The following is a 52999-nucleotide window of genomic DNA, read 5'->3' on the forward strand; positions in this document are numbered from 1 at the left end:
GACCCCGCCCGCCCCCGTCCCTGCCCCCGCCGCTCCGGCAGCGACTCCCGGACCTGTTGCAAACGGTAGCGCGCCTGCGACATCGACGCCGCCCGCGCACTGGTCGCGCGGGGCGATCAGCGGTGCGGGTCGGCTGATCTCGACCGCTGCCAATGACGAGATGGTGCGCAGCCTGATCAGCTCGCGCGCCAAGAGCAATCTTGCCGCCGGGTTTTTCGGTGGGACGCTGATGGGCGCGATCGCCGCGCGCATCGCCACTCGCTCGGTTCCCGGCGCTCTGCTGGTGGGCGGCGCACTGCTCGCCAAGGCGATCTACGATCAGCGCAAGGCGAAGGAAGAGGCTGAGCTCAATTCCAAGCCCAAGGGCTAATCGTCGGGTCCTGATCGATCGATTGCATCCCGGGCCAACTGCACAAACCGGTTGACGCAAAGGCCCGGCTTTGGCCATGAGCCGCCATGGTCATTTCCGCTTCCAAAAATGCGCTCGCTCGGCGCGGGCTGCTGTTCATCCTTTCATCGCCCTCGGGCGCGGGCAAATCCACCATCGCGCGGATGATGCTGGAAGCGGACCCGCAGCTGTGCCTTTCGGTATCGGTCACCACCCGCCCTCCCCGCCCCGGCGAGATCGACGGCACCCATTACCACTTCATCGACGAAGCCACCTTCCACCAATTGGTCGAGGACAACGCGCTGCTCGAATGGGCCAAGGTTTTCGGCCATTTCTACGGCACGCCCAAGGCTGCAGTGAAGCAGGGCCTGCGAGAGGGACAGGATTTCCTGTTCGATATCGACTGGCAGGGCACGCAGCAACTGTACCAGCGCGCAGAGGGCGATGTGGTGCGCGTATTCATCCTGCCGCCCTCGCTCGAGGAACTGCACCGCAGGCTTCGTGGCCGCAACACCGACAGCGAAGAGGTGATTGCCAGCCGCATGGCGCGCGCGCAGGACGAGATCAGCCATTGGGACGGCTATGACTTCGTGGTGATCAACGACGACGTCGAGAGCTGCTTCACCAAGGTCTGCCAGATCCTGCAGTCCGAACGCATGCGGCGCGCCCGCCAGACCGGTCTTATCGACTATGTCCGCGACCTGATGAACCCCACCGACCGCCCGTAAGGCTATTTGCCCGTGACGGCGTCGAGCAGCTTCTGCCCGGCCTTGAGCGGGTTCTTGCGGAAATTCGATTCCTCGCGCCCGATATAGGTAAAGATGCCGGACATCGCCTGATCGGTGACGCTGTCGATCAACCCGTCGCGGCTCAGATCCACGCCAGCGAGGGCACCCAGCATGCTGCCGGTTCCGCCCCCGCGCCCCAGCGAATCGAGTTGCTTGAGCGCGCCGGTCTTGCCCAGTGCATCGCTCACCAGCGGCCGCATCTTCTGCCGCAGCACATCGCCCGAGGTCCGCCTGAGATATTGCGTGCCGCCGGTATCGCCTCCGGTGACGATGCCGACGCCATCGGTCAGCGTCATCGAATCGATCGCCGAACGGAACACCGGCTTGGCTTCCTGCGCTGCAAGTCCAGCGGCATCGTTGATCGAACGGGTAAGGTTGTTGGTAAGCCCCGCCTTGTCGGTCAGCTTCATCAACTTGGCCGCTTTTTGCAGCGGACCTGGCAGCAGGATGCGCACGGCCTGATCGGCATAGAATGCGCCAGGCCTGGACAACTGGTCGAGTGCACTGTCGGAAGCGTTGCCAAGCAGCCCCTTCATCGATCCGCCCGCCGCCTTGCCGGCCTTGGCCTTTTGCGCGACGGCGGCGGTCGGCGCGATGAAGGCACCGGCGGTGACTGCCGAGACGGCGAGCGCCAGCGCGAGAGGAATGCTCCGGAATGCCATGCTGCTCTCTCCTGCTCTTGTCCTTGCAGCAGGATGCAGCAACGCGAACCGCAGCGCCAGAGCAGGCGCTGCGATTTTACGTGTCGTCACATCGCGGCTTGAAGTGGATCAGTGCCCTTCGGGGTCGTAGCCGCCCGTGGGCACCTGCGCGTTGACGATGCCGCCATCGACCGGGATCGTGGTTCCGATGACGTAATCCCCGGCCCGGCTGGCCAGAAAGATCACCGCGCCGGAAATGTCCATCCAGTCGCCGACGCGCTTGTTGGGTACGCTCTTTGAAACCATGTCGCCATGATCGCGCGCGGCCTTGTTCATGTCAGACGGAAACGCGCCTGGGCCGATGCCGGTGACGTAGATATGATCGCGCAGCAGGCGGACTGCCATGCGCTTGGTCAGCTGGATCAGCGCCGCCTTGCTGGCCTGATAGCTGTAGGTTTCCCACGGGTTGATCCGCATTCCATCGACCGACGAAATGTTGATCACCTTCGCAGGGGTCTCGGCGGTCGCACCCGCCTTGAGCAGACCATGCAGCGCCTGGGTCAGGAAAAAGGGCGACTTGACGTTGAGGTCCATCACCTTGTCCCAGCCGACTTCAGGGAAATCCTCGAACTCAGCGCCCCAGGCCGCGCCTGCGTTATTGACCAGGATGTCGAGACGGCTCTCGTGCTCGGCGAGCTGCGCCGCCAGCTGGCGCGCGCCTGCGACGCTCGAGATGTCTGCGGGAAGCGAAATGCAGTTGGGGCCGAGTTCTTCCGCGGTGGCATTGCAGGCATCGGCCTTGCGCGCCGAGATATAGACCTTGGCGCCAGCGGCGATGAGGCCTTGCGCGATCATCTTGCCGATGCCGCGCGATCCGCCGGTCACGAGGGCGACCTTGCCCTTGACCGAAAACAGCTGTTCGATGTTCATCATATTCATCCTTCGTTGCGCAAGGCTTCCCTTGCGATGATGGTGCGCTGGATCTCGCTGGTTCCCTCATAGATGCGGAACAGGCGGACATCGCGGTAAAAGCGTTCGATTCCGTAATCGGCGATATAACCCGCCCCGCCGAAGATCTGCACCGCGCGATCGGCGACCCTTCCGACCATTTCGGAGGCGATCAGCTTGGCGCAGGCGCAATCCTCGGTGATCCGCTCGCCCCGGTCCTTGGCGCGGGCGGTCTGCAGCACCAAAGCCTTGGCCGCCTTGGCTTCAGCGACGCTGTCGGCGATCATCGCCTGGATCATCTGGAACTCGGCGATCGGCTTGCCGAACTGCTTGCGCTCCTTGGCATAGGCGACGCTGTCGGCAATCAGCCGCTCGGCCGCGCCAACGCAGACAGCCGAGATATGCAGCCGCCCCCGATCGAGCACGCGCATCGCGACCTTGAAGCCATCGCCTTCAGCGCCCAGCCTGTTTTCCACGGGAACGCGCACATTGTCGAAGATCACGTCGCAGACATGCGCGCCCTGCTGACCCATCTTGCGCTCGGGCTTGCCCACCGAAAGCCCTGGTAGATCGCGCGGCACCAGGAAGGCGCTCACCCCTTTGGGGCCGGGGCCGCCGGTGCGCGCCATCACGGTGAACAGGTCGGCCTTGTCGGCATTGGTGATGTAGCGCTTGGAGCCATTGAGCACATAGGAATCGCCGTCGAGCTCGGCGCGCGTTTTCACCGCGCCGCTGTCCGACCCGACATCGGGCTCGGTCAGCGCGAACGAGGTGATGATCTCACCGCTGGCGATTCTCGGCAGATACTTCGCCTTTTGCGCATCGTTGCCGTCCATCACCAGTCCCTGGCTGCCGATGCCGACATTGGTGCCGAAGGTCGATCGCATCGCGGGCGACGTGCGCCCGAGCTCGAACGCGATGCGGACCTCTTCCTCCATGTTGAGGCCCAGCCCGCCGAATTCCTCGCCGATCGACAGTCCGAAAAGCCCGAGCTCGCGCATCTCCTGCACCAGATCATCGGGGATCTCGTCGGTCTCCGACACCTGGGCTTCCAGCGGACGCAGCCGCTCGGTGACGAACCGGCGTACGCCCTCGAGCAGCGCGTCGAAGATATCGGGATCGAGTGCCATACCGCTCTCCTTGCATCTTTCTCCCCTCCCGCTTGCGGGAGGGGCGGGTCCAGCTTGCTGGACCGGGGTGGGCCTGAAATTTACAGCAGGGTAGGCCCAACCCGGCTTCGGCTGCGCCTCAGCCACCCTTCCCGCCTACGGGAGGGGAGAAGCCAGTTAGTACCCGAAAATTTCAGCCACCCGGCCCGCGTGGAAATTCGCATCGCCCATGAACTCGTTGAGCGCGCGGTCGCGCTTCATGTAGAAGCCGATGTCGTACTCGTCGGTCATGCCGATGCCGCCATGCATTTGCACGCCTTCGCGCACGGTCAAGTTGGTGGTGCGCCCAGCCTTGGCCTTGGCGACCGAAACGTAAATCTCGGCGCTGTCCTTGCCCTCGTCGAGCAATTGCTGTGCCTTGAGCACGGCGGCGCGGGCGATTTCCATTTCGCTGTAGAGATGCGCGGCGCGGTGCTGCAGCGCCTGGAACTCGCCGATCAGGCGCCCGAACTGTTTGCGCTGCTTGAGGTAATCGACGGTCATGTCCATCGCCCCTGCACCCACGCCGACCAGCTCTGCGGCCGAGCCTGCGCGCCCTGCACGCAGCAGCGAGGAGAGCACCTGCCAGCCGTTGTCGACTTCACCGATCACCGCATCGCCATCGACCTCCACACCGTCGAACGTGACATGCGCCGCCATCGAACTGTCGACCAGCCGGGTGCTGTCCATCGACATGTTCGCGGCGTCCTTATCGACCGCAAACAGCGTCAGCCCGTCGGTTTCACCGGGGGCGCCCGCGGTGCGCGCCGCAACGATGAGCGCATCGGCGCTCGCGCCCTGGATCACGAACTGCTTGTTCCCGGTAAGCTTGAAGCCGTTGCCCGAACGCTCGGCCTTGGTGGCGATGTGCGAAGGCCGGTGCTTGGCGCCTTCGTCGATCGCCAGCGCGAGCACGGTTTCACCCGCCAGAATGCCGGGAAAGAACTTGTCCTTGAGATGCTGCCCGCCATGGTTCAGCGCGGCAACGCCTGCGATCGCAGTGGTCAGGAACGGCGACGGCGACAGGTTGCGGCCGATCTCCTCGAGCACGACTCCCGCTTCGACATGACCGAGGCCGAGGCCACCATCGTCTTCACCGATCAGGATTCCGGTAAAGCCCATTTCGCCGAACTGCTTCCACAGCGCGTGGCGGAAACCGTCCTTGCAGTTGTCGTCGCGCAGCTTGCGCAGATGGCTGACCGGGGCTTCCGATTTGAGGAACTCGCGCGCGCTGTCGCGCAGCATCGCCTGGTCTTCGTTGAGGTACATTGGCATGGAAATGTCTCGCAAATCTTGAGATGCGCGGTTCCCTGCGAAGGCGGGGAGCCATCTCCTGCCGGTGCACCAAACGCAACGCTCGGGAGATGGACCCCTGCTTGCGCAGGGGACCGATCAAAAAGGGCTAAATGGCGATCACGCCCCCGGCAGGTCGAGGATGCGCTTGGCGATCACGTTGAGCATCACCTCGCTGGTGCCGCCCTCGATGCTGTTCGCCTTGGTGCGCAGCCAGTTGCGCGCCTTTGCGCCGCCCTTGGAAGCTTCGCTTTCCCATTCGAGCGCGTCCGATCCGTTGCCCGCCATCACCAGCTCGTGGCGGCGCTTGTTGAGCTCGGTTCCGGCGTACTTCATCATGTTGGGCTGGGCGGGGTGGCCCTTGCCCGACTTCATCTCGTCGGTGAAGCGCTCGGCCATCGCCTTGAACGCCAGCGCATCGACATCGAACTGCGCAAGCTCCGCGCGGAGCAAGCCATCGTCGAGCTGGCCGAGGCCGTTGGCACCGATCGAACCCAGCATCTGCGCGCCCAGCGACGGCGCGCCATCGCCGAGGCCGCCACCCGAGATCATCTCGCGTTCATGGCCCAGCAGATACTTCGCGACATCCCAGCCGCGGTTCAGTTCGCCGACGATCTGCTCCTTGGGCACGACGACGTTGTCGAAGAAGGTCTCGCAGAACGGCGAGTTGCCGCTGATCAGCTTGATCGGCTTGGTGGTGACGCCGGGCGTCTCCATGTCGAACAGCAGGAAGGAAATGCCCTGATACTTGTTGGTCTTGTCGGTGCGGACCAGGCAGAAGATCCAGTCGCATTTGTCAGCATAGCTGGTCCAGATCTTCTGGCCGTTGACCACCCAATGGTCGCCCTTGTCTTCGCCGAAGGTCTGCAAGCTGACGAGGTCGGAGCCCGAACCGGGTTCCGAATAGCCCTGGCACCAGCGGATTTCGCCGCGCGCGATCTGGCCCAGATAATGCACCTTCTGCTCTTCGGTCCCGAACTGCAGCAGTGCGGGGCCGAGCATCCAGATGCCGAAGCTCGACAGCGGCGGGCGCGCGTTGATCCGCGCCATTTCCTGACGGAGGATCTTGGCCTCGCCTGCGGAGAGACCAGCGCCGCCATAGGCCTTGGGCCAGTCGGGAACGGTGTAGCCCTTGGCCACGCAGCGCTCCAGCCACTGCTTCTGCGCTTCGTTCTTGAAAGTCCAGTTGCGTCCGCCCCAGCAGACGTCATCCTCGCCGCGCACCGGCTCGCGCATCTCGGCGGGGCAGTTCGCCTCCAGCCATTCGCGCACGTCCAGTCTGAACTGATCGAGATCGCTCATCGTCATCCTCTCCCGCATGGTTTGATCCAGCGCGCGCCCTGGCCGGGAAGTTTTTCCTGCGGCCAAAACTGCGCTTCGCTACTCATTCTATGGTGGAGCGAACCGGGCTGCAAGCCTGTTGAATCCTAGGCCGAATGCCGTAACGTCAGCGCGAGCGCGGTTGACGTTTACGGCAGGCGTCATATGGTAACCCCAAGCAAAGCAAGCGGGAGAGAATCAATGCAGCGGGCCGCCCGGTCCATAGCATGGCCAGCGCCAACAGGCGCGGCGGTGCCTCATGTCGCCCGTCGGCATCGCGCCACCCTTGGGGGCGCTTGCCACGCATGACCGATCTTGCCAGCCTGACCACCAAGCCAGTTGCCGCCCGCGTTTCGATGGGCACCAAGCTGGCCTACGGCTTCGGCTCGGTGGCCTATGGCATCAAGGACAACGGCTTTGCCGTCTTCCTGCTGATCTATTTCAACCAGGTCGTGGGGATGCCCGCCGAGCAGGTTGGGCTTGCGGTGCTGATCGCGCTGATCGCAGATGCCTTTTTCGATCCCATTGTCGGCCACAAGTCCGATGCGACGCGCAGCCGCTGGGGTCGGCGCCACCCCTGGCTCTATGCCGCTGCGCTGCCGATCGCCTTGTCGTGGTTGTTGCTTTGGAACCCGCCCGAGATCGGCAATGGCGGCCTGTTCGTCTATCTGATTGTGGTGGCCATGGCGGTGCGCTTCTCGTTCTCTGCTTATGAGGTTCCGGCGCTGGCGATGCTGCCGGAGATGACCCGCGATTATCACGAACGCACCGAGGTGCTGCGCTATCGCTTCTTGTTCGGCTGGCTGGGGGGCCTTGTGATGCTCTACGCCGCCTATGCTTTGCTTCTGGTGCCCGAGCCCGGCTATGAGAATGGCGTGCTCAACCCCAATGGCTATCACCGCTATGCAGTGGCGGGCGCGATCGTCATGCTGGTCTCGGTGGTCGTCTCCGCGCTCGGCACGCACAGGTTGATGGCCAAGCCCAATACCGGCGACATCCGCCATGCCGCGCACGGCCTGGGCGATTTTGTCGCCGCGCTGAAGTTCCGGCCTTTCCAACTGCTGCTCGCCGCGGGAATCTGCGCCTTTGCCAATCAGGGGCTGTTCTTTGCGTTGACCAACTATCTGATGCTGTACGTGTGGGAGTTCCCGCAAATGGCGTTCAACATCTATCCGTTCGTGCTCTTCCTCGGCGTCGCGCTGGCGTTCGTGATCGTCGGACCGGTCTCGCGGCGCTTGGAAAAGCCGCGTACCGCCGCGATCGGCGCACTGCTGTCGCTGACGCTTGCGACGATGCCGTACTGGCTGCGTCTGGCAGGGCTGTTCCCCGACAACGGCACAACGCTTTCGATCGCGCTGGTGCTGGGGCTGATTGCGCTGTCGACGACCTTCGGTATCTGCGCGATGATGATGATCAGTTCGATGATCGCCGATGTCACCGACGCGGCCGAAGCCAGCAGCGGCAAGCGCACCGAGGGGATTTTCTTCGCCGGCTTCTTCTTCATGCAGAAGTGCATCGGCGGGCTCGGCATTCTCGCGTCTGCGCTGATCCTGTCGACCGCCGGTTTCCCCGAAAATGCCCAGCCGGGGGAAGTGGCCGCGCAGGTCATCGATCGCCTCGCCGTCACCTTTGCCATCGCCACCACGGTCATCGGCGTGTTGTGCGCCTGGTTGTTCACCCGCTTTCCGCTGGGCCGCGCCGATCATGAAGCGCGGCTTGCAGATATCGCCAATCGCTAGATCCCTATGAAAGGAAACCCGAAACATGGATTTTGATCTTACCGAGCGCCAGGCCTATTGGCGCGACCGCGTCCGCGCGTTCATCGAAAGCAATGTCCGTCCGCGCGAAAAGGACTATGACGCTCAGCAGAAGGAAGGGTCGCGCTGGAAGGTGCTGCCCGTGATCGAGGAAGAGAAGGCCAAGGCCAAGGCTGCGGGCATCTGGAACCTGTTCATGCCGCCCTCCAACCCCAATCTGGCGCATGTCGACGACAGCTTCGAATTCGATGGCCCCGGCCTCACCAACCTCGAATATGCCCTCTGCGCCGAGGAAATGGGCCGTGTCGGCATGGCGAGCGAGGTGTTCAACTGCTCGGCGCCCGACACCGGCAACATGGAAGTGCTGCACCGCTATGGCACCCGCGCGCACAAGGACGAGTGGCTCAAGCCGCTGATGGACGGCGAAATCCGCTCTGCCTTCCTGATGACCGAGCCGCAGGTTGCCTCTTCCGATGCGACCAACATCGAAACCTCGATCCGCCGCGAAGGCGACGAATATGTCATCAACGGCCGCAAATGGTGGTCGTCTGGCGCGGGCGATCCGCGCTGCAAGATCGCGATCGTGATGGGCAAGACCGATTTCGAGGCGAAGCGCCATGCTCAGCAATCGATGGTGCTGATGCCGCTCGATGCGCCCGGCGTGAACATCGTGCGCCACCTGCCGGTGTTCGGCTATGATGACGCGCCGCACGGCCATATGGAGATCGAGCTCAACAACGTTCGCATCCCGGCTTCGAACATCCTGCTGGGCGAGGGTCGCGGGTTCGAGATCGCGCAGGGCCGGCTTGGACCTGGCCGCATCCACCACTGCATGCGCACCATCGGCGTGGCCGAAGAGGCACTGGCCAAGATGGCACGGCGTCTGCAAACCCGCGTCGCTTTCGGCAAGCGCATCTCGGAATACAGCATCTGGGATGAGCGTCTGGCCGCTGCGCGCATCGATATCGAGATGAACCGCCTGCTCTGCCTCAAGGCTGCTGACATGATGGACAAGGTCGGCAACAAGTACGCCAAGGCCGAGATCGCGATGATCAAGGTCGCCGCGCCCCGCATGGCGCTCAAGATCATCGACGATGCCATCCAGGCACATGGCGGCGCTGGTGTCAGCGAAGACTTCGGTCTCGCCAAGGCCTATGCGCATATGCGCACGCTGCGGCTTGCCGATGGCCCCGATGAGGTGCACAACCGCACCATCGCGCGGATGGAACTGGGACGCCACGGCGTGAATGATGACGACGGTGCGCTCAGCTCGGGTGATCTGGGTGTGACGCGTTGAACGTTTTTCCCTCTCCCTTAACGGGAGAGGGAAAGCCCTGCGTCAGACGGGGCAAGTTTGTGACAGGGCTTGGGAGAGCAACGATGAAAGCCGCCATCTGTTTTGAGCCCGGCAAGCCGCTGGAAGTGCGCGATGTCATCATCGACAAGCCCGGCCCGCGTGAGGTATTGATCCGCACCGCAGCGACCGGGGTTTGCCGATCCGATCTGCACTTCGTCGACGGCTCCTATCCGCATCCCCTGCCCTTCATCCCCGGCCATGAAGCCGCCGGGATCGTCGAGGCAGTGGGCGATGGCGTATCGACGGTGAAGGTCGGCGATGCGGTGGTCACCTGCCTCAGCGCCTATTGCGGCCATTGCGAATATTGCGTCACCGGGCAAATGTCCCTTTGTCTGGGCGGAGACACCCGTCGCAAGCCCGGCGAACCGGCCCGGCTTCGGTTGGAGGACGGTCCGGTCAACCAGATGCTCAACCTGTCGGCCTATGCCGAGATGATGCTGATCCACGAGCATGCGTGCGTCGCGATCAATCCCGAAATGCCGCTCGACAGGGCCTGCGTCATCGGCTGTGCGGTGACCACCGGTGCGGGCGCGATCTTCAACGCGGCCGACCTGGTGCCGGGCGAGACGGTTGCCATCGTCGGCTGCGGCGGGGTCGGGCTGGCAGCGGTGAACGCGGCGAAGATTGCAGGTGCCGGGCGGATCATCGCGATCGATCCGGTGGCGGACAAGCGCGCACTGGCGCACAAACTGGGTGCCACCGACATGATCGATTCGAGCGCCGAGGGCGCTGCCGAAGAGGTAATCGAGATGACCAAAGGCGGCGTCCACCACGCGATCGAGGCGGTGGGGCGTCCGGCCTCGGGGGCGATGGCGGTCAAGGTGCTGCGGCGCGGCGGCACCGCGACGATCCTCGGCATGATGCCGCTCGCCGAGAAGGTGTCCTTGAGCGCGATGGAACTGCTGCAGGGCAAGAAGCTGCAGGGTGCATTGATGGGCAACAACCGTTTTCCTGTTGAAATTCCACGGCTTGTGGAGTTCTACATGCGCGGGATGCTTGACCTCGACACCATCATTGCCGAACGCATGCCGCTCGAGCGGATCAACGAGGCGTTCGATGCGCTGCGGATCGGCGATTCCGCGCGGTCGGTGGTTACATATAATTGATTGGGTGAGGATTTCAGCGATTATGGATCAGATCGACGCACAGGCGACGATGACTGGCACCATGGAAGTGCCCGAACAGGACCGCCTCGACGAGACGCGCCTGACCGCCTGGTTCGAGGCGAACGTCGAAGGCTTCGCAGGCCCGCTGTCGCTTTCCAAGTTCAAGGGTGGCCAGTCCAACCCCACCTACAAGGTGACGACACCCAACGCTGCCTATGTGCTGCGGCGCAAGCCCTTCGGACCGCTGCTCCCATCGGCGCATGCCGTCGACCGCGAATACCGCGTCCAGGCGGCATTGTTCGATCAGGGCTTCCCGGTCTCGCGCCAGTACGGCCTGTGCGAGGACGACAGCGTCATCGGATCGATGTTCTACGTCATGGGCTTCACTGACGGCGCGAGCTATTGGGATGGCACCCTGCCCGGCAAGACGCCAGAACAGCGCACCGCGATCTACAATGCGATGATCGATACGCTGGCGCATCTGCACAGCTTCGATCCCGTCGCCATCGGACTGGAAAGCTATGGCAAGCCGGGCAATTACTGCGCGCGGCAGATCTCGCGCTGGACCAAACAGTATCGCCTGTCCGAAACCGAGACCATTCCCGAGATGGACCAGCTGATCGAATGGCTGGAAAAGACCGTTCCCGAACAGCGCGGCTTCGGCATCGCGCATGGTGATTTCCGCATCGACAACATGATCTTCGACAAGGACGAGCCGCGCGTCCTCGCGCTGCTCGACTGGGAGCTTTCGACGCTGGGCGATCCGATCGCCGACCTGTCCTATTTTCTGATGAGCTGGGTGCAGCCCGCCGAGGGGCGCAACGGCCTGCTGGGGGTGGACGTCAAGGCGTTGGGCATCCCGACCATCGAGGAGGCGACCGCGCGTTATGTCGAGAAGGCCGGTCTCGATCATGTCCCCGACATGGACTGGTACCTCGCCTACAACCAGTTCCGCATCGCCGCGATCCTGCAGGGGATCAAGAAGCGGGTGATCGACGGCACCGCGTCGAGCGCGCAGGCCGAACAGATGGCGCAGCGGGTCATTCCGCTCGCTCAGGCCGCCTGGGAATATGCCAAGAAGGCCGGCGCGCAGTGACCATCTCCAGCTTCGACCTGACTGGCCGGGTCGCCATCATCACCGGCTCGTCGCGCGGGATCGGTGCGGCAACCGCGCGCAAGCTTGCGGCTCAGGGCGCCAAGGTGGTGATCTCAAGCCGCAAGCAGGATGCGTGCGATGCGGTCGCAGCCGAGATCAACGCGGAACATGGCGATGGCACCGCGATTGCGGTATCGGCGAGCATCTCGCGCAAGGAAGACCTGCAGAACCTCGTCGACCAAACTCGCGCGCAGCTGGGCCCGGTCGACATTCTGGTCTGCAACGCCGCGAGCAACCCCTATTACGGGCCAATGAGCGGGATCAGCGACGACCAGTTCCGCAAGATTCTCGACAACAACATTCTGTCCAACCACTGGCTGATCCAGATGGTGATCCCCGACATGTGCACTGCCGGGCGCGGATCGGTGGTCATCATTTCGTCGATCGGCGGGTTGCAAGGCACTGGCAGCATCGGCGTCTACAACATCTCCAAGGCCGCCGATTTCCAGCTGGCGCGCAATCTGGCGGTCGAACTCGGGCCGCACAACATCCGCGTCAACTGCATCGCGCCTGGACTGATCCAGACCGACATGGCGCGCGCGCTGTGGGAGAATGAACAGGTGATGGGCCATATCCGCAGTGTTACGCCGATGCGCCGGATCGGCCAGCCCGACGAGATCGCGGGCGCGGCGGTGTTTCTCTCATCGGACGCATCGACCTATATCACCGGCCAGTCCATCGTCATCGATGGCGGCACGACAATCGCAGCGGCGCTCTGACAAGCCGCATCAGGAGGGGTAGTTTCATGGATCTTCAGGGCAAGGTTGCCATCGTCACCGGTGCTGGCAGCGGTATCGGCAGGGCCAGTTCGCTGCTGTTCGCTCAGCACGGCGCCAAGGTGATTGCCAGTGACATCACCGGCAAGCAGGACGAGACCGCAGCGCAGAACCCCGATGCGATCACCGCGATCCAGGCCGATGTCAGCAAGGAAGCCGATGTCGAGATGCTGGTCGCCAAGGCGGTCGAGCAGCATGGCAAGCTTGATGTGTTCTTTGCCAATGCGGGGATCTCGGGCGGGTTCGACGGCATCTTCGACCAGACGGTGGAAGAGTGGGAGCGCATCCTGGCGATCAACCTCATCGGCCCGTTTCTTGCGATCAAGCATGCCGGCAAGGTCATGGCCGATGCAGGCAATGGCGGTTCGATCATCTGCACGGCATCGGTTGCAGGCCTGCGCTCGGGCGCCGGCGGCCCGGCCTACACGGCCAGCAAGGCCGGGGTGATCAATCTGGTCCGCATCGCCGCGCAGCAATTGACCGGAAGCGACGTGCGTTGCAATGCGATCTGCCCCGGCCTCATCGAGACAGGCATGACCGAGTTCATCTACACCAAGGCGCGCGAAAAAGGCTTTGAGGACAAGATCGGCCAGCTCAACCCCATGCAGCGTGGCGGCGTCCCCAACGAGATCGCCGAAGCCGCGCTGTTCCTGGCGTCGGACCGGTCCAGCTATGTCAACGGCCATGCGCTTGTCGTCGATGGCGGGCTCACCAGTTCGCACCCTTACGCCCGGCAACGCTTCGGCCAGACGGCTACCTGAGTTCACAACCCCCATGGAGCAACGGATTTTTCCAGATGAGCATTTTTGTGTCTGACCCGGCCGACTTAGGCTTCAACCAGCATTTGCTTGAGCGCATACCCGCCCATATCAACAGCAAATATCTGGAAAGCCAATGCCTGCCCCATGCTGGGCTGCTGATCGGGCGCGGGCACGAGATTGCGCATCTGTCGCTGCAGGGGGAAGCGCGACCGGGCCAGCCGTTGCAGGAAGACGCGATCTTCCGCATCGCCAGCATGACCAAGCCGATCACGTCGGTCGCGTTCATGCAGCTGGTGGAGGAAGGCCGGATTGCACTGTCCGACCCGGTGCATCGCATCCTGCCCGAATGGAGGAACCTGGGCGTGTTCGTCTCGGGCGGCGGCAACCAGCCGTTCGTCACCCGGCCGACCAGCCAGCCGATGCGGATGATCGATCTGCTGCGCCACACCTCGGGGCTCACTTACGGGTTCCAGGAACGCACGCCGATCGACGCGGCTTATCGCAAGCACAAGCTGGAAGCCTTTGCCGGCCCCGACCTGGAAGAGCTTGTCCGCATTCTCGCCGGTATCCCGCTGCAGTTCGATCCGGGCACGTCGTGGAACTACTCGATCTCGACCGACATTCTGGGGGCGATCCTGCAGCGGGTCGACAACAAGCCGCTCGATCAGATCATCGCCGATCGGGTCACCGGGCCGCTGGGCATGGTCGACACGCACTTCCAGGTTCCCGAGAGCAAGCTCGACCGCGTGCCCGATTGCTTCGTCTTCCATCCCACCGAAAAGATGAAGATGTACGATCCCGGCGCGACCACCGCCTGGGGTCGCGCGCCCAGCCAGCTTTCGGGCGGCGGCGGCATGGCGTCGACGCTCGCGGATTATCATCGCTTCTGCCGGATGCTGCTCAATGGCGGAAATCTGGACGGGGTGCGGATCCTCGGTCGCAAGACGCTCGACCTGATGATCTCCAACCACCTCCCCGGTGGCGGCGACCTGACCCAGCACAGCAAGGCGCTTTTCAGCGAGGCGGAGAATGCGGGTGCGGGCTTCGGACTGGGCTTTGCCACCACGATCGATTCCGCCGCTACGGGCGTCCCGGGATCGGTGGGCGATTTCTATTGGGGCGGCATGTTCTCGACGGCATTTTTCGTCGATCCGATCGAAGACATCGTGATGATTTTCATGACCCAGCTGATGCCATCCAGCACCTATCCCATCCGGCGAGAGATCAAGACGATGCTCTACGCCGCAGTCGAATAAGCACAAGGAACACACGTCATGTCCGACTCCCCGATTTCCACCGAAAAACGCGGCGATATCCTGATCGTCACCTCCAACAATCCCCCGGTCAACGCGCTGGGCGCAGGTGTGCGTGTCGGTCTGGATGCCGCGCTGACGCAAGCTTCCGCCGATGATGGCATCAAGGCCGTGGTGCTGATCTGTGCCGGTCAGACCTTCTTTGCAGGTGCCGACATCACCGAGTTCGGCAAGCCTCCGGTTGAGCCTATCCTCACTGACCTGATCCCGAAGATCGAAGCGTTCGACAAGCCGGTGATCGCCGCGATCCACGGCACCGCGTTGGGCGGAGGTCTGGAGACAGCGCTGGGTGCGCATTACCGCGTCGCCGTGCCCTCGGCCAAGCTTGGCGTTCCCGAAGTGAAGCTGGGCCTGCTGCCCGGCGCAGGCGGCACACAGCGTCTGCCACGCGTGGTCGGGGTCAAGGCTGCACTCGAGATGACCGCCAAGGGTGATCCCATCTCCGCAACCCAGGCGCACAAATGGGGCCTGGTCGATGAACTGGCCGAGGAAGGCGCCCTGCTCGACACCGCGCTGGCGTTGGCCGAAAAGGTCAAGGCCATTCGTCCGATCCCGCGCGTCAGCGAGCGAACGATTTCGCCCGACGATGCCGCGATTGAGGCCTTCCGCAAGGAGAACGCCCGCAAGTTCCGCGGTTTTGACGCACCTGCGGCCAACATCGCCTGTGTCGAGGCTGCCACCCGGCTGCCGTTTGCCGAAGGAATCGACTTTGAACGCACCGAGTTCATGAAGCTGATGTTTGGATCGCAGTCTGCGGCGCAGCGTCACATCTTCTTTGCCGAGCGCAAGGCGAGCAAGATTGACGGCATCGCCAGCGATATCGCGCTGCGCCCGATCGCCAGGGTCGGCGTCATCGGCGCGGGCACCATGGGCGGCGGGATCACGATGAACTTCCTGTCGGCAGGCATCGCGGTAACCATCGTCGAGCAGGCCGAGGAAGCTCTGAACCGCGGTGTTGGTGTTATCCGCAAGAATTACGAGGCGAGCGCTGCCAAGGGTCGCCTGACCACCGAACAGGTCGAAAAGGCGATGGGGCTTCTCACCCCTTCCCTCTCGCTGGATGACCTGTCCGATTGCGACCTGATCATCGAGGCGATCTTCGAGAACATGGACGTCAAGAAGGAGGTGTTCGGCAAGCTTGACGCGATCGCCAAGCCCGGCGCGATCCTGGCAAGCAACACCAGCTATCTCAACGTCGACGAGATCGCCGCTTCGACCAGTCGCCCGCAGGATGTGCTGGGCATGCACTTCTTCTCGCCTGCCAATGTGATGAAACTGCTCGAAGTCGTGCGCGGCGCCAAGACCGCCGACGACGTGCTCGCGACCGTCATGGCGCTGGCGAAGAAGATCAAGAAGGTCGCGGTCGTGGCTGGCGTTTGCCATGGCTTCATCGGCAACCGCATGCTGATGCCGCGTCAGGTCGAGGCCAACAAGCTGTTGATGGAAGGCGCGACGCCTGAGCAGATTGACCGCGTGCATGTCGAGTTCGGCATGCCGATGGGGCCGTTCCAGATGAGCGATTTGGCGGGCGTCGATATCGGCTGGCACCGTGACCCCACCCGCATCGAGTCGATCCGCGACGCGCTGTGCGCCGAGGACCGCTGGGGCCAGAAAAAGGGCGCGGGCTTCTATGACTATGACGAGAAGCGCAATCCCACGCCGAGCCCTCGCGTCGCCGAGATCATCGAGGACTTCCGCTCGCGCTCGAACATGCCCAAGCGCGAGATCAGTGATCAGGAGATCATCGAGCGGACGCTGTACACCATGGTCAATGAAGGCGCGATGATCCTCGAGGAAGGCATGGCGCAGCGCGCTTCCGACGTCGATGTCGTGTGGATCTACGGCTATGGCTGGCCGGTCTATCGCGGCGGCCCGATGTTCTGGGCGGGGCTGGAAGGAACGCCCAAGATCGTCGAGGGGCTCAAGAAGCACGGTTTCACAATCTCACCGCTGCTGGCGGAAAAGGCCGAGAAAAACGAGGGCTTCTGATACGAAAAACCCCGCCGGAGACGATCCGGCGGGGTTTTCCTTTATCAAGTTGTAGCGATCAGGCTGCGCCGAGGATCGCATCCACAGCGGGCTTGTTTGCCGCGCTGACGGTACCCTTTTCGCGCAATTCAGCGCCCAGCGGCTTGGCGGCTTCGAGATAGCTCGCCTCGCCAGTCGACTGGTTGAGACCGATCAGGCTCGAGAATTCTGCATTGGCGAGATCAGCCGAAGTCGGGTCGGCCGCGCGGCCTTCCTTGGCGATTGCGAGCGCCTGCTCGAAATTGGGCTTGGCCGCAGCCTTGTCCTGCTTGTTCAGGCTGAAGTTGCCCAAGTTTACGAGGATCGACACCAAGGTACCGCGCACTCCCGCATTGGCCTTGTCGGCCTGATAGACCTTCGTCCACTGCGGTGCAGCTTCGGTATACAACGGCGCGATGGCGTCGATGTTGCCAAGCGCTCCCTGCGAGTTTGCCACGATCGTCAGCGCACTGGCATAAAAGCCAGCATTCTGGACGTTCGCTGGGTCCCGTCCGGCGATTTCCTTGATCACCGGCAGGGCAGGTTCCAGCTTCGCGATTGTTTCGGCGTGGTTGCCAGCGGCCTGCGCCTGCTGCGCGGCGGTGAAATCGGCAATCGCCTTGTTCTGCGCTTCGGCCTGTTCGGGGGTCAGCGTCGTGGCAGGTGCCTGCGTTGTCTGTGCTGTTGCGGGGCCGTCAGCGGCAGCGGCATCCTGTGCGAGCGCGGGCGCTCCAGCCAGCGCCATGGCGCTCGAAACGAAAAGTACGGAAATCGCAGACTTCATCATGGGGGATTTTCTCCTTGAGATGGCGTGCACGCAACCGGTCCCGAGGCCTTTGCAAGCCAGTGACACAGATCGGTTGCGGCACCGATGGATTTGACAGCAACGAAGAAGGAACGCCGGGAGCCCCCTAACGTTCCCCGCCGGTGTCCTGCGCAAGAGAGCAAAAGCACTTGGCGTCGTCAAACGCGGCCCGACGCAGGCGGCGGGTCTCCAGCGCTTCGAAGTCCGCGCCCCATAGCTCTTCCTGCCAAAGCTCTTCCAGGCAAACCGCACGCCAAATTGTTTCGGAATCAAAGGCTTCTTCGAGCAATGCGAGTGCTGCGAGAAGCGATCCTCCGATGCTGGCAATTGTCGTCAGCCCCGCCAGGACGAAACCGTCATGCGCAGCAACAACTGATTGCAGGCGGGACAGGCTGTGCTGTGCTTGCGGTTGATGGATGATACCTGCGACCCGCACCAGCCTGATATCATAGCGATTTTCGGCCCATTGAAGGATGTGCTCCCAATCGCGCTGCTGACGTTCGGCCAGTGGCTCCCCCGGGTCGGCCCGATAGCACAGCGTATCGGTCTCGCCATAGGCCACGATATCGCTCACGAACCGGTCGGGCTCGGGTATGATCCTGTCGATCGCGGCATTGGCAAAACCGGTGTGCGGCATCGAGGCGATCACGATCTCCTCGCCCTGCCCTTCCCACTCGGCCGCCACCGCTTGTGCCATCGCGCGCGTGGGCACCACCAGAGGCTGGCGCATCGGGGTCTTTACCGGGCGGCCATCCAGCAACAGGGCATGGCCATCGGCCACCGCCTGGGTGGCAACGGTCTTGTAGAAGCGCTTCATGGTATGGCGATCATTCGGATGAGGGACTTTTCCAGCGCTTGACCAGGATCTGCGGGACGATCAGCATTTCGAGTATGCCGAAGAGCAGCAATCCATACCCGAATTCGCGCGGGACGCCGCTGATCCGGCCATAGGTGATCGCGACCGCGAGAGCGATGGTGATGGCACCGGCCAGCCGGACCGCGCCGATAACGAAGAAGCGCGCGCGGGCCTGGCTATCTTCGGCGGTCATGCCGCGCCCTGCGCGATATGATCGAACAGCTCGCCCATCGAATAGGCGATGCTGTCCGCTCCCGCCTGGGTCAGTTCCGCAGCGTCGTGATAGCCCCAGTCGACCCCGATCGCTCGGACGTTGGCGGCAACGCCCATCGCCATGTCATAGCTGGTATCGCCGATCATCACCGCAGCATGCGGCTCTGCGCCGGCATCGGCGAGCGCCTGATAGATCATCGACGGGTGCGGCTTGGAGGGGTGGCGGTCCGCGGTCTGCAGTGACACGAAGCGGTGCTTGATACCATGATGCGTCAGGCACAGGTCGAGCCCGCGATCCGATTTGCCGGTGGCGACCGCGAGCATCCAGCCCTGCCGGTCGAGCCGGTCGAGTAGTTCGGTCAGGCCGTCATACAGCGGTTCCTGCTGCAGCGTACCGTTGCCGCGCAGTTCGTGAAAGGCGTTCTTGTAGTGATCGGCAAGCACGACGTGAAACTGCGGCTCGGCCTGGGGCAGCATCACGCGCATCGCTTCAACGAGCGACAGCCCGACAATACGGCGGACGCGGTGATGGTCCGGATGCCCCAGCCCTTCGGCGGCGAAAGCCATCTCCATCGCCCGGCAGATATTGGCCTGGCTGTCGACCAGCGTCCCGTCGCAGTCGAAGATCGCAAGTCGCGTCGTCATGGGCGCCGGGGTGTCCGCTTGGGCGCGGCGCGCGGAGTGACCGGCTTGGTGCGGCCACCCGGCTTGGCAGGGCCGCCGGTAACGGGCTTGGCCTTGCCCGCAGGCTTGCCCTTGCCGACAGGTGCAGCGGCGGTCGAGCGGCTGCGGCGCTCGCCACGCCGTTCCTTGCGGATCGTCTTGGCGTGCGCGCGGGCCTGCTGCTTCTTGACCTCGCGGGTGGCAGGCTCGGGCGTATCGTCGGCAAAAGCGGTTTCGCCGAGCGCCAGGTCGAAGCCCAGGCTCTCCATCGATTCGGCGAAATGCTCGGGCAATTCGGCGGTGATATCGAGCGCGGGGCCATCGGGATGCGCGATCCGAAGGCGGCGCGCGTGCAGGTGCATCTTGCGGCTGATCGTGCCGGTCAGGAAGGCGTTCTGCCCGCCATATTTGCCATCGCCGACGATCGGATGGCCGATCGCCGCCATGTGGACGCGCAGCTGATGGGTGCGTCCGGTAAAGGGCTGGAGCGCGACCCAGGCGGCACGCGATCCCGCGCGCTCTATCACCTGATAGGCGGTACGCGATGGCTGGCCGTTTTCCTCGTCGACATGCATCTTTTCGCCGCCGGTCCCAGGCTGCTTGGCGAGCGGCAGCTCGATCAGGCCCGAATAGATATCGGGCACGCCGACGACCAGCGCCCAGTAGATCTTCTTGGCGTTGCGCCCGGCAAAGCGCTTGGCGAAATAGGCCGCGCTGCCCGGGGTGCGGGCGAGCAGCAGCACGCCCGAGGTGTCCTTGTCGAGCCGGTGGACCAGCCGCGGCCGAACCGCGCTGTCGAACATCAAAGCCTCGCCCAGGCCATCGACATGCGCATGGGTGCGCGTACCGCCCTGCGTCGCCAGACCCGGCGGCTTGTTGATAACCAAAGCGGCGCGATCGCGGTGGATCACCATCGACTGCGCATAAGCGATCTGATCGTCGGAGAGCGTCTTGGGCATTTCACGTGCCACCGACCGCTCGGGTTCGACCTCTGAAGGAGGGATGCGGATCGTCTGGCCGGCGGCGATGCGGTCGCCGGGGCCAACGCGCTTGCCATCAAGACGGATCTGTCCGGTGCGCGCCCAGCGCGAAACCAGGTTGAAATTCACATCGGGCAGATGGCGGTGGAACCAGCGGTCGAGCCGGATGCCGTCGTCATCGGTATCGATGGTGAACTGGCGTGCCTCGCTCGCGCCGTGAATGGCCGCGGCGGGCGCCGCCGGCATGGGCTTGCGCGCGGGCGCAGCAGCACGCCTTGCGGGTGTCTTGCCAACAGGAGGCTTCATGTCAGGCCCCGTGTGATGGCGTATCCGGCAGCGAGCGCGGCAAGCGACAGGCTGACCGACAGCAGCGCATAGCCCAGCGCCAGAGCCACCTGTCCACGTTCGATCATCTGGAACATCTCGAGGCTGAAGGCCGAAAATGTCGTGAAACCGCCAAGCACGCCGACAGCAGCGAAAAGGCGCAGCGGCTCGCCGACATGCCCGCGCAGAACAAGCGCCGCGACCACACCCATGGCGAACCCGCCGATAATGTTGACGCCAAGCGTAGCGAAGGGATAGCCGGTGTGGCCCAGCCGCACCGCTAGCTGCGTGCCGTGGAATCGCAGCACGGCGCCCAAAGCGCCGCCTGCCATCACCAGTCCGGTGGCCTTGTAAGTAAGATGAACGTCCATCCGGCCTGCCTTAGCGGGATTGGACGCTTATTGGCTAGGTCTATTCGGTTCCCTGCCCCGATGGACCGCACTTTGCAGCACGGTCCATCTTGGGAAATCAGGCCGAATGGCCGTCGCGCGCAGCAGCTTCGGCCTTGGCGAGGTCGTCAGCTTCGGCGCCATCGAGCGCGTCGGCGGCTTCGCGGGCCTTTTCGGCGACCCGGTCCTTGTCGGCGGCGAATTCTTCCTGCGCTTCGCGATAATTCTGCGCGGCCTTGTAGTTGCCTTCGCCGAATTCCTTGCCGTCATTGGGGTGCTGGTCGTTCTGCTGGTCGGACGGGTTGGCCATGGATGATCTCCTGCGTAGCGGTGAAAAGCTGTACCCATCGCTACGCAGTCGATCGGGCTCAGGTTCCCTTGAGGCTCAACATCTGCGCGAGCCAGCCGAGCTCTGCCCGCGCGGACGTCCGCGGTGGGAGGGCGCCCGAGCATTCCAGGCACCATGCCTGCACGCCCTGGGTCCCGCCGAGCACGTTGAGATCGCCGATCACCTGCCCCAGCGCCGCCTGCTGTTGCCAGGCGAGCTGCGCGACAAGTCCGTGGGCCTGCTGGCTGTCCTCGGTCGGACCGAACATGCCCGAGACGAACTGTTCGAAGGCATCAGGCTCGGTTTGCAGATAGCGCACCGAATAGCCGTCATCCTTCAGCTTGGAGCGCTTCGCCGCCTCGGCAATCGCATCGTCGATCGACCCGAAGCGGTCGACCAGCTTGATCTGGCGGGCGGTGCCGCCATCCCAGACCCGGCCCTGCGCGATCTGGTCGACCTGTGCAGGGGTCATCCCTCGCGCCTTGCCGACCAGTCCCAGAAAGCGGCGATAGTCATGCTCGATCGTGCCCTGGATGAAGGTGTCGACGGTGCTGTTGAAGCCGCCGAACACATCGGGCTGGCCCGACAGATCGGTGGTCGCCACGCCATCTGCCTTCACGCCATAGTCGGCAAGCGCGCGCTCGAAGCTCGGCAGCACGGCAAAGATGCCGATCGATCCGGTGATAGTCGAAGGCTCGGCAAAGATGGTATCGCCTGCCGTCGCGACCCAATAGCCGCCGCTGGCTGCGACGTTGCCCATCGAGATGACCACGGGGATCTTCCTACCGCGATAGACCTCGATAGCACGGCGAATCTGTTCCGATGCGAACGCCGACCCACCCGGCGAATCGACGCGAACCACCAGCGCCTTCAGGTTGTCGCGCTGCAGCCCTTCGTGCAGCAGCTTCTCGATGCGGTCGCCGCCTGCGGTTCCGGGTCCGGCCTCGCCATCGACGATCGTGCCCGCGATGGTGATCACCCCGACCTCATCGCCGCCGGTCTTGGCCGGATTGGCCGCGACCCAGTCGCCCAGGCTGGTGTGCTTGAAAGCGCCTGGCCCCTCGTCCTCGTCTGCCCCGGCGAGCGCTGCGACGCGCTTGCCGAACGCCGTGCGGTCGCCGACCTTGTCGATGATCTTGCGGTCGGTCGCAAGCTTGACCAGATCGCCGTTCGCTGCGGTGACCGCGGCGGCGGGATCGGCGATATAGCTCGCCAGATCCGCCTTGGGCCGCGCCTTCTTCACATTGGCCTGCCAGTTGGCCCAGATCGGTTGATACACGGCAAGCAGCGCCTGCTTGGCTTCGGGCGACTGGTCGGACCGCAGATAGGGTTCGACAGCGCTCTTGAACGTGCCGACCCGATAGACATGCGCCGTCACCTTGAAGCGGTCGAGGAAGTCCTTGTAATACAGGCGCGACCCCCCCGGTCCGGTGAAGGCTGCGCCGCCCATCGGATCGATCCAGATCTCACTGGCATGCGCTGCCAGCAGATAGGCGGAATCGCTGTAGAAGGTCGCAAAAGTGTAAACCGGCTTGTCCTTAGCCTTGGCGCGGCCAATCGCCTCGCCGATCTGCTCGAGCGAAACCTGCCCGCCGCCCATGAACCGGTCGAGATCGAGCGCGATGACCTTGATGCGGTCATCTTCAGCTGCGGTGTCGATGGCGCGGATAACGTCGCGCTCGCGGAACTGCTTGAGCGGCGCCTGGCCGCCGAGCAGCGTGGCGATGGGGTCGATATTCTCGGGCTCCTCGACGATGACGCCGTCCAGTTGGACGAGCAACGCCCCTTCGGTCACCGCGGCGGGATTGGGCCGCGACGAAAGCGCGGCAAGGATGATCCCGAAGAACAACAGCATGGCCAGCAGGACGAGCCCGTCCTTGATGGCCACCAGCACCTTCCAGGCGCCTTTGACAAAACCCATGATCCAAAAAGCTCCGCTGCGGGCGGATGTGCCCCAGACCCGTATCTAGGGGGCGTTGATGCCAAATGCCACCGCTTCGCGCGACAGACGGCGAACAGCGTTCGATAACCGACGTGGCGAACGGTTCACCAGCGCAGAACCCGGGGTACGATGAGCCGCCCGGCGATGGCGCAGCTGGCAATCGCCAGCGTGTACCACGTGCCGATGTACATCACGACATTCTCGCTGCAGCTGATCGAGTAGGCAGCAGCGCCAAGACTGCCGGATGCGAGCCCGACCAGCCATCCCGAGCGGTTGGGCGAGACGGGGGCACCGCGCTTCATCCAAACCGTCATCGCGGTGCCGATGAATGCCGCGCACAGCGCGCTCATCCGAAGGCACTGCATGCCGTATTGCGGATCGAGAAACCGGCGGGCGTCGTCCAGCGAGCGGACATCGCCGATCCACACCCCTATCGCGCCCAGCGGGAAGACCGAGGCGATGGCAAGAGTCCATGTCCAGAACGTGCGGCGGGTGCCGCCGATCGAAGGGCTGGCCGATGACAGCGCTGCTGCCGCTGCAGCGGTCCCCAGCCCCAGCAGCGTCGCCGAGCGCGCGATGAACATCCAGTGCGGCACGCCATTGGCGACATCGCCCCGCACGCCAAGGCCAAAGCCGATCGCCAGACCGCAAATCGCCATCATCGCGAGCGCAATCGCCAGGCCCTCGCGCACCCGCAACCGGCGCACGGGCACAAGTTCGCCTGCCAGCCTGTCGATATCCAAGAGGTCCACCCCGGGTTTGCCCGGAGTGGAGGCATCATGCTGCATGATCAGATCCAATTCGTGTTCCGCTGTACCGGACATACCGGAGCGCAGACGGTGACGCCTTGCAGGCATCCAACAGGTTCCAGACGAGTTCGTGGCGGTGAGCCATGGGGTTACACTTTCTCGATCATCGCGCTCATCCGGCGGATACCGCGATGGATGTTGACCTTGACCAGCGATTCCGATTGGCCGGTGCGCGCAGCGGCTTCGCTGATGCTGTAGCCTGCGATCTTGACCAGCCGGATCACTTCGGCTTGCCGGTCGGGCAACTGCAGCAGCAGCGCATCGACGCTGAGCATGTCGACTACAGACTCGTCCTGCGGTGCGGCGTGCAGGGCTTCATCGAGTCCGGTTTCGCTGGCGCGATAGACCTTGCGCAGGTGATCGATCCATCGGTAGCGGCCGATCGCGGCCAGCCAGGGCAGGAAGGCCCGCTCGCCGTCATAGCTCGCGCGCTTGCGGTGCACCGAGATCAGCGTCTCCTGCACCAGATCGTCGATCTGCGATGGCGGAATGCGCCGAGCAAAATATCGTGTCAGCCATGTCTGGCACTCGCGCAGCAGGCGCGCATAGGCCTGCCGGTCGCCTGCCTGGGCAGCCAGCATCAATTGCCGCAGCGTGTCATCCTCACTGGCCATGTGGGTTCGAAATCTACGCGGCCAGCGGCGAAGCGGCAAGCATCAGCGCAGCGCCACCCTGGCATTGCTCGATCGGTCAAAGGCCCGGTCGAGCGCAAACAGTCCTCCGCCGCGTGCCAGCAGCACCAGCGCGAGGCCGAACCACAGCACATGCGGATTCCAGAACGCTTCGGGATAGACGAACAGCTGGATCACTGCCGTCATGACGAGCAACCCCGCCGCGCCGAACCGCGTCGCCAGCCCCAGCATCACCAGCGCAGCCAGGGCATGCTCGGCATAGGTCGCCATGACGCCGGTGATCTCGGGCACGGGCATGTGGTATTCGTCGCGAAACAGATCGAAGGTGATGGGATCGATCTCCAGCAAGCTTCCGTCGACGATCTTGGTGCGCGCCGAACGCCAGAACTGCGCGGCAAGCGCCAGCCGCACAACCAGAAGGGCAACCCCCTCGAACAACCGTGTATCAAGCAGCGCAAGGGGGCGCTGGAGCAGAGACATCATGGGCAAGGCTTCCATATGGGCCTGAAACATCAGAGGCATTGGAAGTTCGGGAAGGCCATCTGCCCGTCACCGCGCGCCTCAACGGATGTCCGTTGCTGCCGGAACGCGCCTGCCTGGTCTCAGCCCCCCGGTCTTGCCAGCACGCCCGCCTCGATCAAGGCGAACACGGTCGACAAGGCCTCTGCCTCGCCCAATGTTTCGATGGCCGTCTGCAGAAGGTTACCCATGGTCGCGCAATTTTGTGCGCCATGCGCAATCTGGGCCTGTAATCTGTTGAGAGGCAGCAGCCGGACGGTGTCCAGCGGGCGTGTGACCAGGATCGCTGCACAGGACGCGCAGCTGGCCTCCACTTCGGGGAAAAGCTCCGTCACCGCGTTGCCGGTGGCGACGATCCGGCTCGCGGGATGCAGTACCACCTCCAGCGCGAGCAGGCCCGGCTCGTCGTAAGCCGCCAGATCGCCGAGCGCCAGCGCGGGCGCATCTGCTGCATGATAGCTTTCCAGCCAGGCCCATTCCACCGCAGCGAGATCGGCCACCTGCCGGTCGGGGTGGCGGAGTGCCAGACACGCAGAAAAGCCCTCGCCTATCTGCATGAGCTTGCGCTGGCGCACAGCGGGCCGCTCGATGAAGTCGCGCGACAGTGCGTTGAATGTGGCGTGCCCCAGATGCTCGAGCGTGCGCGGATAGGTCTGTTCCAGCGCGACCAGCCGGGCGTGGCTGATGGTGTTGGCGTGCGCCTTGAGACCGAGCAGGGCACGCGATGGCTCGCCTGCGAACAGCCCATCGGGAAAGGCGGCGGGTCCGTCCTGCAGCACTGCGATGAAGCGTGCCTGATCGGCCTTGAGGTCGGTCATGGTGTCACGCACTCAGTACTGCGCGGGCAGCAGCAGCGCGTGCCATGTGGTCGCTGGCTCGCGCCGCCTCGGCCATCAGCACGCCGTATTCGGGCACATCGGTGTCCCATTCGATCAGCACGGGCCTTGTCCCTGCCCTGCCGATAAACCGGTCGAACAGCTGCCAGGTCAATGCACTGACCGGGCTGCCGTGATCGTCGATCAGCAACGGGCGGTTGTCGTGCCACTCGGTGGCATGGCCCGCGAGATGGATTTCGCCCACGATCTGGGGATCGATCGCATCGATATAAGTGAACGGATCGAGTTCCAGATTGGTGCAGCTGACCTCGACGTTATTGATGTCGAACAGCAAACCGCAGCCGCTGCGCGCACACAGCGCGTGGATGAAATCGACCTCATCCATTTCGTCGCGCGCAAAGGCCAGATAACGCGACGGGTTCTCGATCAGGAGCGGGCGTCTGAGGCGATCCTGAACCCGTCCGATCTGCGCTGCGACATGATCGAGCGTGGCGCGGGTGTAGGCGATGGGCAACAGATCGGCGTAGCGGTCGGTGCTGTTGCCCGACCAGCTGAGGTGGTCGGAGACGCTGGCGGGGTTGTACCGGTCGCACAGCTGGGCGAGTTGTTCCAGCTCGTCCTCATCCAGCCCCTCGGCCGTACCTATCGACAGCCCGACGCTGTGAAAGCTCAGCGGCAGGTGCTCTGCAATCGCGGTCAGCCAACGATGGGGCGGCCCACCATCGACGAAATAGTTCTGGGGATGCACCTCGACCCATGCAGGACCGGGGCAGCCGTTGGGCGACTCCAGAACTTCGCGATAGTGGGCCGGCTTCAGCCCGATGCCTGTTTCGGGGGGCAGGAACATCGGGCCTTCGACCATCGGATGCAATCAGCCCTTGGGCGCGGGCTTGGTGTTGCCCTTGAGCGGGGTGAGCGAACCGCCCATCTTGGAGCACTCGCCCTTGGCGACATACTTCCAGGCGCTGCCCTGATAGTCGACCGTCGAGGTGCCGGCGCACGAGGTGCCGGGGCCGGCGGCGCAGTCGTTCTTGCCCTTCAGCGATACGCCGTAGCACTTTTCCTTCTCGCCGGCAGCGGCGGCGGGGGTCGCGGCGACGGTGGCAGCGGCCAGAACGGCGGCAGCGGCAGCGCCCAGGGTGAGCATAGAATTCGACATCTTCAAGGTCCTCTCGGTTCGGTGGATCATGGTGCTTGAGTGGTCACGTGCGAGCAGCGAGGATGGCTTGCCCCGCCTGCCCATCTTTCCGTTCGTCCCGTTATGATGCGAGGTTACCCCGTTTGTTGCGCTCACGCAAAAATTTCCGCTGCGCATGGGTTGACCAAAACGCGGCGACCGCTATCTAGCGCTTCGTTAGCACTCACCCCGATAGAGTGCTAATCGCGGACGCAGCCATCATCCGATGCGCCTGCCGCGCAGGGGGTTTCACTAATTTCAGTGACGCAAGGAAAGGCTTAACGCATGACATTTCGTCCGTTGCACGACCGGGTTCTGGTGCGCCGCATCGAAGCCGAAGAAAAGACTGCTGGCGGGATCATCATCCCCGACGCAGCCAAGGAAAAGCCCTCCGAAGGCGAAGTGATCGCCATCGGTGAAGGCACCCGCGACGAGGACGGCGATCGCATCGCCCTCGACGTCAAGGTTGGCGACAAGATCCTGTTCGGCAAGTGGTCGGGCACCGAAGTGAAGATCAATGGTGAAGACCTGATCATCATGAAGGAAAGCGACATTCTGGGCATTCTGGGCTGATCGATCCGATCAACCCGACTGACCTCAATCGACATAAAGGAACAAACTCATGGCTGCTAAAGACGTAAAGTTTGGCCGCGACGCCCGCGAACGCATTCTGCGCGGCGTTGATATCCTCGCTGACGCCGTCAAGGTGACTTTGGGCCCCAAGGGCCGCAACGTCGTCATCGACAAGAGCTTCGGCGCACCGCGCATCACCAAGGACGGCGTCACCGTCGCCAAGGAAATCGAACTCAAGGACAAGTTCGAGAACATGGGCGCGCAAATGGTCAAGGAAGTTGCTTCCAAGACCAATGACATCGCAGGCGACGGCACCACCACTGCCACCGTTCTGGCCCAGGCCATCGTGCGCGAAGGCATGAAGTCGGTTGCTGCCGGCATGAACCCCATGGACCTCAAGCGCGGTATCGATCTGGCGGTGACCAAGGTCGTCGAATCGCTCAAGGCGCGCTCGAAGCCCGTCGCTGGCACCAACGAGATCGCCCAGGTCGGCACCATCTCGGCCAATGGCGAGAAGGAAATCGGCGAGATGATCGCGCAGGCCATGGAAAAGGTCGGCAAGGAAGGCGTCATCACCGTCGAAGAAGCCAAGGGCATGGAATCGGAACTGGATGTCGTTGAAGGCATGCAGTTCGATCGCGGCTATCTGTCGCCCTACTTCATCACCAACCCGGACAAGATGACGGTTGAACTCGACAACCCCTACATCCTGATCCACGAAAAGAAGCTGTCGAACCTGCAGGCGATGCTGCCGATCCTGGAAGCTGTCGTCCAGACCGGTCGTCCGCTGCTGATCATCGCAGAAGACATCGAAGGCGAAGCGCTGGCGACCCTGGTGGTCAACAAGCTGCGTGGCGGCTTGAAGGTTGCTGCGGTCAAGGCGCCTGGCTTCGGCGATCGTCGCAAGGCGATGCTGGAAGATATCGCGATCCTCAGCAAGGGTGAAATGGTCAGCGAAGACCTGGGCATCAAGCTGGAAAGCGTGACCCTGGGCATGCTCGGCCAGGCCAAGCGCGTTTCGATCGACAAGGACAACACCACCATCGTTGATGGCGCCGGTGAAGCCGACGCGATCAAGGCCCGCGTGGAAGCCATCCGCTCGCAGATCGAGAACACCACCAGCGATTATGATCGTGAAAAGCTGCAGGAACGTCTGGCGAAGCTCGCCGGCGGTGTTGCCGTGATCAAGATCGGTGGAGCTTCGGAAGTCGAAGTGAAGGAAAAGAAGGACCGCGTCGACGACGCACTGCACGCAACCCGCGCAGCCGTCGAAGAAGGCATCGTCCCCGGCGGCGGTACGGCGCTGCTCTATGCAACCCGTGCGCTCGAAGGCATGACCGGTCTCAACGACGACCAGACCCGCGGCATCGATATCATCCGCAAGGCACTGTACGCTCCGGTTCGCCAGATCGCACAGAACGCAGGCCATGATGGCGCTGTCGTTTCGGGCAAGCTGCTCGACGGCAACGACGAAACGCTGGGCTTCAACGCATCGACCGATGTGTACGAAAACCTGGTGGCCGCTGGCGTGATCGATCCGACCAAGGTCGTGCGCGCTGCCCTGCAGGACGCTGCCTCGGTTGCCGGTCTGCTGATCACCACCGAAGCTGCCATCTGTGACGCACCTGAAGACAAGTCTTCGGGTGGCGGCATGCCCGGTGGCATGGGTGGAATGGGCGGCATGGGTGGCATGGATTTCTGATCCACGCTGCTCGGCTACCAAGCCAACGCACAAGAAAACGGGGCCGGAGGGGAAACCTTCCGGCCCTTTTTCGTGTTACGCGGTGGCGATGAGCGCGGCCTCCATCTCGGCCGAACGGGCGTCGTAGAACCGGGTCTGCATGGCCTGCACGATGTGCGGCGGGCTGGTGGCAGGCGTGCCCCCGGCAAAGGGCGGCGCGGGGTCGTATTCGAAGTTGAGCTGCAGCGATCGCGCGACATCCTCGCCGTGCAGGTGCGCGATGATCGTCAGCGCAAAGTCGATCCCCGAAGTCACCCCGCCTGCTGTCACCACGTTGCCGTCAAACACGGTGCGCGCGTCTTCATGCAAGGCCCCGACCATCGGCAGCAGGCTGGTGTAGCCCCAGTGCGTTGTTGCACGCCTTCCCTGCAGCAACCCTGCCCGGCCAAGGATAAACGCGCCGGTGCATACGCTGGTCACCCATTGCGCGGCCGATGCCTGTGCCCGCACGAACGCGATCAGCGCATCATCGCTGAGCGCAGGCGCAACGCCCAGACCTCCCGGCAAGCACAGCAAATCGGCCTGAGGACAATCTTCAAACGTCACCGTGGGCATGATGCCGAACCCGACATCCATCATCACCGGATCGAGGCTCGCCGCCGCGACATGCACCTTTGCCCCCGGCATCCGGCACAGGAACTGCGCGGGGCCGGTGAAATCGAGCTGAGTAACATTGTCGAACAGGACGAAGACGACATTGAAGGGTGATTTTGCTTGGGTCATGGGCCATGCCTTTCGATCAGCAGATTGCCCAGGCGCGCGACATGAACGATACCGCCCGCTCCCTGATGGTGGTCCATCTCGATGCGCCAGTTGCGGGCAGAGGCAGTCTATGGTGCACCGATGGCTCTGCCAAGCCACCTTTTACGGCGGTGGCGAAGGTTTTATCTTGCTACGATGAAAGCCCCCCTCCCTCACCTCGGGCTTACCTTGTCCCAATCGGAAATCTTCGGCCGCTAATCGCCACTGGCAATCCCCTCGATATTATAGCATAGATAGTGACATAATATCGAGGGGATTGCCGATGCGCCGTCTGGTCGTGCTTTTGTTGGTGGTGGCAGCGATTGCCGCGACGCTGTGGGCCACGCGCGAACGCCTTGGCGAGATCGCTTTTTCCCGGGCACTGGAAGCCAGCTATGGCAAGGACGCGACCGACGATCTTGAGGACGGGCTGCATGTCATCCTGTGCGGCACGGGTTCGCCCCTGCCCGATCCTGCGCGCTCCGGCCCCTGCACCCTGGTGATCGCGGGCAGGCAGGTTTTCCTCGTGGATTCAGGCTCGGGCGCTGGCCGCAGGATCGGCCAGATCGGGGTGTCGCTGGGCAAGATTGACGCGGCGTTCCTTACCCATTTCCATTCGGACCATATCGACGGGCTCGGCGAGGTGCTGATGCTGCGCTGGGCAAGCAGTGGGCGCAAGGCTGCGCTGCCGGTCTATGGGCCGCAGGGCGTCGAACGCGTCGTGGCCGGTTTCGATACCGCCTACACCGCCGATTACGGCTATCGCATCGCGCACCATGGCGCCGACATCATGCCGCGCAGCGGTGCAGGTGCGCGCGCCAACATCATCGCGGTCGATGGCCCGGCGGACAAGGCGGTGGTGTACCAGCGCGAAGGCGTCCGCGTTACCGCCTTCCGAGTTGATCACGACCCGATAGAGCCAGCTCTAGGCTACAGGTTCGACTACAAGGGACGATCGGTGGTGATCAGCGGCGATACCAAGCCGACGAAGATGGTTTCGGCGATGTGCGATGGCTGCGATGTCCTGGTGCACGAGGTGCTTAACATCGACATGGTCAACAGGATTTCGGCTACGGCCAAGTCCCGCGGCGATACCCGGATCGCCAAGATCATGGCGGACACCACCAATTATCACAGTTCGCCTGTGGCGGTGGCAGGCGTGGCCCGGCGCGGCAAGGCACGGATGCTGGTGTTCACCCATATCGTGCCGCGAATGCCGACACGGCTGCTGCATCCCTATTATCTGCGCGGGGTGGCAGATGCCTATTCGGGCGATGTGGTGATGGGCGAGGACGGGATGCGCTTCAGCCTGCCTGCCCGATCACAGGCGATCGAGCAGGCAAGTCTGTTGTAAGGCGAACCTCAGTCGGTTTCTTTGCGGACCTCAGCCTTGGCGTCGTCCCATTCCTTTTCGATCTTGTCGCCGGCCTTGTCGGCTTCGGCATCCAGATCCTTGGCAGCCTGATCGACGCTGGCTTCGACATCATCCATGGTGTCGTCGATCGCTTCGCCAGCGGCATCGACATTGGCCTCGATATCATCGCCTGCAGCCTCGGCAGCGGCATCGGTCTTGTTTTCGGTCTCGGCCGAACAGGCCGAAACGCCCAGGGCCAGTGCTGCAAGGCTGACGATTGCAAAAGTACGCATGAGAATTGCTCCTTCAATGTGGCGCGTTGGTATACGCCTTGTGCGTCCCGACGCTACGCGCATGCGATGGCCCGAGTTCCGAAACTGCATGACCGTGCCGAAAGCCGCTGCTATCGGTTGGCCCATGTCCCAGCAGAACCATCTCTATCTCGTCGACGGATCGTCCTACATCTTTCGCGCCTATCACCGCTTGCCGCCGCTGACCAACCCGGAAGGCACCCCGGTGGGCGCGGTCTATGGCTATACCACGATGCTGTGGAAGCTGGCGGATGACCTGCACAAGGCCGATGGTCCGACGCATATGGCGGTGATCCTCGACAAGAGCTCGCAGAGCTTTCGCAACGATCTGTACGACCAGTACAAGGCGCACCGCCCCGCCCCGCCAGAGGACCTGGTGCCCCAGTTTCCGCTGATCCGCGATGCAACGCGCGCCTTTTCCATGCCGTGCATCGAGGAGGACAATGTCGAGGCGGACGACATCATCGCAAGCTACGCGCTCGATGCGCTGGCCAAGGGGTGGAAGGTCACCATCGTCAGTTCCGACAAGGACCTGATGCAGCTGATCCAGCCCGGGCTCGACATGCTCGACACGATGAAGAACGTGCGCATGGGCCCCGAGGCGGTGATGGAGAAGTTCGGAGTCACCCCCGAGCAGCTGGGTGATGTGCTCGCGCTGATGGGCGATGCGGTGGACAACGTCCCCGGCATCCGCGGCGTCGGCCCCAAGACCGCATCCAAGCTGATCGTCGAGCATGGCGATCTGGAAAGCGTGCTGGCGGCCGCGCCTGCGATGAAGCCGTCGAAGCTGCGCGACAGCCTGATCGAGCAGGCCGAGATGGCGCGGCTGAGCAAGGTGCTGGTCACGCTGAAGGACGATTGCCCGCTGCCCAACGAGCTCGAGGATTTCCTGCTGAAGGATATCCCGCCCGAGCCATTGGCCGAATTCCTCAAACTGCATGGCTTTACCAGCCTGCTGCGCAAGCTTGGCGCCAGCGGTCCTGCCGAAGTGTCGCCCGCGTCGTCGTCACCCGCCACCGGCGCGCAGAGCAGCAGCAACGCGATTGCACCGCTGGCGCTCGCGATGCCCCCGATCGACACCGACAGCTATGTCTGTGTGCAGGATTTCGAAACGCTCGACGACTGGATCGCCAGGGCTTTTGCCGTCGGCACCATCGCGGTGGATACCGAAACCGATTCGCTCGATTCGATGCAGGCCAGGCTTGTCGGCATCAGTCTCGCGCTGGCGCCGGGTGAGGCATGCTATGTCCCGCTGGGCCATGGCGGCAGCGACATGTTTGCCGAAAAGCCCAAGCAGATCGCAATGGACGTTGCGATCGCCAGGCTCAAGCCGCTGCTCGAGGACGACAGCGTGCTCAAGATCGGCCAGAACCTCAAATACGACCTCAACGTGCTCGCGCGTCATGGCGTCGCGGTGTCGCCGATCGAGGACACGATGGTGATGAGCTTCACGCTCGATGCCGGCCATGAATTCGGCAGCGGCGGACATGGCATGGATGCGCTGGCCCAGCGGCATCTGGGGCATGAGTGCATCAGCTTCAAATCGCTGACCGGCACCGGAAAGAAGCAGATCGGCTTCAACGAGGTGCCGCTCAGCGATGCGACGCGCTATGCCGCCGAGGACGCCGATGTCACGCTCAGGCTGTGGCATGTACTGCAGCCGCGACTGCCGATCGAGGGGGCGACCCGCATCTACCAGATGGTCGATCGCCCGCTTATTCCGGTTGTAGCGGCCATGGAGCGCAACGGCATCAAGGTCGATCGCGAACAGCTGGCCGCGCTGAGCCATGATTTCGCCACGCGGATGGCCGCTCTGGAAACCGAAATTCATGCGCTGGCCGGGCAGAGCTTTTCGATCGGCAGCCCCAAACAGCTGGGCGAGATCCTGTTCGAGAAGATGGGATTAAAGGGCGGCAAGAAGGGCAAGACCGGCGCCTATTCGACCGATGTCACCGTGCTGGAAAAGCTGGCGGGCGAAGGATCGGAGATCTCGCGCAAGGTGCTCGACTGGCGCCAGCTCGCCAAGCTGAAGTCCACCTATACCGATGCGCTGCAGGAGCAGATCAACCCGGACACGGGCCGCGTCCACACCAGCTACAGCCTGGTCGGCGCGCAGACCGGGCGGTTGTCGTCGACCGAGCCCAATCTGCAGAACATCCCGATCCGCACCGAGATCGGCCGCCAGATCCGTCATGCCTTCGTCGCCGAGCCGGGCAATGTCATCCTCGCGGCCGACTACAGCCAGATCGAACTGCGGCTGGCGGCGCACATGGCAGACGTCGAAACCCTGCGCGATGCCTTCGCCAAGGGTGAGGACATCCACAACCGCACCGCATTGGAGCTGTTCGGCGAGGTCAACCGCGATACCCGGGGGCGCGCCAAGACGATCAACTTCGCGATCCTCTACGGCATTTCGCGCTGGGGACTCGCCGGGCGCCTGGAGGTCACCGCCGACGAGGCTCAGGCGATGATCGACACCTATTTCCAGCGTTTCCCCGGCATCAACCGTTATATCGCCGAGACGATGGAAAAGGCGCGCGAATGCGGCTTCACCGAGACCCTGTTCGGCCGCAAGACGCATTTCCCGCGGATCAACTCGAAGAACCAGGCCGAGCGCCAGGGCAGCGAGCGCGCCGCGATCAACGCGCCGATCCAGGGCACCAGCGCGGACATCATCAAGCGTGCGATGGCGCGGATGGTGCCTGCGCTTGAGGCCGCCGGGTTGGGTCATGTCCGCATGCTGCTGCAGGTGCACGATGAACTGGTGTTTGAATTGCCCGAAGCCGATGTCGACGCGGCGTCGCAGGTCATTCGCGCAGTAATGGAGGGCGCGGCCGAACCTGCGGTGACGCTGAGCGTGCCACTGGGAGTTGAAATCGGTACCGGGCCAAGCTGGGGTGCGGCGCACTGATGACCGGGGTTCGCTGGCATTCGGTCATCCCGGACTCACCTAAGCTTGATGTCACCGCCTTTGCCGATCCCTTGTTCACCAGCCTGATCGGCGCGTTCCTGCTCGAGCATTACAAGATCTGGCTGCTCGTCATCGGGCTCGTGGTGCTGCTGGTCGCGTGGCTGCCGCTGTTGCTCAAGAAATTGCCGCTGTCCTTGCCGATCATCTTTGTCGGGCTTGGGATGGCGGTGTTCTCTTTCACGCCCCTATCGGTCTTTTCGCCGCACCCGGTGGAATCGCCGGTGATGATCGAAAAGGCTACCGAGTTTATCGTCATCATCTCGCTGATGGGCGCTGGCCTCAAGATCGGGCGGCCGTTCACTTTGGCGAATTGGGGAATCACCATCCGGTTGCTGGCGATCGTCATGCCGCTGACCATCGGCGCGATCGCCCTGTCGGGTCACTGGATTCTCGGCCTTCCGCTCGCATCGGCGTTGCTGTTGGGCGCCTGTCTTGCGCCCACCGATCCGGTGCTGGCCTCCGATGTCCAGATCGAGCGCCCCAACAGCGACGATGGCGACGAGGCGCGGTTTGCGCTGACGTCCGAGGCAGGCCTGAATGACGCGCTGGCCTTTCCCTTCGTCTATCTGGCGCTGGCGGCAAGCGCCGGCACGCTGGGCTTTGCGACGATGGGCACCTGGCTGTGGCAAGACGTCATCTGGCGGTTGAGCGTCGGTGCGCTGATCGGCGCAGCAGGCGGCTGGCTGCTGGGGCAGATCATTTACCGACTGCCACAGAATACCAGGCTCTCGAGAACCGGCGACGGCTTCATCGCGCTGGGTGCAACGTTGGTCATCTATGCGACGACCGAGTTTGCATTCGGCTACGGATTTCTGGCGGTTTTTGTGGCGGGTCTCATGCTCAACCGCTCGGCGGCGGGGGACAATTTCAACTCGGAACTGCACGATTTCGCCGACGAGACCGAGCGGCTGGTGATGATGGTGCTGCTGGTCCTGTTCGGCGGCATTCTTACCGGAGGCGAACTGCTGGCGGACATCGGCTGGGACAATGTTCTCGTCGCCGCCTTGGTGCTGCTGGTGATCCGCCCGATGATAGGCTGGCTGGCGCTGATCGATCTCAGGCGCCCCGCGCTCGAACGTTTTGTCATCGCCTTTTTCGGCATTCGCGGGCTTGGCTCGGTCTATTACCTGGCGTTCGCGCTCAACCATGGAGCTTTCGAGGACCAGCACGCGCTGTGGGAAACCGTGGGGCTGATCATTCTGGGATCGATCCTGCTGCACGGCATCTCGGTCACGCCGATCATGCAGCGCCTCAACCGCGGCGCCTGAGCCAGCCAGTTTTACCGCGCGGCTAGACCCTGGGGAGCGCCTGGGGGTAGCTGCCCAGGATCCGCAGCCATTTGCTGTGATGGCCCAGCACCTCGAGCGCGCGGTCGACCGCCGGGTCCCCCGGCATGCCCTCGATATCGGCATAGAATTCCGCAGCCGCAAAGCTGCCGCCGCGAATATAGCTTTCCAGCTTGGTCATGTTGATGCCGTTGGTGGCGAAGCCCGACAGCGCCATGAACAGCGCCGCAGGGATGTTCTTCACCTCGAACAGCATGCTGGTCATCACCGTATCGGCGCCGGGAAGCGGATCGTCGCGGTGCGCGGCCAGCACCACAAACCGCGTCATGTTGTGCGCGGCATCCTCGATGCCTTCGGCGATGACCTTGAGCCCGAACACTTCGCCTGCCAGCCGCGAGGCCACCGCGCACAGCGACGGATCATCCGATTCGGCGACAAAGGCGGCGGCCCCTGCGGTGTCGGCATAAGTGGTCGGCTGGATGCCATGCGCGCGCAGATAATGCCGGGTCTGCCCCAGCGCCTGCGGATGGCTGACCGCCGAGCGGAACGGCCCTTCGCCTTTGGCCAGCAAGCAGTGATGCACCGGCAGGAAATGCTCGGCGACGATGGTCAGGCCGCTTTCCGGCAGCAGGAAGTGGATGTCCGCCACCCGGCCATGCTGCGAGTTCTCGATCGGGATGATCGCCTTGGCCGCGCGGCCGTCTTTCACCGCATCCATCGCATCCTCGAAAGAATAGCAGGGCAAGGGATGCCAGTCGGGGGCGAACTCGCGCGCGGCGATGTGGGAATAGGCTCCCGGAGCGCCCTGAAAGGCGATGGTGCACTCCGGCGCATCGGCAGCGGTGCGGGCCATGGTGTCAACCATCAGGCGGGCGATCTGGGGGTAGCTTTGCATGGGCACGCCGAATAGGCACCCAATGCCGCGACGACAAGGCGAAAACGGGCGCGTCGGGGCTTGCAGTGCGCCTTGACCATGATTAGAGGGAGCGGCGAACCGGCCTTGTTGCGACGCGGCATCAGGCCTTTCGAAACGCTGATACGCCCGGCTTTGACGCAGGGTTGATCGGACACCGACCTTTCAGGGCGCCGTGTTGTCATGGCGCCTGCAGCAAAAGACGAGGCAACAGGGCAATGCAGGACAACAAGAACACGATTGCAGGCTGGGCTCTTGCAGGCGGCATCGCTGCCCTTGGCCTGTCGATCATCAGCGGCAAGGTGTTCCACGCCGACAAGCCCGAACGCCCCGAGAAGCTGGGCTATGTGATCGAAGGCGTCGTTTCGTCCGAAGGTGAAGCCGCCGCCGAAGTGCCGATCGCCACGCTGCTTGCCAGCGCCGATGTCGCCAAGGGCGAGAAGGTCTTCGCCAAGTGCTCGTCGTGCCACTCGATCAACAGCGGCGGCGCCAACGGCATCGGTCCCAATCTTTATGGCGTGATGGGCAAGCCCCACGCATCGGTCGCAGGTTTCGCTTATTCCGACGCGCTCAAGAGCAAGTCGGGTCCGTGGACCTTCGAGGAAATGAACAAGTGGCTCACCTCGCCCAAGGCCTATGCCGATGGCACCAAGATGAGCTTTGCTGGCCTCGGCAAGGCTGAAGATCGCGCCAATCTGATGGCATGGATGAACACCCAGACCGGCAGCCCGCTGCCTCTCCCCGCTGCGCCCGCACCGGACGCTGCAGCAGACGCAGCCCCGGCCGCTGAAGGTGGAGCAGCACCTGCCGCTGTCGACGGTGCAGCAACCCCCGCAGCCGATGCTGCTGCGGCGCCTGCTGCCGGCTGATAGCGCCTCAAGCATTCTGAGATCGAAAAGGGCTTCGCGCACCAGCGCGGAGCCCTTTTTCTTTGGGCTTGGCTGCGATCACTCGTCTTCGAGAATGAGCAAACGCTCCTCGATGCGGATGTTGCGGGTCGCAAGCCGAATCTCGGCGATGAACAGGCCGAGCCCGGCAATCAGGAACGCCATGGCCAGGATGAACCCCCCTGCGACGATCTGGCCGAACTTGTAGCCGGTGAGCGACAGCACGAACATGGCCGCGATCAACAGGCTGACGGTCGAGGCGCTCAGCGTCGCCATCAGGATCGCCTTGTTGACGATCGAAGCGCGGCGGTCGAGAATCTGCAGTTCGCGCACCACGCGGACATGGTCCTCGCCCGTGGTCCGGCTGAACTCGGCAAGCTGCACCCGCTCGCGGTCGATAACTCGGGCCAGCCGCCCGGCAAACAGCTGCAGGATGTTGCCCGTCGCCACCAGCAGGAAGGCGGGGGCCATGGCAAACTGGATCAATCGCCCGATCTGTCCGATTTCCAGTTCCGCAATGAACATAGGTATGACGTGCCCCCAACATGGTTTCGGGAGCGACTATAGCCTGCGACCCGGCCCCATCAATCGCCAATCTCGGCCCGGCAGCGACGCGCGAGCCAGCCGCTTGCCCTGGCCGCCTGCCGGTCAAGAAACTCGGCGCGCGCCTGGGTGCCGGGCTGTTCGGCTGCAAGGGCCCGGATCGCCGACCAGCGCAGGCGTTCGACAGGATGGCTCCGGGCGATGGTCTCGATCACATCCAGCGCGGCAGCAGGGCTCAACGCCGTCGCCAGCTTGCAAAGCGTATCGGCGGTGCACCCGGTGAGCACCCTGCTGATCGTGCCCCGGCGCAGATCATATTCGAACTGGTCGGTCCACCGCTGCCCGGGCGCGCTGTGCATAAGGTTGATCGAGACCGAGAGCGTATCGGGCGCATATTGGCAATGCACGTCGCGCCAGGCGCGGTAGTGCATCACGCGTCCCGGATGGAGCAGGCTGGTCTCGACGAAACGCAGATCGACTGCCTCGCCGACCACTCCGGTCATGCGCTCGGGATCGACCTCGTAATGGTCGCTGCGGTAACCGGGGCCGTGATAGCCCACCGTCAGGAAGTGGAAATTGTGATCGTGCGGCAGGCCATAAACGAAGGCGGCAGCACCGCTGTCGCGCATTACCGCGTCCTGCGCAGACGGCCAGATCGCCGCGCGCATGAACCAGCCGGGGCGCGGCGCTCCCAGCATCATCACCTGCGCGGTATAGCCCTGTCCCGCCTGACCGACATGGGCTGCCTGCAACCGGGAGAGCGCCAGATCGCCCAGAAAGTGTCGATTGGCAGCAAGCCGTGCCAGCCAGTGCGCGGCGTGCGCCACCGACTGCGGGTCATCGGGCTCGAACCCTGTATGATCGAGCGCGGCCAAGCATTCCTCCAGCGTGCAGGGCTGCGCGGGGTCTGTGTGAAGCATCAGCGCCATGACCGGGCGCTAGGCCGCAAGCTGCGGATAGCGGGTGAGCAGATCATCGCGCGTCCGGCGGGCGAGCGCGCGCAGATCCTCATCGGGATCGGTCTCGACCATGGCCTGCAGCAGAGCGAACCCCGCAATGCTGTCGGTCGCCAGCGCCTCGCGGACACCGTGCCAGCGCAGATGCGCGGGCCAGGAGGCGAGCGCTTCGGCAATGGCGGGTACGGCATCGCTGCGCCCCAAAGATCGCAGCAGCGAGAGCGTCATGCGGGTGCGGCCATCCCCCGATTGCGCCTCGCGAATGCGCAGCACTGCGCCCGTGCGGGCATCGCATTCGACGGCCTGTTGCGCATCGGGGTCGCGAACCAGCAACCGCAGCATGACCACATCCGCCCCAAGCCCGACGAACCGCAGCGCCTCGCGGGCATTGTCGAGGCAGATCACCTCGCCGGTGGTCACCTGCCTGGGACATTCGGCAAAGGCGCGCCGCTGTTGTGAGGTCCGGACGAGATAATGGCGCTGCACCTTGGCCAATGGTGCCGAGAGAAAGCGGATCGTGGTCCAGCCATCGGCAAATCCGACGATCTGCGATGCGCCAACCTGTGTCACGCTCTCCGCTTTCCATCCCTCGGCCGAAACGATCGCCAGCGACAGATGCACCCGCTGATGATCGAGCATCACCAGCGACTGGCACACCGGGTCGGCAAAGCCCGCGGGTAGTTGCGGCTGCGGCTGCTGGAGGCCGATGAGCCGCTCTTGCAGCCACATGCTCGCGAGCTCTGCATCGGTGAGCATCGGCCCCAGCGCCTGGGACAGCGCGTATCCGCTCGTGCCTGCAAACCGATCGACACACGCGCGCAGTCTGCGCTCCACCGTCACGCGCCGTCCGCCCTGCTGCGCTGCGTCAGTTTTCGTAAACCAGGATCACCGCGATGATCCACAGATCGTCGCTGACCCCCGTGCAGGGGCTGACATCGAGCCGTGCCCCGTGCAGCGCGACAGGGGAATCGAGGTCCGGCAGATCGTTCACGTCGATCCTGGGTGCGGGATTTCCGGATGGCATAGCTGGCTTCTCCTGTCCTTGGGGTTGACGAACAGGCGGGAGAGTGCAGAGCTTGCCGCGGCTTTGCCAGTTATAGTCCATTAATCCGAACCGCTGCGAATCGAACCCCTTGCGATGAATGACGACCTGACCCCCGAAGCTGCCGACCTGAACGACGGTTTCGACCCCGGCATGTTCCAGACCATGATGTCGACCCACGGCCATAGCGGCCATCTGGGTATCCTCTACAGCGCACACGGCGACAACTGGGTGGAGCTCGCGCTGCCTTATGCCCCCGGGCTCGTCGGCGATGTCGACAGCGGGGTGATCGCATCGGGTCCGATCATCAGCCTGATGGACAACGCCACTAGCCTGTCGGTCTGGACGGCGATCGGCAAGTTCCGGCCTCAAGTGACGCTCGACCTCAGGGTGGATTACATGCGCCCCGCGACCCCCGGCAAGACCGTGATCGGACGCGGCGAATGCTACAAGACCACGCGCTCGATGGCCTTTGTCCGCGGCATCGCCCATGACGGTGATCCCGATGACCCGGTCGCGCACGTCGCAGGGACCTTCATCCGCGTCGAAAACTTTCTGGCCTGACCGATGAGCGAGAAAGACACCATCGCAACCGTCCTGGGTTTCATGCCGCCGTTCGCGACCACCATGGGGATGACCGTCGACCAAATGCACGCCGGGCTTCCGGTCATCGCCTATGATTACGGCCCTTCCGTGATGGGGCGCCCCGGCTTCCTGCACGGTGGCGCGCTCAGCGGGCTGATGGAAGTCGCCGCGATCGCGGCGCTGCGGGTGACGCTGGGCAAGGACGAGAGCGACCTGAAGATCAAGCCGGTCAACATCACCATCAACTTCATGCGCGGCGGACGCGAACTGCGCACCTATGCGGTGGGCGAAGTGACCAGGATCGGACGGCGGGTGGCCAATGTCGAAGCCAAGGCCTGGCAGGACGACCCGGCCAAGCCGATCGCCACCGTGTTCATGAACTTCCTGCTGTCGGCGCCCAGATAAGCCGCACGACCACACCCTCGGGCGCACCGTCTTCTTCATCGTCGATCCGCATGGCGGCATCGGCTCTGGCACGGGCAAGGATTGCAGGCGGCATGTCCGAAGGGTGCAGCACCAGATCGGCGCTACCCAGCAGCCGCACCTGACGCAAGGTCAGCTCATCCGGATCGGGTGATGCAATCGCGATCTCGTAGCGTCCCGCCGACACCCCTGCCCCGCCGCCAGCGATCCAGACGGCCACCGCATCCGCGGCATGATCGCTCAGCGGATCGAGCGTACCGCCGGGTGCCAGCGCGGCATCGATCGCGCGCCTGCGCTCGGCACCACCCGGCCAGCGCTGCCTGATGGCGTCCCGCGCGGCATCGAGCCTGCGCGCCAGATCGCCCAGCGTCGCGGGGAGCAGGCCCTCGAGCCGCTGGCGCAGCGCCTTGGCGAGCCCCGCCGATGCGCCGCCGGTGCCGATCGCGATCAGCACCGGATCGCGGTCGATGATCGCAGGCGTAGTGAAATCGCACAAAGCAGGCCGGTCGACCGCGTTGACGATCAGTCCGCGCGCCTTGAGCCGGGCGACCGCTGCGATCGCTTCGTCCTCATCCTCCAGCGCGACGATCGCCAGCCGGGCGTCGTGATTTTCCTCCCCGACGCAGATCCCGCCCGAACGCTCGATCAACCGCCGCTTGGCATCTGCCGCCTCGCCATCGCCCAGCAGGATCACCGGGCGATCGCGCAGGTTGAGGAAGATCGGCAGCTGGTTCACAGCCAGTCCGGCACCTGCTCTGCGGCCATGATCTCGGCAGGGGTGATGCGGTTGGCGACCACGGCAAAGCGGTCGCCATCGACCAGCACCTCGGCGACGATGCCGCGGCTGTTGTAGCTGCTCGCCATCGTAGCGCCATAGGCGCCTGCGGTGCGGAACACGGCGAGATCGCCTGCGGCAACGGTGTCGATATCGCGGCCCATCGCGAACGTATCGCCGCTCTCGCACACCGGGCCGACGATATTGGCCATCATCCGGGTGCCATCGGGTGCCACCGCTTCGAAGTCATGCCAGGCATCGTACAGGGCCGGGCGCGCCAGATCGTTCATCGCCGCATCGACCACCACGAAAGGGTGCTGGATCCCGGGCTTTACCCGGATCACCCGGGTGAGCAGCACACCGGCGTTGCCCGCAATCACGCGACCCGGCTCGAACTGGATCGTAGCATCCCAGTCGCGAGTCACCCGCGCGACCAGCGCACCATAATCGGCAGGCGATGGCGGGTTGCTCCCGGCCTGATACGGAACGCCAAGCCCGCCGCCCAGATCGACATGCGTGATGGCATGCCCCGCGCCGCGCAGATCGGCGACCAGCTGGCCTATCTTGCCGAATGCAGCCTCGAGCGGATCGAGGCTGAGCAGCTGGCTGCCGATATGCACCGCGACCCCGCGCAGCCCGATCCCGGGCAGCTGCGACAGGCGCTCATAGATCCCCGGCCCGACATGCAGCCCGACGCCGAACTTGTTGTCTGCCTTGCCGGTCGAGATCTTGGCATGGGTGCCTGCATCGACGTCAGGATTGATCCGCAGCACCGCGGCGGCGCTCAGCCCCATCGAGTCCGCGACCGCAGCGAGCATCTCGCCTTCTTCTTCGGATTCGATGTTGAACTGGCCGATGCCGGTTGCCAGCGCATGGCGGATTTCGTCCGCGGTCTTGCCCACGCCCGAGAACACGATGTCGGCAGGCGCAATTCCTGCGGCGAGTGCGCGGTCGAGCTCGCCACCCGAAACGACATCCGCGCCATAACCACGCTGAGCCAGCACCTTGAGCACCGCCAGATTGGGGTTCGACTTGACGGCGAACGCCAGATGCTTGCGCGGAACGCCCGCCAGCCCGTCGCGGAAGACATCGGCATGGCGCTCCAGCGTCGCGCGCGAATAGACATAGACGGGCGTGCCGACTTCATCGGCAATGCGCGCCAGCGGCACCTGCTCGGCGTGCAGCTGGCCGCCAATCAGCGAGAAATGGTCCATGTGGAACGGAGCCTTTTGACTGTTACTCGGGAGGAAGGTCGAACGGGTCGTCGGCGCGCGCCTCGGATTTTCGCCGCAGCTCGACATTGCGTTCGGGACGCGACTGGGTGCTGGGCTCCATCAACTGATCGGGCGCAGCCACCATCGAGGCGCCATAGGCCGTGGGCGCAGGCGCGGTGCCTTCGACCGCGGTCAGCTTCTGGCGGCTGCCACAGGCGGCCAGCGCCAGGATTGCGACCGCAGCCAGCAGCAGGTTGGAGGCACGCGCCATCGTCATTCTCCGTTGAGCGCAGCCTGAGCGCGCGCCACCTGCACCCGTACCTGATCGGGCGCGGTGCCGCCATAGCTGTTGCGGCTGGCGACCGATGCGTCGACCGACAGCGCGGGGTAGACCGCCTCGCTGATCCGCGCATCGATCGCCTGCAGATCGGCGATCGGCAGCGTGTCGAGCGCCACGCCGCGCTGTTCGGCGAGCTTGACCACCGCGCCGGTGATATGGTGCGCCTCGCGGAACGGGATTCCCGCCTGCCGCACCAGCCAGTCGGCCAGATCGGTCGCGGTGGCAAAGCCGCGCTCGGTGGCCTTGCGCATCGCTGCGGTCTCGAATGTGGTTTCGGCCACCATCCCGGTCATCGCGGCCAGGCTCAGCATCAGCAGGCCTTCGCATTCGAACACCGGTGGCTTGTCGTCCTGCATGTCCTTGGAATAGGCGAGCGGCAGGCCCTTCATCGTGATCATCAGCGCGGTCTGGCAGCCGATGATCCGCCCGGCATGGCCGCGGACCAGCTCGGCGGCATCGGGGTTGCGCTTCTGCGGCATGATCGACGATCCGGTCGAAAAGCTGTCGGGCAGCTTGACGAAGCCATAGGGCTGGCTTGCCCAGATGATGAACTCTTCGGCCAGCCGCGAAAGATGCAGCGCGGATTGCGAGGCGGCGGTGAGGTAATCGAGCGCGAAATCGCGGTCCGATACGGCATCGAGCGAGTTGGCGGTGGGGCGCTCGAAGCCCAGCGCGCTGGCGGTCGCATCGCGGTCAATCGGAAAGCCGGTTCCAGCGAGCGCTGCAGAGCCCAGCGGGCATTGGTTCATCCGCGCACGCGCAGCGGCAAAGCGGTCGCGATCGCGCGCGAACATCTCGTAATAGGCGAGCAGGTGATGGCCGAGCGTCACCGGCTGGGCGATCTGCAAGTGGGTGAAGCCCGGCATGATCGCATCGGCATGTTCGGCGGCGCGGTCGACCAATGCGGTCTGCAGCGCCTTCAGCGCGGCATCGGCGGCATCGCAGGCATCGCGCACCCAGAGGCGAAAATCGGTGGCGACCTGGTCGTTGCGCGAGCGCGCGGTGTGCAGGCGTCCGGCAGCAGGCCCGATCAGCTCGGCCAGCCGTGCCTCGACATGCATGTGGATGTCCTCGAGCGACCAGTCTTCGGTCACGCCGTTGGCGGCATATTCTTGTGCGATCTGCTTGAGGCCAGAAGTGATAGCCTCGGCATCGTCCGTCGGGATGATCCCCTGCGCGCCCAGCATCGCGACATGCGCCAGCGAGCCATCGATATCCTGCCGCCACAGCGCCTTGTCGAACGGGATGGAGGCGTTTATGGCCCGCATCACATCGGATGGCCCTGCGGCAAACCGTCCGCCCCACATGCTGTTGGAGTTGTTACCCATGCGTATCGCCCATTTTTCCAGCAAGCGCATCTGGCCGGTGGTGGCTCTTGCCGCGCTGGCAACTGGGGCGTGCGATAGGCAATCCCCTGCCTCGGAGCAACCCGCTCAGTCCGAAAAAACTGCTCAAAAAGCGGGTCCTTCGGTCCCGCTGTCGGGCACGCTCGATATCTCGCAACGTGGCAAGGCTGCGCCCGACGTGACCTTCAACGATCCCGACGGCAAGACCACCAGCCTGGCCGCCTTCAAGGGCAAGCCGGTGCTGGTCAACCTGTGGGCGACGTGGTGCGGACCATGCGTGGTCGAGATGCCCACTCTGGACGCTCTGGCAGCGCGCGAGAAGGACCGGCTGGTGGTGCTCACAGTGTCGCAGGACATGCAGAACCTCGACGCGATCAAGCCGTTCTTCGCCGAAAAGGGCTACAAGACGATCCAGCCGTTCGTCGATCCGGAAAACAACCTGGGCTTCAGCTACATGACCGGGGTGATGCCCACCACCGTGCTGTACGATGCCGAGGGCAAGGAAGTGTGGCGGATGATCGGCGGAATGGACTGGAACGGTACCCGGGCATCCGCGCTGATGGAAGAGACGCTCGCAAAGGGCTGACGGTGCAGGCCGATCACATCAGGATCGGCACGATCACATGACAGCGCCTGCGCGGCTCGGCGCGCTTGATCCGCGCGGTGCCGGAAATGACGCGCTTCTTGCTGAGGCATTCGCCCTGCGCAGGCGTCCCGCGATCCACCGTCGCCAGCATCGCCGCGCCGCCGATGGTGGCAGCGCCCAGCGCTATGGCAAGAAGGAGATGACCCGGCATGGGCGCATTGTCTGAAACCGCCTGCCTGACCGGTTGCTGAACAAAACCCAACGCAGGCGATTCGCCTGTCGGGCGTTGCAAACGGGCAACAAATTCGGGTGGATTTCGCGGATCATGGTGGGCGATGACAGGCTCGAACTGCCGACCCTCTCGGTGTAAACGAGATGCTCTACCAACTGAGCTAATCGCCCCATGTTCCGTGATATGGCTATTTTCTAGCATTCTCCGGACCTTTCGACAACAGCAAACTTGTCGCCTCGTGTCCCGGTGGTCAGGCAGTGGTCACGGCCCCACGCCTCGGCAGCCTCCATGGCCCGCTCCCAGATGGTGGTCAACCCCGGTTTGATGTCTGCGAGATATTCCGGGTCGAGTTTCGCATAGCGTTTAGTGGTCGCGGTCAGGCCGACGTGGCCCATGAACTCGCTGATGACGGCGGCGGGGCTGATGCGGTCATTGCGCAGGTTGGTGGCAACGGTGTGCCGGATGGTGGTCGGCAGCGTATCATCGGGCAGCCCCAGCGCGCGGCGCATTGTCCGCCAGGCCGTCTTGCGGCTCTTGCTCGGCGTAGCACCGTCTGCCGCCCATTCGTCCAGCACAGACTTGAGCGGTTCGATAGCAGGCACCAGGGCATTGCGCTTGTGTGTCCGCTTGCGATTAGCCGGATGCAGGTCGATGATGCCCGTAGCGGGGCTATACTGGCTGGCAGGATCGAACAGCGCCGCGACCTCCGACCGCGCGCACGTCGCCAGCATCAGCAGCATGAAGCGCAACAGGCTCTTGTCGGACAATTGACGAGCATAGCCGATCATCGCGCCAAGCTGTTCGTATGTCAGGTGCAGGTCGCGCGGTTCGCTGCGCAAGTCCTGATCCACGCGCGGAACACGCGGGCCGAGCGGTATCCGCCCTTCCCTTTCGTGATGCCGGAATGCGGACGACAGGTCATCGAAATTGCGCTGCACGCTCTCGCCGTTCACGCCCTTCGATTCGTGGCTGTAGGTTTCGCCCTCAAAGGCGACCTCGTAGCTGTGCGGAGCCATGCGCCATGCCTGAAAGCGCCGGAACACCTCGGGGGTGATCTGCGCCACGGTGGCCGCGGGGCCGAGTTCGTCCTGCATCAGAAAGCCGATGAACTGGCGCAGGCTGGACGCGATCTGCGCGGGCCGGATCTTCTTGGACCCGCGCTCCCGCCAATAGGTGACCAGCAACGGGACGACCTTTGCGGCATCCGGGTCTTGCCTCCCCTTGGCATTGCGCAGTTCGACATAGGCTATCAGCTCGCCTTTGGCCTGCTCATAGTCCCGCGTCCGAGTGCTGCGATAAACGACTGAGCCTCGGTCGCGTCGAGCGATCTGGTAGATCCCTTCCGCTTTTCCGTCTCGTCGGAAGGTGAGCCAGCAGTTGCCGTATTCGAATTGGTCGCGCACAGTTCTTCGCTTTCCAGTTGGGCCAGGTGGTTCAATACGCCAACTTCTGCCAGTTGCTTGAGTTGGTCCAGAGTGAAGGTCGCGCCGGTCTTGTTACGAAGCGCGCGGCGGAATTTGGTGGCGATCGATTGGTAGGTCATGCTGCCTCTCCGCAATGGGCGCCGCATTCGGCGTCGTGTTCGTCGAAATCGCCTTCGAGCGGAAGCTGCGGCGACCGCTGGACAGCATGGCGGAGGTCATTGATGCTATACTCGGTGGTAAAGGTGCCGCCGCCGATTCGCTCCATTTCAGCCCAGTCGCGGGCCTCGTCTGGGTCTGTCCGGCAGATATGCTCCAGCACCTTCCGCGCCTTCATCATGCACATGATGCAGTTGCCGTCCCAAAGCGGCAGGCAAAGATCAAATCCTTGGGGGAGTGGTTCAGTCAGGTTCAAGGGGTCAATGTTGCTGCCAAGCCAGAACCGCAGGACATCAGCCTTGCGCACAAGTCCGTCAGCCAACGGCATCATGTTGGTCCAGCAGTTGTCCTGCTCATGGTTCTCCGACAGCTTTTTGAAAACGCGGTGCATTTCGTCAGCGCGCAGGCCGATGACATTCTTCCACGTCGGATGGCCCTTCACCTCCATGAAGTCGCAGCAAACCTGAAACTTCAGGTGCGTCGTGCACCAGCGCTGATAGGCGTTCGGGACCGCGCTTTTGCTCTTAATCAAAGCCTTGAACGGCTCACCCTTGCGGCTTGCGCTGTTGAAACCAACCTCGGCGTAGCGCAGCACAGCGGGGGTTTTCCTCCTGCGATCCTGCCATTCGAGCCAGTGGACGTGGACGCCCCATCGGCTTCCGCACTCATGCACGAAGCGCAGTGTTTCCGCGCGCTCTTTTCCGGTGTTGGCAAAGCAGACATGGACGTCGTCGGGCAGCGTCCCGCCGTGCGCTTGCAAGATGCGCCAAAGCATGTAGGCGGACGTTCTGCCGCCCGAAAAACTGATCAGCGCTGGGCCAGTGATGTAGAAGGGATTGGCCATCACCGCACCCCCTGCTTCTCGCGCCAGGCCACCGCCTGCCGCTCTGGCATCGTAATCGGCGGCTCGCCCTCGCACATATCGCTGAACGCATCTGCCGCGCGGTCGTCGCGTTCTTCGTCGGTCATCGGACGCCAGCCCTTGCCGCCGCAGTCGGGGCAAGGCTCGGTGCAATCATCCGGCGACACATCGTCGAGGCGCAGATACCGGGCGCGTTGGCTCGGCATGGCTGTGTTGCGCTCGCCATGCCCATTGCAGTCGGGGCATTCGATCTCTGGGGTTTCATCATACGCCATCATCGCGCGTCCTTTTTCAACTTCCACTCAGGCGCCCAGAACGGATGCGTCACCCCGTCGCGGCCATGCACGATGGCGCTCGGATCATTGCGGCGGCGGTCGCCTGCGAGGTGAACTGCGGCCCAGCGCGGGTTGTGGGCGTAGGGGGTGGGGGTGGTCATGATTTGATCCATTCCAAAATGTTGGAACTCAGGACGACAAGCCCGATGAACGTTGCCGCGCCCCATGCCAGCAGGAACCCATGCGCGAACGCATTGAAGCCGCGCGGATAGTGCTTGTTCACTGTGACCAGCGGTCCTTTTGCCTGCCCGACGATTTGATCGACAGTCTCGGCAATCCATGCCTTTTCTGCTGGCGACAGTTCGACGCCGTGGGGCACATCTTCTGCCATCACGCCGCCCTCCGATTCTGCTTCAAGTTCGCCAGCGCCTGAGCCTTCCGCGCCTCGGCCTTCTCAGCGATCGGGCGCAGGCGGTCGATCTCAGCAACCAGCGCGACATTGTCGAGCTCGAGCCGCTTGGCCCGCGTCTGGAACTTGCTGGCCAGCCCGTCGAGTTCGCGGGCCTTGCGCTCGGCTTCCTTGAGCGCCTTGTCGAGTTCCTGAATCTCGCCGCGCAGAGCAGAGCGGGCGGTATCGAACGCGACCCCCTGCCCTGCCATCGCCACGTCATGCGCCCGCCTCGTCATCAATCCGAACATGCTCATCATCAATTCCTTCAAAAAATGACCGGGCGGCTCTTTTGCATCCTCGCCGCCCGGTTCTGGGGTGAGGCTATGCGGCGTGCTTGGCTTTCTGCTTGGCGATCAGCGCATCGAGCGCTTCAAGCTGCAGGGCGGGGATGGTCACGCGGATCAGCTCGAGCTCGGCCTCTGCAGCGGTGACGTCGGCCAGGTTCTGCGCAGTGTCGAGCAGGTCGCGGATGCGCTGTTCGTCGGCGACCCAGGCGGGGATGCTGTCGCTGTGTGCCTCGCCGAGTTGTTCGTCGTCGGGGCCTTCATCGCCGCGACCGAACGGCAAATCGTCCTCGATCTTGGCGACATCATCGGCGACCCGGCACAGCGCCTTTACCTCGTCCATGATCGGGCGCACCACGGCACGCGCGGCCTTGCCCTCGTCGCTCTGCCACCAATCGGTAAACGCCGCAGTACCCATCCGGGCCTTGTCGCGGGCGAGATCCATCGTTTCTTTCTGCGCCTGCGCACCGCCCTGCCCCTTGGCCCATTCTGCCATGGCGTGCCCGGTCTGCTCGCTCATCGGCTGGCGCGGATCGAACAGGCCCTTGAACTGGTCAGCGACCTTTATCTGGTAGACCGGGCAGCCGGGCGACGACGGGTCCAGAATGACCATCGCGGTCATTTCGAACATCAGGTCGCTGTCGCTGGCGGGATCCCACGGCACATCGTCCCGGCGCGTCTTGGTCTTGCGCGCGTTCTTCGCCTTGTCGCCGAAGCCCTGCTGCATCACCGGCTTGGCGCGGGTGCAGATGATGATATTCGTCTTGGCGCGCACGATGCGGTCAATCAGCCGGCGGTAGCGCGGCTTCACCTCTGCCCATGCCAGCTGGCTGAACTTGGCCGGGTCGACCTCGTAGCGGCCATTGGCGCGCACCTGCGCAGCCTGCACCAGGCGGTCGAGCACCTGGGCGTGCAGGTCGAGCACGCCGCCGACGCCTTCCCATGCGTGCGAGAAGCTGTCCATGATCAGCACCGGCAGCTTGGCAGCCTCGGCGGCGTCGATAACCTCGATCCAGCGTTCCGGGCCGAACCCGACCAGCTCGCCGTTGTCGTCGATCGCGGCAAAGTCGAAGTGCGCCATTTCAGGGAACGCGGCCTTGTAGTGCAGCGCGCGCTTGTTCTCGGTGTCGACATAGCCGATCGCCGAGCCCTTCTTGCCGGTGATGGCCTCTGCCATGCCGCGCGCCACGCGCAGCGACGTGAACGTCTTGCCGGTGCCGCTGCCGCCACTGATGCCGAGCGCGATGGTCAAAGGGTCGTGGATTTCCGAAACGGGGATGAACCTGATACTCATTGTGCGTGCTCCTGATAGGTGTGGATGATGTGGGCAATCCGAGCCTCGGCAGCCTGCGCGGCCTCGAGGATCGCGGCTTGAACCTTGTCGTCGGGATGCACTCGGATGACGGCCATCGGCAGCTTCTCGGAGAAGCTCACGAAGTCGATCCAGTCGAGCTCAGCGACCAGCATTCCGGTCTGCAACTGCATAATGAACTCGGCAGGGATCGCGCCGTTCAGCGCGTATTCCACCACGGTCTGCACCTGATACTTCTGCTTGCGGGACTTGCATTCGATCGCGCCATCATCGCCAACCAGGCCATCGGGCGAATAGCCCAGCGTGAAGCCCCACTTGTCGTTCGTGATGAACCCGACTTCGCGCACCGGTCCGTAGTGCTCGGCGTATCGCTGGCGAGCCTCGGCCTCGTCGTTCTGACCGCGGATCATGTCGAAGCTCTGGAACATCGGCTCGACGTGGTTGGTTATGCGTTGGGCAGCCAGTTCGTAGATGTGCTTGCGCTCGGCATCATTGCTGGCGGGCTTGAGCGTCGGGGTGATCAGAAGTTTGACTTCCGAGGCAGTCAAAAGCCCACACCGCGCCTGCAACCACTCAAGATCGCCCTGCACTATGTCCTTGTGAATCGTGATACCCATCGCGTCAAACTCCAGCAGAGGCGACAATCGCCAACAGCGCGACAACAGCCCCCACGCACAGCATCACCACCAGCGGCCATTGCGGCTCGATCTGCGGGGCGTCGTCGTCCAGGATGATCGGGGGGCGGGTCATGCGAACACCCCCCGCGCAAGCCAGATGACCCCAGCCCAGCCCAGCGCAACCAGCGTGAACGCGGCGAACCACATGCGGGCGCTGATGATGGCGGAGGGGGTCATGCTGCACCGTCGAGCTTGGCGAGGATGGCGCGGGCAATGCCGCCACGATCCTTGTGCACCTTGTAAGCCTCGTTCTCGTATTCGACGCCAAGCAGTCCTTCGCGGGTCTTTACGGGCAGGTGCTTCCAAGCCTCCGGGTCCGCATAGAACCGCAGCGCCTCAATCACCTCCCCCACCACTGACGGGTCGGGGATGCCTTCAAGGGCGTTGACGCAGGCGACGATGCGGGCGGCGTTGGCCCCAGCCTCTTGTGCTCCGATCTGCGGCCCTGTGGCTGGCGACCATTGGCAAGTCTCTGCCACCCTGTTGTTATAGCCATCGCCCTTGCCGCGAGCGGAGTGGCGAATAGCCCAGTGGGTGGCGCGCTTTGAGAGTTCAGCGACCCAAGGCCCCGGCGTATGTGCTACCTGTGTCATGGGAACAGCCTTTCGATAGTGAAATAGACGGCGGCGGCAACGAACAGCGAGATGATGCCGATCGAACCAAGGATGAGGGCGAGGTTGCGCGCGATGGTGCGCTGGCGGGGCGTGAGCTTCATCCGAACAGCCACCGAACAAGCGTGTAGACGGTGAAGGCCAGCGCGCCGCCACCGGCAAAGCCAAGCATCATGCGGCTTGCAAGCTGCTGGCGCGGGGTTTCTGGATCGTCGGTCATGCCGACACCTCGATCAGCCCAGCGTCGCGGCCAACGGTGTCAGCGCCAGGCGACCATGCCCACACCTCAACCGGCTGGAATGCGGAAACCTCGACGGTCAGCACATGCTCGGCGTACAGATCATGCACGGCGCGCGTATGGTGATCGACCAGCACATAGCGTGGCTTCGACTTGCGCTTGACCTGATAGGTGTGCAGCCACTGGCCGCGCGTCAGGGCGTCCTTTTCCAGAACGATGAACGTATCCTTGTGGCTGCAATGCACAGCGACGCTCTGCGCAAAGTCGGGCAGGATCGGGCCATCGCCTTTGATCGGCTGAACCTGACCGGCGCGGAAGGCATTGACCTTCCATGCGGTGTAGGTGTTGCGCATCTTGGCGGTGGCGCCGTCTATGCCGTCAGTTGCGATGCTGCTGTGGCAGGCTGCGGTCTGGTGGGTGCCGGCGCTCATGCCGCGGCCCTCCGCTGCATGATCAGCGCCTGATAGCAGCGCTCGATCGCAGGCCGCTTGTCCCACGGCCCGTAGATCCGCAGCTCGGCTGCATTGCCGCTGTACTGCGTCCCGAACGGAAACGTCGGGGCAGCGTCAACGCCGATGGTGAAGAAGTCGCCGGGGCTGGCGGGGGTGGTCGCAATCGCGGCTTCTGCTGCGGCGCGGGTGGGGAAGGATGCGGCAAG

Annotated in this window: 63 protein-coding genes, 1 tRNA gene and 1 riboswitch (1 of these 65 cut by a window edge); of the genes, 19 read left to right on the forward strand and 45 right to left on the reverse strand. The window is 63.8% G+C overall.

The window, feature by feature from the left end; all coding sequences use genetic code 11:
* Nucleotides 1-370: hypothetical protein (locus IP68_RS20480; protein WP_054135235.1), on the forward strand; the 370-nt coding region annotated here is incomplete at its 5' end.
* 86 nt (nt 371-456) lie between these two features.
* Nucleotides 457-1116 carry a guanylate kinase gene (gmk, locus tag IP68_RS11970; protein ID WP_054135236.1) on the forward strand — a complete coding sequence of 220 codons (660 nt, stop codon included), beginning with the start codon at nt 457-459 and terminating at the stop codon, nt 1114-1116.
* A gap of 2 nt (nt 1117-1118) precedes the next feature.
* Here gmk and IP68_RS11975 read toward each other — a convergent pair whose 3' ends face one another.
* The 5 genes from IP68_RS11975 to IP68_RS11995 all read right to left on the reverse strand — a co-directional run bounded on the left by IP68_RS11975 (nt 1119) and on the right by IP68_RS11995 (nt 6508).
* Complete coding sequence (locus tag IP68_RS11975; protein WP_054135237.1) at nt 1119-1838, reverse strand: DUF4197 domain-containing protein; 720 nt, start codon at nt 1836-1838, stop codon at nt 1119-1121.
* Nucleotides 1839-1946: 108 nt separating this feature from the next.
* Entirely contained in the window at nt 1947-2747 is an 801-nt protein-coding gene (locus IP68_RS11980; protein WP_054135393.1) for an SDR family NAD(P)-dependent oxidoreductase, read from the reverse strand.
* Between the two features lie 5 nt (nt 2748-2752).
* Nucleotides 2753-3895: an acyl-CoA dehydrogenase family protein gene (locus IP68_RS11985; RefSeq protein WP_054135238.1), complete on the reverse strand. Its 1143-nt coding sequence runs from the start codon at nt 3893-3895 to the stop codon at nt 2753-2755.
* 156 nt (nt 3896-4051) lie between these two features.
* The gene (locus IP68_RS11990; protein ID WP_054135239.1) at nt 4052-5188 is read right to left on the reverse strand and encodes an acyl-CoA dehydrogenase family protein; all 1137 of its coding nucleotides are present in this window, start codon (nt 5186-5188) and stop codon (nt 4052-4054) included.
* 138 nt (nt 5189-5326) lie between these two features.
* Nucleotides 5327-6508 (reverse strand): acyl-CoA dehydrogenase family protein, encoded by a 1182-nt coding sequence (locus tag IP68_RS11995; RefSeq protein WP_054135240.1) that lies wholly within the window; start codon nt 6506-6508, stop codon nt 5327-5329.
* 323 nt (nt 6509-6831) lie between these two features.
* Between IP68_RS11995 and IP68_RS12000 the strand changes: the two genes are divergently transcribed.
* The 8 genes from IP68_RS12000 (at nt 6832) to IP68_RS12035 (ending at nt 16741) form a co-directional block, all read left to right on the forward strand.
* Nucleotides 6832-8265 (forward strand): MFS transporter, encoded by a 1434-nt coding sequence (locus IP68_RS12000; protein ID WP_054135241.1) that lies wholly within the window; start codon nt 6832-6834, stop codon nt 8263-8265.
* 25 nt (nt 8266-8290) lie between these two features.
* Entirely contained in the window at nt 8291-9580 is a 1290-nt protein-coding gene (locus tag IP68_RS12005; RefSeq protein WP_054135242.1) for an acyl-CoA dehydrogenase family protein, read from the forward strand.
* A gap of 83 nt (nt 9581-9663) precedes the next feature.
* Nucleotides 9664-10746: a Zn-dependent alcohol dehydrogenase gene (locus IP68_RS12010; RefSeq protein ID WP_054135243.1), complete on the forward strand. Its 1083-nt coding sequence runs from the start codon at nt 9664-9666 to the stop codon at nt 10744-10746.
* A gap of 22 nt (nt 10747-10768) precedes the next feature.
* A complete protein-coding gene (locus IP68_RS12015; protein ID WP_054135244.1) occupies nt 10769-11842 on the forward strand; it encodes a phosphotransferase family protein in 1074 nt (357 codons plus the stop codon).
* 2 nt (nt 11843-11844) lie between these two features.
* Nucleotides 11845-12621 (forward strand): SDR family NAD(P)-dependent oxidoreductase, encoded by a 777-nt coding sequence (locus IP68_RS12020; RefSeq protein WP_054135394.1) that lies wholly within the window; start codon nt 11845-11847, stop codon nt 12619-12621.
* A gap of 26 nt (nt 12622-12647) precedes the next feature.
* Nucleotides 12648-13439, forward strand: coding sequence for an SDR family NAD(P)-dependent oxidoreductase (locus IP68_RS12025; protein ID WP_054135245.1), 792 nt, complete (start codon nt 12648-12650; stop codon nt 13437-13439).
* A gap of 35 nt (nt 13440-13474) precedes the next feature.
* Complete coding sequence (locus IP68_RS12030) at nt 13475-14695, forward strand: serine hydrolase (RefSeq protein ID WP_054135246.1); 1221 nt, start codon at nt 13475-13477, stop codon at nt 14693-14695.
* A gap of 18 nt (nt 14696-14713) precedes the next feature.
* Complete coding sequence (locus IP68_RS12035) at nt 14714-16741, forward strand: 3-hydroxyacyl-CoA dehydrogenase NAD-binding domain-containing protein (RefSeq protein WP_054135247.1); 2028 nt, start codon at nt 14714-14716, stop codon at nt 16739-16741.
* A gap of 58 nt (nt 16742-16799) precedes the next feature.
* Here the strand turns inward: IP68_RS12035 and IP68_RS12040 are convergent, their stop codons facing one another.
* The 14 genes from IP68_RS12040 to IP68_RS12105 form a co-directional block, all read right to left on the reverse strand.
* Nucleotides 16800-17546 (reverse strand): hypothetical protein, encoded by a 747-nt coding sequence (locus IP68_RS12040; RefSeq protein WP_156318094.1) that lies wholly within the window; start codon nt 17544-17546, stop codon nt 16800-16802.
* A gap of 124 nt (nt 17547-17670) precedes the next feature.
* Nucleotides 17671-18381, reverse strand: a complete 711-nt coding sequence (locus tag IP68_RS12045; RefSeq protein ID WP_054135249.1) for an ATP12 family chaperone protein — start codon at nt 18379-18381, stop codon at nt 17671-17673.
* Nucleotides 18382-18391: 10 nt separating this feature from the next.
* Nucleotides 18392-18613, reverse strand: coding sequence for a hypothetical protein (locus IP68_RS12050; protein ID WP_054135250.1), 222 nt, complete (start codon nt 18611-18613; stop codon nt 18392-18394).
* Nucleotides 18610-19278 carry an HAD-IA family hydrolase gene (locus tag IP68_RS12055; RefSeq protein WP_054135251.1) on the reverse strand — a complete coding sequence of 223 codons (669 nt, stop codon included), beginning with the start codon at nt 19276-19278 and terminating at the stop codon, nt 18610-18612. The genes IP68_RS12050 and IP68_RS12055 overlap by 4 nt, the downstream gene beginning before the upstream one ends.
* Complete coding sequence (locus IP68_RS12060; RefSeq protein ID WP_054135395.1) at nt 19275-20522, reverse strand: RluA family pseudouridine synthase; 1248 nt, start codon at nt 20520-20522, stop codon at nt 19275-19277. Before IP68_RS12060 ends, IP68_RS12055 begins: the two co-directional genes overlap by 4 nt.
* A gap of 56 nt (nt 20523-20578) precedes the next feature.
* Nucleotides 20579-20971, reverse strand: a complete 393-nt coding sequence (gene crcB, locus IP68_RS12065) for a fluoride efflux transporter CrcB (protein ID WP_054135252.1) — start codon at nt 20969-20971, stop codon at nt 20579-20581.
* A gap of 97 nt (nt 20972-21068) precedes the next feature.
* Complete coding sequence (locus IP68_RS12070) at nt 21069-21299, reverse strand: hypothetical protein (RefSeq protein ID WP_054135253.1); 231 nt, start codon at nt 21297-21299, stop codon at nt 21069-21071.
* Nucleotides 21300-21357: 58 nt separating this feature from the next.
* Nucleotides 21358-23238, reverse strand: a complete 1881-nt coding sequence (gene sppA, locus IP68_RS12075) for a signal peptide peptidase SppA (RefSeq protein ID WP_054135254.1) — start codon at nt 23236-23238, stop codon at nt 21358-21360.
* A 125-nt stretch (nt 23239-23363) separates the two neighbouring features.
* Entirely contained in the window at nt 23364-24047 is a 684-nt protein-coding gene (locus IP68_RS12080; RefSeq protein ID WP_197275793.1) for an NrsF family protein, read from the reverse strand.
* 110 nt (nt 24048-24157) lie between these two features.
* Nucleotides 24158-24682: a sigma-70 family RNA polymerase sigma factor gene (locus IP68_RS12085; protein WP_054135256.1), complete on the reverse strand. Its 525-nt coding sequence runs from the start codon at nt 24680-24682 to the stop codon at nt 24158-24160.
* Nucleotides 24683-24724: 42 nt separating this feature from the next.
* On the reverse strand, nt 24725-25183 hold the full coding sequence (locus IP68_RS12090; RefSeq protein ID WP_054135396.1) for a DoxX family protein: 459 nt from the start codon (nt 25181-25183) through the stop codon (nt 24725-24727).
* Nucleotides 25184-25302: 119 nt separating this feature from the next.
* The gene (locus tag IP68_RS12095; RefSeq protein WP_156318132.1) at nt 25303-26037 is read right to left on the reverse strand and encodes a putative DNA-binding domain-containing protein; all 735 of its coding nucleotides are present in this window, start codon (nt 26035-26037) and stop codon (nt 25303-25305) included.
* 4 nt (nt 26038-26041) lie between these two features.
* A complete protein-coding gene (locus tag IP68_RS12100) occupies nt 26042-26917 on the reverse strand; it encodes a DUF692 family multinuclear iron-containing protein (protein ID WP_054135258.1) in 876 nt (291 codons plus the stop codon).
* Nucleotides 26918-26926: 9 nt separating this feature from the next.
* Nucleotides 26927-27214, reverse strand: coding sequence for a DUF2282 domain-containing protein (locus IP68_RS12105; protein WP_054135259.1), 288 nt, complete (start codon nt 27212-27214; stop codon nt 26927-26929).
* Nucleotides 27215-27517: 303 nt separating this feature from the next.
* Between IP68_RS12105 and groES the strand changes: the two genes are divergently transcribed.
* Both groES and groL read left to right on the forward strand, forming a co-directional pair.
* Complete coding sequence (groES, locus tag IP68_RS12110) at nt 27518-27805, forward strand: co-chaperone GroES (RefSeq protein WP_054135260.1); 288 nt, start codon at nt 27518-27520, stop codon at nt 27803-27805.
* A gap of 49 nt (nt 27806-27854) precedes the next feature.
* The gene (groL, locus tag IP68_RS12115) at nt 27855-29507 is read left to right on the forward strand and encodes a chaperonin GroEL (protein ID WP_054135261.1); all 1653 of its coding nucleotides are present in this window, start codon (nt 27855-27857) and stop codon (nt 29505-29507) included.
* 75 nt (nt 29508-29582) lie between these two features.
* Here groL and IP68_RS12120 read toward each other — a convergent pair whose 3' ends face one another.
* On the reverse strand, nt 29583-30269 hold the full coding sequence (locus IP68_RS12120; RefSeq protein ID WP_054135262.1) for a DJ-1/PfpI family protein: 687 nt from the start codon (nt 30267-30269) through the stop codon (nt 29583-29585).
* Between the two features lie 19 nt (nt 30270-30288).
* Nucleotides 30289-30373: riboswitch (ZMP/ZTP riboswitch) on the reverse strand.
* A 197-nt stretch (nt 30374-30570) separates the two neighbouring features.
* Between IP68_RS12120 and IP68_RS12125 the strand changes: the two genes are divergently transcribed.
* Nucleotides 30571-31641 carry an MBL fold metallo-hydrolase gene (locus IP68_RS12125; RefSeq protein WP_054135263.1) on the forward strand — a complete coding sequence of 357 codons (1071 nt, stop codon included), beginning with the start codon at nt 30571-30573 and terminating at the stop codon, nt 31639-31641.
* 8 nt (nt 31642-31649) lie between these two features.
* Here the strand turns inward: IP68_RS12125 and IP68_RS12130 are convergent, their stop codons facing one another.
* Nucleotides 31650-31934 (reverse strand): hypothetical protein, encoded by a 285-nt coding sequence (locus IP68_RS12130; protein ID WP_054135264.1) that lies wholly within the window; start codon nt 31932-31934, stop codon nt 31650-31652.
* A 124-nt stretch (nt 31935-32058) separates the two neighbouring features.
* Here IP68_RS12130 and polA point away from each other — a divergent pair, with 124 nt between their 5' ends.
* Complete coding sequence (gene polA, locus IP68_RS12135) at nt 32059-34863, forward strand: DNA polymerase I (protein WP_054135265.1); 2805 nt, start codon at nt 32059-32061, stop codon at nt 34861-34863.
* Nucleotides 34863-36191 carry a sodium:proton antiporter gene (locus IP68_RS12140; protein ID WP_082382331.1) on the forward strand — a complete coding sequence of 443 codons (1329 nt, stop codon included), beginning with the start codon at nt 34863-34865 and terminating at the stop codon, nt 36189-36191. The genes polA and IP68_RS12140 overlap by 1 nt, the downstream gene beginning before the upstream one ends.
* 22 nt (nt 36192-36213) lie before the next feature.
* Here the strand turns inward: IP68_RS12140 and IP68_RS12145 are convergent, their stop codons facing one another.
* On the reverse strand, nt 36214-37104 hold the full coding sequence (locus IP68_RS12145) for a prephenate dehydratase (protein WP_054135266.1): 891 nt from the start codon (nt 37102-37104) through the stop codon (nt 36214-36216).
* A 236-nt stretch (nt 37105-37340) separates the two neighbouring features.
* Here IP68_RS12145 and IP68_RS12150 point away from each other — a divergent pair, with 236 nt between their 5' ends.
* Nucleotides 37341-37991 carry a cytochrome c family protein gene (locus IP68_RS12150; RefSeq protein ID WP_054135267.1) on the forward strand — a complete coding sequence of 217 codons (651 nt, stop codon included), beginning with the start codon at nt 37341-37343 and terminating at the stop codon, nt 37989-37991.
* A gap of 78 nt (nt 37992-38069) precedes the next feature.
* Here the strand turns inward: IP68_RS12150 and IP68_RS12155 are convergent, their stop codons facing one another.
* From IP68_RS12155 to IP68_RS20225, 4 genes are read right to left on the reverse strand one after another with little or no spacing between them, the layout of a single operon-like run.
* Complete coding sequence (locus IP68_RS12155) at nt 38070-38534, reverse strand: DUF2721 domain-containing protein (protein WP_054135268.1); 465 nt, start codon at nt 38532-38534, stop codon at nt 38070-38072.
* A gap of 59 nt (nt 38535-38593) precedes the next feature.
* Nucleotides 38594-39481 carry a hypothetical protein gene (locus tag IP68_RS12160; protein WP_054135269.1) on the reverse strand — a complete coding sequence of 296 codons (888 nt, stop codon included), beginning with the start codon at nt 39479-39481 and terminating at the stop codon, nt 38594-38596.
* Between the two features lie 9 nt (nt 39482-39490).
* Nucleotides 39491-40342, reverse strand: coding sequence for a hypothetical protein (locus tag IP68_RS12165; protein WP_156318098.1), 852 nt, complete (start codon nt 40340-40342; stop codon nt 39491-39493).
* 31 nt (nt 40343-40373) lie between these two features.
* Complete coding sequence (locus IP68_RS20225) at nt 40374-40532, reverse strand: hypothetical protein (protein ID WP_156318100.1); 159 nt, start codon at nt 40530-40532, stop codon at nt 40374-40376.
* A 114-nt stretch (nt 40533-40646) separates the two neighbouring features.
* On the opposite strand from IP68_RS20225, the gene IP68_RS12170 reads away from it, so the two are divergent.
* The gene (locus IP68_RS12170; protein ID WP_054135271.1) at nt 40647-41114 is read left to right on the forward strand and encodes a PaaI family thioesterase; all 468 of its coding nucleotides are present in this window, start codon (nt 40647-40649) and stop codon (nt 41112-41114) included.
* A 3-nt stretch (nt 41115-41117) separates the two neighbouring features.
* Complete coding sequence (locus IP68_RS12175) at nt 41118-41540, forward strand: PaaI family thioesterase (protein ID WP_082382332.1); 423 nt, start codon at nt 41118-41120, stop codon at nt 41538-41540.
* Here the strand turns inward: IP68_RS12175 and IP68_RS12180 are convergent.
* The 4 genes from IP68_RS12180 to argH are packed head-to-tail and all read right to left on the reverse strand — an operon-like array spanning nt 41509 to nt 45194.
* A complete protein-coding gene (locus IP68_RS12180; RefSeq protein WP_054135272.1) occupies nt 41509-42294 on the reverse strand; it encodes a bifunctional precorrin-2 dehydrogenase/sirohydrochlorin ferrochelatase in 786 nt (261 codons plus the stop codon). The two genes, IP68_RS12175 and IP68_RS12180, sit on opposite strands and share 32 nt — an antisense overlap.
* Entirely contained in the window at nt 42291-43547 is a 1257-nt protein-coding gene (gene lysA / locus IP68_RS12185) for a diaminopimelate decarboxylase (RefSeq protein ID WP_054135273.1), read from the reverse strand. The genes IP68_RS12180 and lysA overlap by 4 nt, the downstream gene beginning before the upstream one ends.
* 22 nt (nt 43548-43569) lie before the next feature.
* Nucleotides 43570-43818, reverse strand: a complete 249-nt coding sequence (locus IP68_RS12190; RefSeq protein WP_369814860.1) for a hypothetical protein — start codon at nt 43816-43818, stop codon at nt 43570-43572.
* A gap of 2 nt (nt 43819-43820) precedes the next feature.
* Complete coding sequence (gene argH, locus IP68_RS12195; protein WP_054135399.1) at nt 43821-45194, reverse strand: argininosuccinate lyase; 1374 nt, start codon at nt 45192-45194, stop codon at nt 43821-43823.
* Between the two features lie 19 nt (nt 45195-45213).
* On the opposite strand from argH, the gene IP68_RS12200 reads away from it, so the two are divergent.
* Nucleotides 45214-45819 carry a TlpA disulfide reductase family protein gene (locus tag IP68_RS12200; protein WP_054135275.1) on the forward strand — a complete coding sequence of 202 codons (606 nt, stop codon included), beginning with the start codon at nt 45214-45216 and terminating at the stop codon, nt 45817-45819.
* Nucleotides 45820-45832: 13 nt separating this feature from the next.
* Here IP68_RS12200 and IP68_RS12205 read toward each other — a convergent pair whose 3' ends face one another.
* The 15 genes from IP68_RS12205 to IP68_RS12260 form a co-directional block, all read right to left on the reverse strand.
* Nucleotides 45833-46030 carry a hypothetical protein gene (locus IP68_RS12205; RefSeq protein WP_054135276.1) on the reverse strand — a complete coding sequence of 66 codons (198 nt, stop codon included), beginning with the start codon at nt 46028-46030 and terminating at the stop codon, nt 45833-45835.
* A gap of 115 nt (nt 46031-46145) precedes the next feature.
* A tRNA-Val gene (locus IP68_RS12210) sits at nt 46146-46221 on the reverse strand.
* A 24-nt stretch (nt 46222-46245) separates the two neighbouring features.
* A complete protein-coding gene (locus tag IP68_RS12215; RefSeq protein WP_054135277.1) occupies nt 46246-47454 on the reverse strand; it encodes a tyrosine-type recombinase/integrase in 1209 nt (402 codons plus the stop codon).
* Between the two features lie 136 nt (nt 47455-47590).
* A complete protein-coding gene (locus IP68_RS12220) occupies nt 47591-48475 on the reverse strand; it encodes a hypothetical protein (protein WP_054135278.1) in 885 nt (294 codons plus the stop codon).
* Nucleotides 48475-48771, reverse strand: a complete 297-nt coding sequence (locus IP68_RS12225; RefSeq protein ID WP_156318102.1) for a hypothetical protein — start codon at nt 48769-48771, stop codon at nt 48475-48477. Before IP68_RS12225 ends, IP68_RS12220 begins: the two co-directional genes overlap by 1 nt.
* The gene (locus IP68_RS20230) at nt 48768-48929 is read right to left on the reverse strand and encodes a hypothetical protein (RefSeq protein WP_156318103.1); all 162 of its coding nucleotides are present in this window, start codon (nt 48927-48929) and stop codon (nt 48768-48770) included. The genes IP68_RS12225 and IP68_RS20230 overlap by 4 nt, the downstream gene beginning before the upstream one ends.
* On the reverse strand, nt 48926-49159 hold the full coding sequence (locus tag IP68_RS12230; RefSeq protein WP_054135280.1) for a hypothetical protein: 234 nt from the start codon (nt 49157-49159) through the stop codon (nt 48926-48928). The genes IP68_RS20230 and IP68_RS12230 overlap by 4 nt, the downstream gene beginning before the upstream one ends.
* Entirely contained in the window at nt 49159-49473 is a 315-nt protein-coding gene (locus IP68_RS12235; protein WP_156318105.1) for a hypothetical protein, read from the reverse strand. The genes IP68_RS12230 and IP68_RS12235 overlap by 1 nt, the downstream gene beginning before the upstream one ends.
* Nucleotides 49474-49540: 67 nt before the next feature.
* Nucleotides 49541-50797: an ATP-binding protein gene (locus tag IP68_RS12240; protein ID WP_231683961.1), complete on the reverse strand. Its 1257-nt coding sequence runs from the start codon at nt 50795-50797 to the stop codon at nt 49541-49543.
* Nucleotides 50794-51432 carry a lambda exonuclease family protein gene (locus IP68_RS12245; protein ID WP_054135282.1) on the reverse strand — a complete coding sequence of 213 codons (639 nt, stop codon included), beginning with the start codon at nt 51430-51432 and terminating at the stop codon, nt 50794-50796. Before IP68_RS12245 ends, IP68_RS12240 begins: the two co-directional genes overlap by 4 nt.
* Before the next feature lie 4 nt (nt 51433-51436).
* On the reverse strand, nt 51437-51565 hold the full coding sequence (locus IP68_RS20745) for a hypothetical protein (protein WP_255352545.1): 129 nt from the start codon (nt 51563-51565) through the stop codon (nt 51437-51439).
* Between the two features lie 100 nt (nt 51566-51665).
* Entirely contained in the window at nt 51666-52085 is a 420-nt protein-coding gene (locus tag IP68_RS12250; protein WP_054135283.1) for a hypothetical protein, read from the reverse strand.
* On the reverse strand, nt 52082-52207 hold the full coding sequence (locus IP68_RS20750; RefSeq protein ID WP_255352546.1) for a hypothetical protein: 126 nt from the start codon (nt 52205-52207) through the stop codon (nt 52082-52084). The genes IP68_RS12250 and IP68_RS20750 overlap by 4 nt, the downstream gene beginning before the upstream one ends.
* Before the next feature lie 112 nt (nt 52208-52319).
* The gene (locus tag IP68_RS12255; RefSeq protein ID WP_054135284.1) at nt 52320-52772 is read right to left on the reverse strand and encodes a hypothetical protein; all 453 of its coding nucleotides are present in this window, start codon (nt 52770-52772) and stop codon (nt 52320-52322) included.
* Nucleotides 52769-52999, reverse strand: partial view of a hypothetical protein gene (locus IP68_RS12260; RefSeq protein ID WP_054135285.1) — the 3' portion only. It continues 87 nt past the right edge of the window; only the last 231 of its 318 coding nucleotides appear in the window; its start codon lies off the right edge, out of view; its stop codon occupies nt 52769-52771. The genes IP68_RS12255 and IP68_RS12260 overlap by 4 nt, the downstream gene beginning before the upstream one ends.

The organism is Blastomonas sp. AAP25 (assembly GCF_001295965.1).
In the GTDB taxonomy this organism is placed as follows: domain Bacteria; phylum Pseudomonadota; class Alphaproteobacteria; order Sphingomonadales; family Sphingomonadaceae; genus Blastomonas; species Blastomonas fulva.

Coding starts and splice junctions, on each gene's coding strand:
- gmk (WP_054135236.1), top strand. CDS start 457: ATGGTCATTTCCGCTTCCAAAAATGCGCTCGCTCGGCGCGGGCTGCTG.
- IP68_RS11975 (WP_054135237.1), bottom strand. CDS start 1,838: ATGGCATTCCGGAGCATTCCTCTCGCGCTGGCGCTCGCCGTCTCGGCA.
- IP68_RS11980 (WP_054135393.1), bottom strand. CDS start 2,747: ATGAACATCGAACAGCTGTTTTCGGTCAAGGGCAAGGTCGCCCTCGTG.
- IP68_RS11985 (WP_054135238.1), bottom strand. CDS start 3,895: ATGGCACTCGATCCCGATATCTTCGACGCGCTGCTCGAGGGCGTACGC.
- IP68_RS11990 (WP_054135239.1), bottom strand. CDS start 5,188: ATGCCAATGTACCTCAACGAAGACCAGGCGATGCTGCGCGACAGCGCG.
- IP68_RS11995 (WP_054135240.1), bottom strand. CDS start 6,508: ATGAGCGATCTCGATCAGTTCAGACTGGACGTGCGCGAATGGCTGGAG.
- IP68_RS12000 (WP_054135241.1), top strand. CDS start 6,832: ATGACCGATCTTGCCAGCCTGACCACCAAGCCAGTTGCCGCCCGCGTT.
- IP68_RS12005 (WP_054135242.1), top strand. CDS start 8,291: ATGGATTTTGATCTTACCGAGCGCCAGGCCTATTGGCGCGACCGCGTC.
- IP68_RS12010 (WP_054135243.1), top strand. CDS start 9,664: ATGAAAGCCGCCATCTGTTTTGAGCCCGGCAAGCCGCTGGAAGTGCGC.
- IP68_RS12015 (WP_054135244.1), top strand. CDS start 10,769: ATGGATCAGATCGACGCACAGGCGACGATGACTGGCACCATGGAAGTG.
- IP68_RS12025 (WP_054135245.1), top strand. CDS start 12,648: ATGGATCTTCAGGGCAAGGTTGCCATCGTCACCGGTGCTGGCAGCGGT.
- IP68_RS12030 (WP_054135246.1), top strand. CDS start 13,475: ATGAGCATTTTTGTGTCTGACCCGGCCGACTTAGGCTTCAACCAGCAT.
- IP68_RS12035 (WP_054135247.1), top strand. CDS start 14,714: ATGTCCGACTCCCCGATTTCCACCGAAAAACGCGGCGATATCCTGATC.
- IP68_RS12040 (WP_156318094.1), bottom strand. CDS start 17,546: ATGATGAAGTCTGCGATTTCCGTACTTTTCGTTTCGAGCGCCATGGCG.
- IP68_RS12045 (WP_054135249.1), bottom strand. CDS start 18,381: ATGAAGCGCTTCTACAAGACCGTTGCCACCCAGGCGGTGGCCGATGGC.
- IP68_RS12050 (WP_054135250.1), bottom strand. CDS start 18,613: ATGACCGCCGAAGATAGCCAGGCCCGCGCGCGCTTCTTCGTTATCGGC.
- IP68_RS12055 (WP_054135251.1), bottom strand. CDS start 19,278: ATGACGACGCGACTTGCGATCTTCGACTGCGACGGGACGCTGGTCGAC.
- IP68_RS12060 (WP_054135395.1), bottom strand. CDS start 20,522: ATGCCGGCGGCGCCCGCCGCGGCCATTCACGGCGCGAGCGAGGCACGC.
- crcB (WP_054135252.1), bottom strand. CDS start 20,971: ATGGACGTTCATCTTACTTACAAGGCCACCGGACTGGTGATGGCAGGC.
- IP68_RS12070 (WP_054135253.1), bottom strand. CDS start 21,299: ATGGCCAACCCGTCCGACCAGCAGAACGACCAGCACCCCAATGACGGC.
- sppA (WP_054135254.1), bottom strand. CDS start 23,238: ATGGGTTTTGTCAAAGGCGCCTGGAAGGTGCTGGTGGCCATCAAGGAC.
- IP68_RS12080 (WP_197275793.1), bottom strand. CDS start 24,047: ATGCAGCATGATGCCTCCACTCCGGGCAAACCCGGGGTGGACCTCTTG.
- IP68_RS12085 (WP_054135256.1), bottom strand. CDS start 24,682: ATGGCCAGTGAGGATGACACGCTGCGGCAATTGATGCTGGCTGCCCAG.
- IP68_RS12090 (WP_054135396.1), bottom strand. CDS start 25,183: ATGATGTCTCTGCTCCAGCGCCCCCTTGCGCTGCTTGATACACGGTTG.
- IP68_RS12095 (WP_156318132.1), bottom strand. CDS start 26,037: ATGACCGACCTCAAGGCCGATCAGGCACGCTTCATCGCAGTGCTGCAG.
- IP68_RS12100 (WP_054135258.1), bottom strand. CDS start 26,917: ATGGTCGAAGGCCCGATGTTCCTGCCCCCCGAAACAGGCATCGGGCTG.
- IP68_RS12105 (WP_054135259.1), bottom strand. CDS start 27,214: ATGTCGAATTCTATGCTCACCCTGGGCGCTGCCGCTGCCGCCGTTCTG.
- groES (WP_054135260.1), top strand. CDS start 27,518: ATGACATTTCGTCCGTTGCACGACCGGGTTCTGGTGCGCCGCATCGAA.
- groL (WP_054135261.1), top strand. CDS start 27,855: ATGGCTGCTAAAGACGTAAAGTTTGGCCGCGACGCCCGCGAACGCATT.
- IP68_RS12120 (WP_054135262.1), bottom strand. CDS start 30,269: ATGACCCAAGCAAAATCACCCTTCAATGTCGTCTTCGTCCTGTTCGAC.
- IP68_RS12125 (WP_054135263.1), top strand. CDS start 30,571: ATGCGCCGTCTGGTCGTGCTTTTGTTGGTGGTGGCAGCGATTGCCGCG.
- IP68_RS12130 (WP_054135264.1), bottom strand. CDS start 31,934: ATGCGTACTTTTGCAATCGTCAGCCTTGCAGCACTGGCCCTGGGCGTT.
- polA (WP_054135265.1), top strand. CDS start 32,059: ATGTCCCAGCAGAACCATCTCTATCTCGTCGACGGATCGTCCTACATC.
- IP68_RS12140 (WP_082382331.1), top strand. CDS start 34,863: ATGACCGGGGTTCGCTGGCATTCGGTCATCCCGGACTCACCTAAGCTT.
- IP68_RS12145 (WP_054135266.1), bottom strand. CDS start 37,104: ATGCAAAGCTACCCCCAGATCGCCCGCCTGATGGTTGACACCATGGCC.
- IP68_RS12150 (WP_054135267.1), top strand. CDS start 37,341: ATGCAGGACAACAAGAACACGATTGCAGGCTGGGCTCTTGCAGGCGGC.
- IP68_RS12155 (WP_054135268.1), bottom strand. CDS start 38,534: ATGTTCATTGCGGAACTGGAAATCGGACAGATCGGGCGATTGATCCAG.
- IP68_RS12160 (WP_054135269.1), bottom strand. CDS start 39,481: ATGGCGCTGATGCTTCACACAGACCCCGCGCAGCCCTGCACGCTGGAG.
- IP68_RS20225 (WP_156318100.1), bottom strand. CDS start 40,532: ATGCCATCCGGAAATCCCGCACCCAGGATCGACGTGAACGATCTGCCG.
- IP68_RS12170 (WP_054135271.1), top strand. CDS start 40,647: ATGAATGACGACCTGACCCCCGAAGCTGCCGACCTGAACGACGGTTTC.
- IP68_RS12175 (WP_082382332.1), top strand. CDS start 41,118: ATGAGCGAGAAAGACACCATCGCAACCGTCCTGGGTTTCATGCCGCCG.
- lysA (WP_054135273.1), bottom strand. CDS start 43,547: ATGGACCATTTCTCGCTGATTGGCGGCCAGCTGCACGCCGAGCAGGTG.
- IP68_RS12190 (WP_369814860.1), bottom strand. CDS start 43,818: ATGGCGCGTGCCTCCAACCTGCTGCTGGCTGCGGTCGCAATCCTGGCG.
- argH (WP_054135399.1), bottom strand. CDS start 45,194: ATGTGGGGCGGACGGTTTGCCGCAGGGCCATCCGATGTGATGCGGGCC.
- IP68_RS12200 (WP_054135275.1), top strand. CDS start 45,214: ATGCGTATCGCCCATTTTTCCAGCAAGCGCATCTGGCCGGTGGTGGCT.
- IP68_RS12205 (WP_054135276.1), bottom strand. CDS start 46,030: ATGCCGGGTCATCTCCTTCTTGCCATAGCGCTGGGCGCTGCCACCATC.
- IP68_RS12220 (WP_054135278.1), bottom strand. CDS start 48,475: ATGGCCAATCCCTTCTACATCACTGGCCCAGCGCTGATCAGTTTTTCG.
- IP68_RS12225 (WP_156318102.1), bottom strand. CDS start 48,771: ATGATGGCGTATGATGAAACCCCAGAGATCGAATGCCCCGACTGCAAT.
- IP68_RS20230 (WP_156318103.1), bottom strand. CDS start 48,929: ATGACCACCCCCACCCCCTACGCCCACAACCCGCGCTGGGCCGCAGTT.
- IP68_RS12230 (WP_054135280.1), bottom strand. CDS start 49,159: ATGGCAGAAGATGTGCCCCACGGCGTCGAACTGTCGCCAGCAGAAAAG.
- IP68_RS12235 (WP_156318105.1), bottom strand. CDS start 49,473: ATGAGCATGTTCGGATTGATGACGAGGCGGGCGCATGACGTGGCGATG.
- IP68_RS12240 (WP_231683961.1), bottom strand. CDS start 50,797: ATGAGTATCAGGTTCATCCCCGTTTCGGAAATCCACGACCCTTTGACC.
- IP68_RS12245 (WP_054135282.1), bottom strand. CDS start 51,432: ATGGGTATCACGATTCACAAGGACATAGTGCAGGGCGATCTTGAGTGG.
- IP68_RS20745 (WP_255352545.1), bottom strand. CDS start 51,565: ATGACCCGCCCCCCGATCATCCTGGACGACGACGCCCCGCAGATCGAG.
- IP68_RS12250 (WP_054135283.1), bottom strand. CDS start 52,085: ATGACACAGGTAGCACATACGCCGGGGCCTTGGGTCGCTGAACTCTCA.
- IP68_RS20750 (WP_255352546.1), bottom strand. CDS start 52,207: ATGAAGCTCACGCCCCGCCAGCGCACCATCGCGCGCAACCTCGCCCTC.
- IP68_RS12255 (WP_054135284.1), bottom strand. CDS start 52,772: ATGAGCGCCGGCACCCACCAGACCGCAGCCTGCCACAGCAGCATCGCA.